The sequence below is a fragment of the Faecalibacterium sp. An121 genome (assembly GCF_002160915.1).
GTDB lineage: Bacteria > Bacillota > Clostridia > Oscillospirales > Ruminococcaceae > Faecalibacterium > Faecalibacterium avium.
Window position 1 is genome coordinate 57,672 of sequence record NZ_NFLM01000001.1, and the last position, 56,642, is coordinate 114,313.

Below are 56,642 nucleotides of genomic sequence, written 5' to 3' on the forward strand. Positions count from 1 at the left end.
GGCGGAAGGGTGAAGGACACAGAGCAAAAGGGCACAGGCCACAAGGCAGATGAGGACAACGGTGAGGATACGGCTGCGCCGTTTTGTGGGATCCATGGGAAAACCTCCTTCCAGATGCAGGCAGCGTGCCATTACCTGTATTATAGGGGAACGGGCCGGAAAAGTAAAGAGCGGGCACGCGCAAAAAGCCCCGCCTTTCCGATGCGGGAAAGACGGGGCGTGATGAAAAGGCAAACAGGCTCAGCGGTTCACTTTCTTGTCCGCGGCCAGGTAGGGATCCATGCTGCTGCGGCCCGCCGACTTGCGGTTGTCCAGGCTGGCGGCGATGAAGGCCTTGAACAGGGGATGGGCCCGGTTGGGACGGCTCTTGAACTCGGGATGGAACTGTGCGCCCAGGTGGAAGGGACGGCCGGGCAGCTCCACCGTCTCCACCAGACGGCCGTCGGGGCTGGTGCCCGAGATGACCAGGCCGGCGGCCTCCATCTCGGCGCGGAAGTCGTTGTTGAACTCGTAGCGGTGGCGGTGACGCTCCCAGATCAGGTCCTGGCCGTAGCACTGGGCCATCTTGGTGCCGGGGGCCACCTTGCAGGGATACTTGCCCAGGCGCATGGTGCCGCCCTTGGGGATGTTGCCCTGCTGGTCGGCCATCAGAGCGATGACGTTGTGGGCGCCGTCGGGGGTGAACTCGCTGGAGTTGGCGTCGGCATAGCCCAGCACGCCCCGTGCGAACTCGATGACCATGATCTGCATCCCCAGGCAGATGCCAAAATAGGGGATCTCGTGCTCCCGGGCCCAGCGGGCGGCGGCCACCATCCCTTCGATGCCGCGGTCGCCAAAGCCGCCGGGCACGATGATGCCGTCCACATCGCAGAAGGCGGCGGCGCAGTCGGCGTCCGAGCGCAGCTCCTCGCTGTCCACCCACTTGATCTCCACCTGGCTGTCGTTCTCAAAGCCGGCGTGGTACAGGCTCTCCATCACCGACAGGTAGGCGTCGTGCAGCTTGACATACTTGCCCACCAGAGCGATGGTGCAGGTGCGGGACCGGGAGGCGATGCGGGCCACCACGTCCTTCCACTCGGCCAGGTCGGCGGCGGGGACGTCCAGATGGAGCTTGTCCACCACCACGTCATCCAGCCCGTTGGAGTGCAGCATCAGAGGGCACTGGTAGAGGCTGGGCATGGTCAGGTTCTCGATGACGCACTCGGGCTTGACGTTGCAGAAGGTGCTGATCTTGCGTCGGATGTCGCTGCCCACGCTGCCGTCTGCCCGCAGGATGATGATGTCGGGGCTGATGCCCATCCCCTGGAGCTCCTTGACCGAGTGCTGGGCGGGCTTGGACTTGTACTCGTTGGAACCCGAGATATAGGGCACCAGCACCACATGGATGTAGCAGCAGTTGTCGTGGCCCTGCTCGATGCCCACCTGGCGGATGGCCTCCAGGAAGGGCTGGCTCTCGATGTCGCCGGTGGTGCCGCCGATCTCGGTGATGACCACGTCGGCCTCGGTGGAGGAGGCCAGATTGTAGATGTAGCTCTTGATCTCGTTGGTGATGTGGGGGATGATCTGGACGGTCTGGCCCAGGTATGCGCCCTGGCGCTCCTTGTTCAGCACGTTCCAGTAGACCTTGCCGGTGGTCAGGTTGGAATATTTGTTCAGGTTCTCATCGATGAAGCGCTCATAGTGCCCCAGGTCCAGGTCGGTCTCGGTGCCGTCGTCGGTGACGAAGACCTCGCCGTGCTGCAAAGGGCTCATGGTGCCGGGGTCCACGTTGACATAGGGGTCCAGCTTCTGGCTGGCCACCTTCAGCCCGCGGCACTTGAGCAGCCGGCCCAGCGAGGCCGCCGTGATCCCCTTGCCCAGGCCGGAGACTACGCCGCCAGTCACAAAGATGTATTTCGTCGCCATATTCGGTTCCTCCATCTGCCCCGGTCCGGGGCGCCTTTGAAAAGCCGCCCGGGGGTCCTGCCCGGCCAAAGCGGCCATACATACGAAAAGCGCCGGGTGACCCCCGCACGCTTTTCGCCAAGAATCATACAGCTTCTATTATACACCATCCAGGCCGTCGGAATCAAGTGCATCTATGATATCCTGGGCAACATCCCCCCGGCTGCGGCGGGTGTCCATGGCCTGCTTTTCGATCAGGCGGTGGGCTTCGGCCTCGGTCATCTGTTTGTACTGGATCAAAAGGCACTTGGCCCGGCTGATCAGGCGCAGCTGGGCCAGCTTTGCCTGGATGCGGTCGTTCTCCTGCCGCAGCCGCTGCAGCCGGTGGTTGCTGGCGGCTGCCATATGGACCGCCTGCAGAAACAGCGCCGCCGAAAAGGGCTTGCCCACCACCAGCACCCCTTCCTGGTTCATCCGGGGCATCAGCTGGTCGATGGCGGCGGCTTTGGCCAGCAGGATGACCCCGGCGTCGGTCTGGTCTGCCGCGGCGGCGCACAGCTCGTGCCCGAACTCGTCCGGCAGGGGGGCGTTTACGATCACCAGCTCAAAGCCGCCCTCCAGCATCCGGCGCCTGGCTTCGGTGCCGCTGGGGACGATGACGGGCCGGACATAGCCCAGTTCGGTCAGGCGGGCGGACAGGTACTCATTGGAGCTTGCCCCCGCGCTGACGATCATCGCTCGTGCCATGATACCCTCCTTTCTCCCGCGCCGGGGTCAGATGGCACAGAAATACCGGGCCCGTTCAAATTCGGCGGGGTCGGCGGCCTGGCGCAGCTCATCGCAGCGCCGCAGCTGCTCGGCAAAATAGCGCTGGGCCAGCCCCTCGGGCAGATACTTGGCCAGGAAGGGGCTCTGGCGCGCGGCGTCCACCGCTTCCTCCAGGGTGGCGGGCAGGACCTCCAGCCCCAGGCCGGCGGCCTCGGGGGGCTCCAGCTCGAACAGATTGCGGTTGACAGGGCCGCACAGCTGCATCCGGTTCTCGATGCCGTCCAGACCGGCGGCCAGGACCAGCCCGAAGGCCAGATAGGGGTTGCAGGCAGGGTCGGGGCTGCGCAGCTCCATCCGGCAGTTGTCCCCCTGCACCGCCGGGATGCGCACCAGCTGGCTGCGGTTCTGCCGGCTCCAGCTGACGTAGCGGGGGGCCTCGTCGCAGCCGAAGCGCAGGTAGCTGTTGGGCAGGGGATTGGTAAAGGCGGTCAGCTCCCGGCTGTGGGCCAGCACGCCGGCCATAAAGCTGCCGGGGATGCTGTCGGGGGCGATGTCCCCTTCAAAGAGGTTTTTGCCGTCCATATACAGGGAGATGTTGACGTGCAGGCCGCTGCCCGCCTGGCCGGCCAGGGGCTTGGGCATAAAGCTGGCGTACAGCCCGTTGCGCCCCGCGACGGCCCGTGTGATCTGCTTGAACGTCATGACGTTGTCGGCCGTTTTGAGGGGGCTGGCATAGTGGAAATCGATCTCGTTCTGGCCGCTGCCGCTCTCGTGATGGCTGTGCTGGGGGGCCAGGCCCATCTGCTCCATGGTCAGGCAGATGTCGCGGCGCAGGTTCTCGGCGGCGTCCAGAGGGTACACGTCAAAATAGCCGCCCTGGTCGATGGGAATGCGGGTGGGGCGGCCCCGGTCGTCGGTCTCGAAAAGATAGAACTCGCACTCGGCCCCCACGTTGCAGGTCAGGCCCAGGTGCTTGAAGCGGCGGACCATCCCCCGCAGAAAGCCGCGGCAGTTGCCCCCGAAGGGCCGCCCGTCCGGCTTCTGGATGTCGCAGAAGAACTGCATCACCCTCCCCTCGGCGGGGCGCCAGGGCAGGATGGCCAGGGTGCTCAGATCGGGGCGGAGCACCAGGTCGCTCTCCTCCACATGCATAAAACCGGGCACCGAACTGCCGTCGAAGCAGACCCCTTCCTCCAGGGCTTTGGGCAGGTCGCTGGCCAGCACGGCGATGTTTTTCTGGGTGCCGAAGATATCCGTAAAGGCAAAGCGGACGAATTTGACGTTGTTGTCCTCCACAAAATCGAGGACGTCCTGCTGTGTGGTGTAATGCATAGGCAGTCTCCCTAGGGCGTCTTGGTCGCGCCTTCAAAAAATGCCCGAAGGCCCGCCCCTCGCCCGCGAGGGGAAAGGGCGGGCCTCCAGGCCGGTGTAAGAAATAGGAAAAGGGAAATGGCACAGGAACCGGGCTGCGGTGCAGCCGGGAACAGGCAGCGGTTTACCCTTCGACGTAGTAGAGCATCTGGCTGTAGCTGGGCAGCGGCCAGTATTCTTCGCCGCAAATGGTCTCGGCGTTGTCGGCGGCGGCGCGCAGCACATCCATGGCGGGCAGGACGCTGTCGTGGAAGGCGTTGGCCTTCTTGGTCATGTCGGTCAGGGACTGGGCGGTGCGCTCGGCGGCGGCCAGATGGGCGACGGCGTCGCTCATGGCGTCGGCGTCTTTGGACAGCTGCTCCAGGGTGGAAGTCTCGCTGCGGGTGCTCAGGCTCTGGCTGACCGCACGCTTGGCGTTGATGGTGGCGGCCAGCTGGCCCATATAGGCGTTGATGGCGGGCAGCAGCTGCTTGCGGGCCATCTCCAGCATGGTCAGCGCCTCGATGTTGATGATCTTGGCGTAGTGCTCCATCTCCACCTCGTAGCGGCTGAACATCTCGGTGCGGGTCATCACCCCGAACTCCTCCATCAGCTGGATGTTCTTGGGGGCGATCAGCGCGGGCAGGGCCGCGGGGGTGTACTTCTTGTTGGGCAGGCCGCGGCGCTCAGCCTCGATCTCCCACTCGGCCGAATAGCCGTCCCCGTTGAAGATGACCCGGCGGTGATCCCGGATGGTCCGCTTGACCAGGGCGATGACGGCGCTGGTGAAGTCCTCGGCGCCCTCCAGCTCGTCGGCGTAGCCCTTCAGCTCCTTGGCCACGGCGGTGTTCAGGATGGTGTTGGCGTCGCTCAGGTTCTCATGGGAACCGGGCATACGGAACTCGAACTTGTTGCCGGTGAAGGCGAAGGGGGAGGTGCGGTTGCGGTCGGTGGTGTCCTTGCTGAACTTGGGCAGCACGTCCACGCCCAGGTCCATCTTCATCCGCATAGGGCCGGCGTAGGGGGAATCGGAGGCGATGGCGTCGATGACGGCCTCCAGCTCCTCGCCCACAAAGATGGAGATGATGGCGGGAGGCGCCTCATTGGCGCCCAGACGGTGGTCGTTGCCGGGGGTGGCCACCGAGGTCCGCAGCAGGTCGGCGTATTCATCCACCGCCTTGATCACCGCCGCCAGGAACACCAGGAACTGCAGGTTTTCCATGGGGGTGTCGCCGGGGTCCAGCAGGTTCTCTTTGCTGGTGCTCATGGACCAGTTGTTGTGCTTGCCGCTGCCGTTCACCCCTTCAAAGGGCTTTTCGTGCAGCAGGCAGACCAGGCCGTACTTGGGGGCCAGCTTCTGCATCATCTCCATGGTCAGCAGGTTGTGGTCGATGGCCACGTTGGAGGTGTCGAAGATGGGGGCCAGCTCATGCTGGCAGGGGGCCACCTCATTGTGCTTGGTCTTGGCGGGGACGCCCAGCTCCCACAGCACATCGTCCAGCTCCTTCATAAAGGCGGACACCCGGGGACGGATGGTGCCGAAGTAGTGCTCCTCCAGCTCCTGGCCCTTGGCTGCGGGGGCGCCAAACAGGGTGCGGCCGGTCAGGATCAGGTCCTGGCGCTTCTCATAGTCCTCTTTGGGGATGAGGAAATACTCCTGCTCGGGGCCCACGGTGGTGGAAACGTAGTCGGTGTCCTTGCCGAACAGCTTGAGGATGCGCCGTGCCTGGATGGACAGGGCCTTCATCGAGCGCAGCAGAGGGGTCTTTTTGTCCAGGGCCTCGCCGGTGTAGCTGACAAAGGCGGTGGGGATGCACAGCACGTCATCCTTGACGAAGGCGTAGCTGGTGGGGTCCCATGCGGTGTAGCCCCGGGCCTCACAGGTGGCGCGCAGGCCGCCGGAAGGGAAGGAGGAGGCGTCGGGCTCGCCCCGGACCAGCTCCTTGCCGCTGAATTCCATGATGGCGGTGCCGTCCCCCACCGGGCTGACAAAGCCGTCGTGCTTTTCGCTGGTGATGCCGGTCAGCGGCTGGAACCAGTGGGTGTAGTGGGTGGCGCCCAGCTCCATGGCCCAGCGCTTCATGACGCTGGCCACTACGTTGGCCACTTCGATGTCCAGAGGGGCGCCCTTGTGCAGGGTGTCCTTCAGGCTCTTATAGGTAGCACTGGGCAGACGCTCCTTCATCACATGCTCGTTGAAGACCTTGCTGCCGTAGATTTCCATAACGTTGGCTGCCATAAATCCTACTCCTTACTCAACATTGTCCATTCTTGTGCATCTCACCGCCCCCGGGCAGGGACGGGGCCGCAAACACAAAAGGCGCTGCGAGTCGGAGGTGACTCACAGCGCCGTTGCTGCTTATGTATGCATTATACCGGCTGGATGTCCAAAAAACAATAGACAAAACTGACGATTTTGGCTGTGGAAAGCTGCGGGATTTTCAGCCAAACGCTTTGAATCGCCGGTCCTTGGAACAAGAGTGTGACTTTTGCGGGCCTCAGCGCCTGCGGCGGCGGGGCCGGGCATAGGCGCTGTAAAAGCCGAAGGCGGTGCCGCACACCCCGCCTACGATGTGCATGAAGTTGGCCACGTTGTCCTGTACGAACAGGATGGCGTAGATCTGATCCCCCAGGTAGAGGGCGGCCACCAGCAGCATGGTGACGGGGATGCCTCCGGTGCCGCCTGACAGGGAGGCCAGCATGATGAGCATGAACACGATGCCCGACGCCCCCAGCAGCGCCACCCCGGGGAACAGGATGCACTGCAGCACCCCCGACACAAAAGCGGTGAGGACGATGGCCTGCAAAAGGGGAACGCTGCCGTACTTTTCCTCCATGGGCGGGCCTACCACCAAAAACAGCAGCATATTGCTCAAAAAGTGTTCCAGGTCGGCGTGGCCCAGCACATGGCCGAACAGCCGCAGATAGAACAAAGGATCTTTCAGGGAGGAACGGTAGACGCAGAACAGGTGGGTGGTGGTCCAGCCACCGGTGGCGCCGTCCAGGGCCAGGGCCCCCAGAGACAGCAGGAAAAAGGTGAGGACCACAGGGGAATTGTACTGGAAGCTGATGCGGAATTTGGCGTGTTTCGTAAGAGCCAGCTCCTTTCGGGGGCGGTGAGGTGCAGTCGTACATTTTATTTTAACACAAAGCGGCGGCACTTTCCAGTACAGAGGACATTCCTCACTGTATAAGACACGTAAAGAGGGCGAAAATTCGACATTTTGCCCTTGAACAGAAAAGACGGTTTGTGGTATAATGATCGTATATACGAAGAACAGGATCGCCCGCACTGCCGCCCGTCCCGCTGTCTGCCGCCGGCATGGGGTGCTGTTCTCCAGTGCGTATAGGATGTTTTCCTGCGGCCGGCGGGGTGAGGAGGGATGCAGTATGTTCCGGAAAGAGGATTATGTGGTGTATGGGGATCTGGGCGTGTGCCAGGTGCAGGACATCGTGGAGCGCAAATTTGACGGGCTGGACAAGGCCCATCTGTACTATGTGCTGGCCCCGGTGTACCAGGACGGGGTGCTGTATGTCCCGGCGGACAACCCCCGCATCTTCCTGCGGGCGGTGATCTCGGCGGAGGAAGCCAACCGCCTGATCGACCAGATCCCCACGATGGAGGGGAAGGCGTTCCACAGCCGCAGCTCCCAGGAGCTGAGCGCCCACTATGAGGAGGCCATGCGCACCCACAGCTGCGCCGATTTGATCCGGCTGACCATGTCCATCCACACCAAAAAGAGGGATCTGGCCAGCCAGAAAAAGAAATTCGGCCGGGTGGACGAGCATTTTATGAAGCGGGCCGAGGACAGCCTGAACGGGGAGTTTGCCATCGCGCTGGGCATCCCCCGGGAGGAAGTGCCGGGGTATATTTCCCGGCGGATCGCCGCCCTCGCCCTCGCCAAAAGCTGACCCAAAAAAAGCCCGCCTCAATGGCGGGTTTTTCTGAGCGTGTCGAAAAACGACACGCTTTAGGGGGAACCCATTTCTGCCTGCTGCGCAGGTCAGAAATTCTTTCCCCCTAATATCCCCCTGGGGACAAAATTTAGCGCTGAACCGCGCACTCAGCCTTACGGCCTCGCACACTCTCAGCGCTAAATTTCCCTGTATGTGTCCTGTCCATCCGCACATGTCGGCTGGACAGGACTTTTTTACAGTCTGGGGCGGCTTTCATGGCAGGCTGTCACAGCAGCTGGGGGCCGCCGTACCAGATCAGCGCGGCGCCGGCCAGGCTGACGGCTCCCGGTATGATGTAGGAGGAGACTTTGCTCAGGACCTGCTCCAGCTTGTGGATGGCGGCAGTGCCGTGCAGCCGGTTGTAGCCGAAATAGAGCAGCATCAGGGGCAGGCAATAGATAAAGGTGTAGAGAAGGATGAACAGCAGCACCAGCAAAAAGGGCAGGTGATACCCGGCCAGCAGGGCCAGGAAGCCGAAGTAGGGCAGGGCGCTGGTCAGTTCCAGCAGGCAGAACACCACGCCCATCACAAAGAGGGAGAAGGGGTTCAGCTGGGCGGGCTGTTTGGGGCTGTCCGCCTCTGCCTCGGGAGCGGCTCCGGCCAGGGAGAGCCGGCGGGTGCGGATGATGAGGCGCAGGCCGACGGTCAGGCACCCCAGCCCCAGCAGCAGGGCCGAGCCATACAGCTGGGTGGGCCAGTTGCCGGCGGCCCAATCCAGCAGGCGGGCCAGCTGGGCGGCGATGCCGTAGTAGACGGCCAGGCCCAGCAGGGTGTTGGTCAGGAATCCGCCCATGGTAAAGAACCAGGTATCGCTCTTTTTGCGGGCGGAAGCGAGCAGCAGCATATACTGGGCGATGGCGGTGGGGTTCAGGCTGTCAAAAAAGCTGGCGGTCAGGGTGGTGCCGATCAAAAGCCACATAGTTCTCCTCCTTGCAGGTGCTGTGGTCGGGGCCTTGGTGTACAACCGAAAAAGGGCAGAAAAAAACGCCTTGGACCATCCCTCCTTCAAAGGCCTACAGAGGGCGGCAAGGCGTTTACCCGGCGGTAAATCATTCAGAACGGGGTCAGTATAGCAAACCGTGCGGGAAAAGTCAAGGGGAGATCGCTCAGGTGCGGGTGCGCTCCCAATAGGCGCCCATGCTCTGGCCCGGCTGGCCGGTCACCTCGTCGGACAGGTAGCCGGACAGGCCGCAGGGAGCGGGGTCCCACTGCCGGGCGGCGGTCACGGTGGGGTATTCGATCTCGGCGTACCAGAAGGCGCCGGGCTGGCCGGCATCCACATGGTTCACCTCCAGGTGGCAGCCATCGGGCAAAAGATAGGTGCGGCGCAGCTTTTCGATCAGGGGCTTTGCGATGATCCGGGCGGCCAGCTGGTCAAACAGTTTCTTTTCGATGGGCTGTTCGATCTCCTCCCGGGCCAGGCCCCCCGCCGACTTGAAGCAGAGGATATAGCGGGTGGGGCCGCCGGTCTTGGCCTCCTCCCGGATCCGGACGGTGGGCTGTACGCTGATATAGCCCTGCCGCATCCGGAACTCCTCTACCAGGGGCAGGCCGTCGGGCCAGCCCTCCACCATCCATTTGCGTTCGATCTCCATAGCGCAGGTCCTCCTTTCAGGTTCAGTTTTTGTTTTCCACCGGCTTGATATACACGCTGGTGGAGGGGAAAGCGAAATCCAGCCCGTCGGCCCGCACCACATCCATCAGATCCAGGTTCAGGTCGTTGCGCATCCGGTAGAAGGTGCCGGCGTCGGGGGTGCGCACATAGGCCGAGACCAACAGGTCGATGCTGGAGGCCCCGAACCCGCTGACCTCCACGATCACCGAATCCTCGTAGGTGTAGGGGCTGGCCTTGAGCATGGCCCGCAGGTCCTCCATCAGCTTTTCCAGCTGGGCGCGGGTGGCGCTGTACTCCACCCCCAAAGTGAAGCGGTACAGCCGCTTGGTCCGCTCGGTGCCGTTGTTGACGGTGGAGCCGCAGACGTTGCTGTTGGTGAGGATATAGAGGGAGTTGTCCAGGGCTCGCACCCGGGTGGAGCGGAAACTGATGTCCTCCACCGTGCCCTCGATGTCCCCCACGACGATCCAGTCGCCGATCTGGAAGGGGCGCTCGATGAGGATCATCAGCCCGCCGAACAGGTTGCTGGCGGTGTCCTGGGCGGCCAGGGAGATGGTCAGGCCAAAGAGGCCGGCGCTGGTGATGATGCCCGACACCGGCAGGCCCAGCTCCTGGGCAGCCATCAGGATGCCCAAAAGGATGATCACTACTTTGTAGACTTTCACCAGGACGTTCTGCAGCGTCTTGCTGGTGCGGATCTCATCCCGGGAGGTGGTGAGCAGCAGGCTGGTCAGCTCGGAGGCACCGTACAGGCCCCAGCTCAGCAGCAGGATGCAGAAAAACCGGTAAAGCGTCAAAAACAGCGGGCGGGCGGGCACCGTGCCCCAGGGCAGGGAGACAAGGCCCAGATACAGCCCGGTGAGGAGGGCGGTATAGGCCGCAGGCCGGACGAAGCTGCCCAGCAGGATGCTCACGGCCCGGGAGGGCCAGTGGATGTGGAGCAGCCGGGGGAACAGCCACCGGGACAGCCAGCGGCTGACCAGCCATCCCGCCAGCGCCAGCAGGACGGCGCAGGCGCACCGGGCCGCAAAGGCGGGAAGGCCTTCCAGCAAAAGGGCGCCCCCCAGGGAAAAGCTCAGGTCTTGTATCTGAAAAAGCATGATGGTTCCTTTCTTTGAGGGTTGATTCGGGCGGATGGGACAAATTCAGCCCTTTTATTCTAGCATAGATCGGCCCCGCAGGCAAACCCTTGCCGGGGAAAAGTGTGACTTCCGTTTTCCCTCTTGCTTTTTCCCAGCTTTATGCTATACTATGGGCAGAAAGTTCGTTTCGGGGCGGGGTGAGATTCCCCACCGGCGGTAGAGCCCGCGACCACTTTGCTGCAAAGTGCTGACCCGGTGTGATTCCGGGGCCGACAGTATAGTCTGGATGGAAGAGACGATGAACAGTTGATTTTTGACTTGTCATTGCGCCCTGTTGTACCATTTTGGTAGGACAGGGCGTTTTCTGTTTATCTTCCGGAAAGGAGCTTTCCCCACTATTTTTGATCGGGGCGCTGCCCCGGGGAGGTAACGACAATGCAAGCAAACACACAGACCACACCCATCCGCACCGGCGACCGGGACCGCATCCGCAAGCTGACGGTGACAGCCATGCTGTCCGCCGTGGCTTTCGTGCTGATGTTTTTGGATTTCCCCATCCCCATGATCATGCCCTCTTTTGTGCAGATGGACTTTTCCGACCTGCCTGAGCTGCTGGGCGCCTTTGCCCTGGGCCCGGTGTACGGCGTGCTGATCAGCCTGCTGAAGAACCTGATCCACCTGCTGCTGGCTTCCTCCACCAATGGCGTGGGCGAGCTGTGCAACTTCCTGTTCGGCGCCGTGTTCGCCTTTGTGGCCGGCTTTGTGTACCAGCGCCGCAAGACCCGCGCCGGCGCCGTGCTGGGCGCCGTACTCGGCTCGCTGGCCATGGCGGTGATCAGCGTCCCCCTGAACTATTTCCTGACCTACCCTGCCTATGTGGTGCTGTACGGTATGCCGATGGAGACCATCCTGGGGATGTACCAGGCCATCCTGCCCTCGGCGGACAGCCTGATCAAGTGCCTGGTCATCTTCAATATGCCCTGGACCCTGGCCAAGGGCCTGCTGGATGCAGCGCTGTGCATGCTGATCTACAAGCCCCTGTCTCCCATCCTGCACGGCCGCCGCTGAGCCGGCCTGGCCGTTCCGTTTTGAACCAAAGCGCCCCGCCGGTCTTAGGGCCGGCGGGACTTTTTTGTTTTTTGAGAAATGATAAAACTTTCGTTACATTTTTGCGCTATACTGCGCTTGGATGGGCAGTGCGCCTGTCTGTGTGGGAAAGAGTTGCCATGCCAAGCATGGCGGAAAGGAGCGTGATCGGGATGGCGCAGACAACAAAGCGGGCCCTGGCGGCGTCGCTCAAAGAACTGCTGCTGCAAAAACCCTTCCATAAAATCACCATCAGTGACATCACCCAGCACTGCGGGGTCAACCGGATGACCTTTTACTATCATTTCCATGATATCTATGACCTGGCCAACTGGACCTTTGAAGAGGATGCGGCGCGCCTGCTGAGCGGCAGGATGTCCGCCCAGGACTGGCGGGACGGTTTTCTGGCCATTTTGCAGGAGCTGCGCAAAAACCGGCAGATGATCCTGAATGTCTGCCGGTCGGTGGACCGGCAGACGCTGGACCGGTATCTGTGCAAGGCCATGTGCCGGCTGCTGAACGGGGTGCTGGACGAGATGCCTGGCGGCAGGGATCTGAGCCAGGAGGACCGGGACTTCATCGTGAGCTTTTATGCCCATGCCATCACCGGCATCATCCTGGAGTGGGCCGACAGCGGCCTGAAGGAAGAGCCGGAGGCCCTGGCCCGCCGCACCGACAGGCTGTGCCTGTGCAGCATCGATCGGGTGATCGAAACATTTCTTCGGGAAGAAGGGTGAACCGGTTTGAATCAAGTAGGCCGCCGTGATGCAAAAAGCATCACGGCGGCCTTTTTGTTCATGGAAGTTCCCGACCCTCTGCGCCTATACTGTGTGCATCCCCGTTACGCATAAAAATGGAGTAGAAAACAGACAGAGGAGGCAGTAGGATGACTACCGCGATCAACACACTTTCCCACAAGATGCAGCGCGCCGCCGCCGGGACCCTCATCGACATGGCCCTGGGCTATGCCGCCAAAGACAGGCAGAAAGCCTACCTGCAGATGGTGGACTGGGCCCGCCAGTTCTGGGGGGACGGTCTGCCGGAAGAAAGTTACGACAAGGCCCGGGCCGCCCTCAGCGACCCGGACAACAAATGGGTGCGCTACATCGACCGAGTGCTGGACGAGACGGACCCCCATGTGGCCCGGGTGACCGCTCTCAACCTGGGGTTCGAAGCCTTTCTGCGGGGAACTAGGAGCATCCGCAAAAACCGGGAACTGTACCAGTGCAACATTCCCTGGCTGATCCTGTTCGACCCCACGTCGGCCTGCAATATGCACTGCGAGGGCTGCTGGGCCGGCACCTACGGCGGACGCAGCAACCTTTCGTTTGAGGATATGGACAAGATCCTCACCCAGGGCAAAGAGCTGGGCGTCTATCTGTATATGCTCACAGGGGGAGAGCCTCTGGTGCGCAAGGCGGACATCATACGGCTGGCGGAAAAGCACAGCGACGCCGAGTTTGCCATCTACACCAACTCCACCCTGATCGATGAGGCCTTCTGCAACCAGCTGACCAGGCTGGGCAACATCATCCCCATGCTCTCCATCGAGGGCACCCCCGAGACCAACGACGCCCGCCGGGGCGGCGGCCACTACGCCGCCGTCATGCGGGCCATGGATCTGCTCAAGCAGCACGGCATCCCCTTTGGCACCTCCATCTGCTACACCCGCGCCAATGTGGAGGCGGTGACCAGCGACAGTTTTCTGGAGATGATCGCCGAAAAGGGGGCCAGGTTCGGCTTTTATTTCCACTATATGCCGGTGGGCAGCGATGCTGCGCCCGGCCTGCTGCCCACGGTGGAGCAGCGGGAATACATGATCCGCCGCATCCGCTACCTGCGCTCGAAGGACAGCCCCATCGCGTTTTTCCCCATGGACTTCCAGAACGACGGCCAGTATGTGGGCGGATGCATCGCCGGCGGCAGGAACTACTTCCACATCAACTCGGCGGGGGACGCGGAGCCCTGCGTCTTTATCCATTATTCCAACGCCAACATCCACGACAGCTCCCTCCTGGAGATCCTGCGCAGCCCCCTGTTCATGGCCTACCGGGAGGGCCAGCCTTTCAACCAAAACCACCTGCGCCCCTGCCCCATGCTGGAGAATCCCCAGCTGCTGGAGGAGATGGTCCACAGGACCGGCGCCCATAACACCGACCTGGCCTCCCCGGAAAGCGTGGAGCATCTGTGCGCCAAATGCCGGCAGTATGCCGCCGACTGGCAGGAAGCGGCAGACCGGCTCTGGCCCACCCTGGAAAAACCCGCCAGGGGCTATCAGAATTACAAGCAGGCCGACGCCTGAACTCCCTTTCCAAAAACGGGACGCCGCCCCCGGTATCATGCCGGAGACGGCGTCCCGTCTGTTTTGGCTGTTCAGCGGCTCCAGCGGACGGCCCACTCCAGGGCGGCCGCCCCCACCTGCTCGGGGGTCATGTTGGCAGTCTGGAGAACGTCCACATTGTCCTTTTGGGCAAACCAGGCCCGCTTGAGGGGCAAAAGTTCCTGCAAATAGTGCTCGAAGAAACCCCGGTCCCGGGCGGCGTCCCCCTCTTTGCGGCGGCGCAGCACCGGGTCGGGCGCGTCCAAAAAGAGGATGCGCCGGGGCATACAGCGGCGCACCGCCGCCAGTTCCCGGGCCAGGGGGCCTTCCACATCCCAGTCCTGCCCGATGGTGCGGGGATAGTGCAGGGTGTAGAATTCGATCTCCTCCGCCCCGAAGTCCATCACGGTGCAGGGCCACGGCCGGGCCTGCTGCCAGCGGTCCACCTCATGCTGCAGCCAGAGGCGCTGGATCCGGATGTAGTCGTCGCAGCGGGTCTTGTCCAGACCCAGCCGCTGCACCTGGCCGATCACGGCGCGGTTGTCCTCCAGACAGACGTGCAGGTCGGGGGCGTGCCGGGCCAGATACCGGGCGGCGGTGGTCTTGCCCACCGCCATGCCCCCCTGCAGGGAAAGAACGATCATGACATCACCTTACGCGCGGTCAGCAAACCACTTGATCTCGTCCTTGCCGAAGAAGGCGGCCCCTGCAAAGCCTGCGGCCTCCAGGGAAGCCAGCTGCTTGCCCAGCTTTTTGCCCTGGGCCAGCACCGTGACGCTGTGTTCGGCCCGCAGGGCTTCGGCCTGGGCCAGCACGGCGGCAAAATCGTCCCCGGCCCTGTACAGCAGGGCCAGCTTCTGCCGGGCCCCGGGGATCCGGTAGCCCTGCTCCAGCAGGATGCCGCACACCCGCTCGAATCCGATGGAAAAGCCCACCGCCGGCACCTGCTGGCCCAGGAACTTGCCCACCATGTTGTCATAGCGGCCGCCGCCGGCCACCGCCCCTGCAAACTGGGGGCAGACCACCTCGAACACCATGCCGGTGTAGTAGCCCTGGCCGCGCACCAGGCTGGGGCAGTAGGCCACCTGGTACTTGCCCTGGGCCAGACGGCCCGCCGTCGCAAGGACGTACCGCAGGCCGTCGGCGATGGAGGGGTCGGCGCAGCGGGCGGCCACCGCCTCCAGGGAGACGTCTCCCTGGGCCAGGAAAGAGGCCAGGGCGTCCACGGCGGCGGCAGGCATCTGCTTTTCCAGCAGCTCGGCCCGGACCCCTTCGGGGCCTACCTTGTCCATCTTGTCAAAGGTGATGCACACCGAATCCAAAGTGTCGGGGGCAAAGCCCATGCTCTCCAGCATCCCCCGGAGGATGCGCCGGTCGTTGACGTTGACGGTGAAGTCCGCAAAGCCGATCCGGAGCAGGGCCCGGGCGGTGACGTCGATCAGCTCCACCTCGGCGTTGGGGCTCTCGTCCCCCAGGATGTCGATATCGCACTGGACGAACTCCCGCAGGCGGCCCTTCTGGGGGCGCTCGGCCCGGAAGACCCGGTCGGTCTGGATCACCTTGAAGGGGGCGGGCAGCACGCTGCGGTTGGCCGCGTAGTAGCGGGACAAGGGCAGCGTCAGGTCGTAGCGCAGGCCCATGTCGGCCAGCTGGTCGTATCGGCCTTCCTCCAGGGCGGCGGAGAGCTTTTCGCCCCGCTTGAGCACCTTGAAGATCAGGTTCAGATTTTCGCCGCCCTCGGATTTGTCCAGGTTCTCCATGTCTTCCAGCATGGGGGTGGAGATCCGCTCAAAGCCAGCTTCCCGGTAGACCTGGAGGATCTGGCCCTGGATGTGGTCCCGCAGGGCCTGCTCGGCGGGCAGAAGGTCCCGCATCCCTTTTAAAGGTTGAATTTTCATCTGTTGAATCCCTCTCTTTTCCACACGAAGGGCGGTAAAATGCAGCCCCGGTTCGGTCGTAGCTCTCATTATATAGAATAACAGGCCGGCTTGTCAACCAGAATACGTGTATCCGATATGCCCTGGAAAACAGGCGGGCGCCCCGTGCGGGGCCGCCGGCCCCACAAGAGAAGGGAGCGTGGCACAGATGCAGAAAAAGGCAGGATCTTCCGCCCGGCCGGGCGCCATCCTGGCGGCAGGGGCGGCTGTCCAGCTGCTGACAGGCCTGCCGGCGGCCTGGGGGATATTCCAGCAGCCGGTGATGGAGGAATACGCGCTGGGGGAGGCGGGGGCCACCGCCGCCTTCAGCATCCTGATCGCCGCCTACGGGGTGGGGTGCGTGGTGGGCGGCTTTTTGCAGGACCGGCACGGCCCCCGGTGCGGAGCCCTCTGGGGAACCGCCCTGCTGTGCGGGGGACTGGCAGGGGCGGCGCTTCTGCCTGCAAAGGCGGGCTGGGCCATGGGGCTGGCCTTCAGCATCCCGGCGGGGCTGGGGACCGCGTTCCTCTACCCGTCCATCCAGTCCTGCGTCCAGAAGTGGTATCAGGGGCGCAAGGGGTTTGCCACCGGGATCACCGGGGCGGCAGCGGGGCTGTCGGGGGCTTTCCTGACCCTGCTGGTGCGGCTGACTGTGCCCCGCTGGGGAATCCGCGGGGCCTTCTGGACCCTGGCGGGGGCGGCGCTGCCGGTATGTCTGGCCGGCGCCGCCCTCCTGACCGACCCGCCCGGCGCCGCGAAACAGGGGCAGAAGGCCCAGGGCCCCGACTACACGCCCGGCCAGATGCTGCGCACCCGGCAGTATTGGCTGTGTACGGCGGCCGTCTGTCTGTCCACGCCGGCTGTGCTGCTGTTCAGCCCCATCATCCTGCGGCTGGGTCAGGCCCGGGGTCTCAGCGAAGGGGAAGCGGTGTGGGCGGTGGTGCTGGGCAGCGTGGGCAGCACGGCGGGCCGTCTGCTGATGCCCCTGCTCAGCGACCGGATCGGGCGCCGCCCCACCGACCTGGTGCTGTTCGGGGCGTCGGCAGCCCTGTCGGCCGGCTTCGCCTTTGCCCGGGGATGGGCGGTGGCGGCGGTCTATGCGGGGCTGACCTTCTGCTATTCGGCTCTGGCGGCGGTGCTGCCCGCCTTTTCCACCGACCTGTTCGGGCTGCCCCACGCCGGGGTGAACTACGGCTTTCTGGCCCTGGGACAGAGCGTGGGAAGTCTGCTGTTCCCCCTGGGGGCCGGGGCTCTGGGGCTGGAGGCGGGCCGCCACTGGGCCGCCGCCGCAGCGGCCATGGGGGGATTTTTGTGCATCTGGCTGGTCAAGCCCACCGCCCCGGCGGCCCCCGGCCAACCGCGCGGCCCAAAAGCTACAAAACAAAATCAAAAGCGCGGCCTTGCTTGACAAACAGGTAACGATCCTGTACAATCAAGCTGGATGTGTCTGCGGAGAACAGACACCGTTCAAGGTAAAGAAGAAAGGAAAAAAGACATGAGAAAACGCATCGCTGCGCTTGCACTGGCGGCGGTCATGGCCTTTGGGCTGGCCGGCTGCGGTGGAAGCAGTTCCTCGACTGCCGGCTCGGCACAGTCCGGCGCGACAGGGGTGTCGGGTGAGTTCACCGGCACCGCCCAGGGCATGGGGGAGGTCACCGTTACCGTTACCCTGACCGACGGCGCCATCACCGGCTGCGTCATCGAGGGCCCCGACGAGACAGAGGGCATCGGCTCGGTGGTGCTGGAGAACGCCCCCGACGAGATCGTCTCGGCCAATAAGGGCTCCATCGACGTGGTGGCAGGCGCCACCATCACTTCCAACGCAGTCAACGAGGCTCTGGCCGCAGCTCTGGCTGCCGCCGGCCTGGACGCTGCCGACTTCACCGGCAGTGCCGCCGAAGGCCAGACCGCCGAGGACAAGGTCATTGACACCGACGTGGTGGTCGTGGGCGCCGGCGGCGCCGGCATGACCGCCGCCATCACCGCCGCCCAGGCCGGCCGGAACGTGGTCGTTCTGGAGAGCCAGGCCATGGTGGGCGGCAACTCGGTGCGGGCCACCGGCGGCCTGAATGCCACCAAGACCCCCGCCCAGGACAAGAACGAGTTCAATGAGGCGGCCGGCGTGGAGGCCACCCTGGCCGCTGCCGCTGCCGACTACGCCGACAATGAGACCATCACCGCCCTGGCCGAGACGGTGGCCCAGCAGTGGGCCGACTACCAGGCCAACCCTGTGGGCTACTTTGATTCGGTGGAGCTGATGGAGCTGGACACCATGATCGGCGGCCACGGCGTCAACGATCCCGCCCTGGTGGAGACGCTGTGCTCCAACTCGGCGGACGCCATCGCCTGGCTGGCAGAGCAGGGCATCGATATGCCCAGTGTCTCCAGCTTCGGCGGCGCATCGGTCAAGCGGATCCACCGCCCCCTGGACGACGAGGGCAAGGTGATCTCGGTGGGCAGCTACATGATCCCCCGCCTGGAGGACAAGTGCGAGGAGGAGGGCGTTGAGATCCTGCTCAACACCACCGCCACCAAGATCCTCACCGATGCCGAGGGCGCAGCCGTGGGCATCGAGGCCACCGACAACAAGACCGGCGGCACCGTCACCGTCAACGCCAAGGCGGTCATCCTGGCCACCGGCGGCTTTGGCGCCAACCTGGATATGGTCGTGGAGTACAAGCCCGACCTGGCCGGCTTCATGACCACCAACGCAGCCGGCGCCCAGGGCCAGGGCATCGACATGGCCGTGGCCATCGGCGCAGGCACGGTGGATATGGACCAGATCCAGATCCACCCCACTGTGGAAGCCAACACCGCCGCCCTGATCACCGAGGGCCTGCGCGGCGACGGCGCCATCCTGGTCAACGCCGAGGGCAACCGCTTCACCGATGAGGTGGGCACCCGCGACGTGGTCTCGGCCGCCGAGATCGCCCAGACCGGCAGCTACAGCTGGCTGATCATCGACCAGGCCATGGCAGACGCCTCCAGCGTCATCCAGGGCTACATCAACAACGGCTACACCGTCACCGGCGAGACCTATGAGGAGCTGGCCGGCGCCATGGGCGTCGATCCCGCCGCTTTCACCGCCACCATGGAGAAGTGGAACGCCGCCGTTGCAGCCGGCGTGGACGAGGAATTTGGCCGCACCAGCTTTGCCAACCCCCTCGACACCGCGCCCTACTACGCCATTAAGGTCACCGCCGGCATCCATCATACCATGGGCGGCCTGACCATCAATCCCCAGACCCAGGTGCTGGCAGGGGACGGCAGCGTCATCGCCGGCCTGTATGCGGCAGGCGAAGTGACCGGCGGCGTCCATGGCGCCAACCGCCTGGGCGGCAACGCCGTGGCTGACTTCACCGTCTTTGGCCGGATCGCAGGCCAGCAGGCTGCCGACTATGCTGCATGAAGCGACCCGCTGACAGGCCCCGCCGCCGCTGGCTGATCAACGCGGTGTTTGCCGCAGTGGTCCTGCTGGCAGCCGGTGGGTTGTGGCTGGCTCTGGGCCCTGACAAAACCGGGGCCAGCCGGGCTGTGGTGGATTTCGGCATGGGGATCACCGAACAGATCCCTCTGGACGCCGACCACGACTATTACTACGAGGTGGGCGGCTACGTCGTCCACCTGCAGGTCAGCCAGGGGGCGATCGCCTTCCTGGACAGCCAGTGTCCGGACCACGTCTGCGAGGACTTCGGCTGGCTGGACCAGCCCGGCCAGTGGGCCTGCTGTGTGCCCGCAGGGGTATACGTCACGGTGGAATAGGCCCGGCCGGCGCAAGCAGACAGACAGGGGCTGCCGCATGGAAATGCGGCGGCCCCTTTTGGCGCGCACAGCTGAACAGAATGCAGTCAAAGTGTGAAAATAGGGCGAAAAAATTGCGATGTAAAAGGATGTCTTTTTAAAAATTTTATGAAAGAAAAGTGGTTTTGCTTGTCTGGATTCGCCGGTGTGCTATAATAAGAAAGCGATCCTTCGGCGCAAAAGGGGCCTGTGCGCCCTGCCGGAGGGACAGACAGCAGATCAGGAGGAAAGATTTACATGACCTGGAAAAAGAACAAAGGCGCGCCTGCCGGCCAGCAGCCCCGGGCGGATGACGCGGCAGCCGCCGAGTCCGGCCTGAACAAGTATAAAAAGTATCTCAAGTGGATCATTCCGCTTGTTGTTGTAGTCCTGCTGGTGGTGGTGATTGCACTCCGCAACGCCAGCACCGCCAAGACCGCCGAGGTGGCCCCCGAGTATACCCAGGCCTCCGTGACGAGGCGCACCATCTCCCAGACCCTGAGCACCACCGGTACCCTGAATGCCGCCAACAGCTACAAGGTCAAGACGCTGGTGCAGGGCGAGATCCTTTCCTCGGATTTTGAAGAGGGCGACCAGGTGAGCAGCGGCCAGCAGCTGTACCAGATCGAGAACAGCGATGCTTCCACCAATGTGGAGCAGGCCCAGATCAACCTGGAGCAGGCCCAGCGCAACTACGATCAGATCGCGGATTACCGCTATGTGCGCTCGCCGGTGGCGGGCACCATCTACACCCTCAGCGTCAAGGTGGGGGATGAGGTCACCAGCGGCCAGGAAGTGGCCGTGGTGCAGGATGCCAGCCAGATGGTCCTGCAGCTGACCTTCCCCTCCGCCGACGCTGCCCATTTTGCGGTGGGCCAGAGCGCCCAGATCACCCTGGACGGCACCTTTGAGGTGCTGCAGGGCACCGTCACCGAGGTGTCGGGCAGCGACGTGCTCAGCACCGGCAATGTGCTGGTGCGCAACGTGACCATCTCCACCGCCAACAACGGCGCGCTGAACACCGCCCAGTCGGCTACCGCCACCATCAACGGCATCAGCTCCACCAACAGCGCCACCTTCAATTACCGTGAGCAGCGGACCCTGACCGCTTCCACGGCGGGCACGGTGGCCAAGATCTACATCAGCGAGGGCGGCCAGGTGCCCGAGAACGGCATCGTGCTGGAACTGTCGGGCGACGACCTGGAGGAGACCATCCAGAGCGCCTATGAGAGCCTGCGCAGCCGCGAGATCTCGATGCGCAACGCGGAGGACACCCTGGCCAACTACACCATCACCGCGCCCATCAACGGCACCGTGATCCAGAAGAACCGCCAGGCCGGCGAGTCGGTGGAGAGCGGCAGCGACCTGTGCATCATCTACGACATGAGCTACCTGGAAATGACCATCAACATCGACGAGCTGGACATCAACCAGATCAACGTGGGTCAGCCCGTCACCGTCACCGCCGACTCGGTCAACGGCACCTTTGACGGCGTGGTGACCCGTGTGTCGATGGTGGGCACCACCCAGGGCGGCACCACCACCTATCCCGTCACCGTCCAGGTGGATGAGTACGGCGACCTGCGCCCCGGCATGAACGTCAATGCCGATATCGTGGTGGAGCAGGCCTCCAGCGTCATCGCGGTGCCCAACGCCGCCGTGGAGCGGGGCGACATCGTGCTGGTGACCACCGAGTCCCCCAGCGCCGCCAACGCCCTGGCCGATACCCCGGCCCCCGAGGGCTACGTTTATGTGCAGGTGGAGACCGGCGTCAGCGACCAGAACTACACCGAGATCGTCAGCGGCCTGCAGGAAGGGGACATCATCGGCTATGTCTCCAGCAGCACCTTCAGCTATGACGATTACAGTACATCCACGGATGCGGCCACCGGCAGCATCCTGATCGCGGGCGTGGTCAACCCTGTCCCCGCCCTGGGAGGGCGTAAATGAGCGCATTGATCGAATTCAACGAGGTGTGCAAGTTCTACCAGATGGGCGATACCACCGTCAAGGCCCTGGACCACGTCACCATGCGGATCGAAAAAGGGGAGTTCGTGGCCATCGTGGGCCAGTCCGGTTCGGGCAAGTCCACCTGCATGAACATCATCGGCTGCCTGGACGTGCCCACAGCCGGCACCTATCAACTGAACGGCCGGGACGTGGGCAAGATGAAGCGCAGCGAACTGGCCGCCATCCGCAACGAGATGCTGGGATTCGTGTTCCAGCAGTACAATCTGCTGCCCAAGCTGAACCTTTTGGGCAACGTGGAAGTGCCCATGATCTACGCCCGGGTGCCCCGGGCCCAGCGCCATGCCCGCGCCAAAGCGGTGCTGGAGCAGGTGGGGCTGGGGGATAAGCTGAAAAGCAAGCCCAACCAGCTGTCGGGTGGCCAGCAGCAGCGGGTGTCCATTGCGCGGGCCCTGGTGCGCAATCCGCCCCTGATCCTGGCGGACGAGCCCACCGGCGCTCTGGATACCCATACCGGCCGGGAAGTGCTGGGGATGCTGCAGGAGCTGAACCGGCAGGGGCACACCGTCATCCTGATCACCCATGACAACTCCATCGCGGTGCAGGCCCCCCGGATCATCCGGCTGGAGGATGGCCGCATCGTCTACGACGGCGACGCCCATTCGCCCGACGCTTTTGTCGTCAGCCCCATCCTGGAGACGGTGCTGGAGAGCAGCCAGAAGAAAGCCCCGGCCCCCCAGGGTCAGGAAGGAGGCGAGAGCCCGTGCTCTTGATGGATACCTTTATTCTGGCGCTCAAGAACATCTGGAGCAACAAGATGCGCACCATCCTGACCATGCTGGGCATCATCATCGGCGTGACGGCCGTGATCGTCATTGTGGGTCTGGGCAACGGCATGACCCAGTCGGTGCGGGACAGCTTCTCGGCCATGGGCATCAACAGTATGTCGGTGTCCATCTGGGGCCGCGGCTCCTCCCGCAACGCCAGCGTGGACTATATGTACCAGGTGGTGCAGGACAATCCCCTCTATCTGCAGGATATCTCCCCGTACATCCAGGTCTCCGGCGGCCAGACCGTCAAGGAGGGCCGGGATACCTACCGCTACACCGGCGTCTACGGGGTCAATGAGGACTACACCTCCATGGCCAACTACACCATCGCGGACGGCCGCGGCCTGCAGTACATGGATATCAAGGAAAACCGCTATGTCTGCGTCATCGGCGACTATCTGTCCCGGGAGGCGTTCAACGGCAACGCCATCGGACAGGACATCAAGGTAGGCCCCTACCGCTTCCAGATCGTGGGGGTACTGGCCGCCAAGGGCAACGACCCCGAACTGCAGGAGGGCGGCGAGGATGACCGCATCTACGTGCCCTATACGGTGGCCATGAAGATCAACCAGCAGAGCACGGTGGACACCTACACCGTCATCATGGCGGACGAGAATTACGCCAACCAGGCCAAAGCAGCCGTGGAACAGGCCCTGTATGCAATTTATGAGGATGAAGACGCGTATTATGTATACAGCATGAGCGAGCTGCTTGCCCAGATGAACCAGACCATCAGCATGGTGGTCATGGTCCTGACCCTGATCGCGGGCATCTCCCTGCTGGTGGGCGGCATCGGCATCATGAACATCATGCTGGTGTCTGTCAGCGAGCGCACGCGGGAGATCGGCATCCGCAAGGCGATGGGCGCCCGGGAGCGCACCATCCTGTTCCAGTTCGTTGTGGAAGCGGGCACCACCTCGGCCCTGGGCGGCGTCATCGGCATCCTGCTGGGGTACGCCCTGTCGGCGGCAGCCACGGCGGCTGTGCCCCTGATCATGCCGGGGGAATCGGTGGCCATTACCCCGGGCAGCAGCGCAGTGCTGGTCTCCTTTGGCATCTCGGTGGGCATCGGTGTGATCTTCGGCTATCTGCCGGCCCGCCGTGCCGCCCGGCTCAACCCCATCGAGGCGCTGCGCTATGAATAAGCGCCCCGCCTTGAGTGAAACATGAGGAGAAGCGAAAATGAAGAAACGACTTTTGTCCCTTCTGCTGGCAGTCTGCATCCTGATCCCCATTCTGACGCTGCCGGCCGCGGCCGTCAACAGCAATGTGGCCATCCAGACCGCCCGCACCATGGGCGTGCTGGATGTGCAGACCGCCGAGGAGCTGGCCGCCCCCGTCACCCGGGGAGAGTTCGCCCGGATGCTGACCATGGTCTCGTCCTACCGTGAAACCGTGAATGAGCAGATCCTGGTGGGCAGCCTGTTCACCGACGTGAACAGCTCCACCGCATACGCTCCCTACATCCGCATCGCGGTGCAGCAGGGCTGGCTGACCGGCTACACCGACGGCACCTTCCGCCCCGAGGGCACCGTCAGCCTGGAGGCCGCCTGCGCGTCCGCTCTGCGGCTGCTGGGCTTCACCCCCACCGACCTGGCGGGCGCTTTCCCGGCAGCACAGCTGAGCAAGGCCACCGAGCTGGGCCTGCGCAGCGGCCTGACCCGCAGCCAGGGCGAGGCCATGACCCGCACCGACTGCGCCGTGCTGCTGTACAACACCCTGACCGCCACCAACAAGAGCGGCTCGACCTACGGCAACACCATCGGCCTGACCGTCTCGGACGGACAGGTGGACACCTCCACCATCCTGGCCAGCAGCCTGAAGGGACCTTTCGTGGCCCAGGCCGGCGAAGTGCTGCCCATCGTGCCCACCACCGTCTACCGCAACGATGAGGTGAGCAGCTCGGCCCAGCTGAACATCAACGACGTCTACTATTACAGCGAGAGCCTGAATTCCCTGTGGATCTACACCAACAAGGCTTCGGGCCGGATCACTTCCGTCTCCCCCAACGCCGCCGCCCCCACCTCGGTGACGGTGGCCGGCGTGACCTACCAGATCGGCAGCACCGATGTGGCCTACCGCATTTCCTCCCTGTCGGGCGGCGGCGTGGGCCAGGTGGTGACCCTGCTGCTGGGAATGGAAGATGTAGCCGTGGGGATCCTCACCGGCGAGGAGGTGGACCAAAGCTACTACGGCGTAGTGCAGTCCTCCAGCAAATCCCTCATCACCGATAACGGCGCCGACGTCATGCAGACCGTCCGTGTGCTGTGCACCGACGGCACCGTGCGCAGCGTCCGGGTGGACAAGAACCTCCGCTACCCCACCGGGTGGCTGGTGTCCATCACCGCCACCCCCGAAGGGGAGAGCGTGGCCTCCCTGAGCGAGCGGGGGGTCAGCGGGCTGTTCAGCGCCGCGGGCCGCAGCCTGGGCAATTACAGGCTGGCCAACGACGTGGAGATCCTGGACACCACCGCCGACGGCACCGGCAAGACCATCCGCCTGGACCGTCTGGACGGGGTGAACCTGTCCGAAAACGATATCCGCTACTATGCCCTCAACGACGCGGGGGAGATCTCCCGCCTGGTGCTGGACGATGTGACCGGCGATGTCTGGACCTATGGCTGCCTGACCGGCTGGAGCATCAACAACAACAATTCCGTCCTGGATGACCTGACCAACCTCCAGCCCAACGATGTGCTGATGCAGATCGTCACCGGCCTGGCCTCGGGCGTGGTGACCGGTTCGCTGCTGAACGATATCTGGAGCGAAGTGACCGGCAACACCGGCTACCTGACCAGCCTGGTGCTGAACCTGCTGGCCAACAACACCAGCGGCCTGCTGAGCACCGTGCTGGGCACCATTGCAGGGGGCGCCAACTACACCTATATGACCGGAACCTCTGCCACCACCTCCACCACCGATGTGCTGTACCCCGTTGTGGCGGGCGGCATCGGCGTGCGCTATGAGGTGAACGGCTCGGTGCGTGGGATGGTGCAGCTGCAGCCCATCCTGATCCAGGACCTGGGGGCTGCCTCGGTGACTGCCACCGGCGGCGCCCGCTATGAGACCGCCGACGATATGCAGGTCTATCTGTGGCACATGGGCGTCTACTATCCCACCACCCTGTCCACCATCAACTCCCAGGACTACTTCCTGGTGGGGTGGGTGGATTCCTGCACCGCAGGCCATCAGGTCCGCGTGCTGACCGCCCTGCGGAAGAACTGAGATGCGGGCGGGACTGGGCGGCTACACCAGGCCGGAGATCCTGCTGCGGCAGGCGCTCGGGCTTGTACTGCCCCGCCGGTGCCCTTTCTGCGGGCAGGTGTTGGGCTGGATGCCCCAATGCCCCGATTGTGCCGGTATGCTGAAAAACCGCGCACGGCATCCCCAGGGCCGGAACCTGCCTCTTTCGGGCATCCAGCCCGGGATCCTCGCCTGGGCTGCGTCCGCTTTCTGGTATGAGGGCACTGTGCGCAGCGCCATCCGCCAGGCAAAGTACGACCGCAAACCCTGGATCGCGGTGCAGCTGGGCTGTCTGCTGGCCCAGCAGATGTTTGGGGTCCGGGTGGATGTGCGGGGCGGGGTGGAGATCCCGCGGCCTGCGGCAGACCCGGTCACCGACTGTGACCTGATCGTGCCCATGGCCTCCTCGGGGCGGGGCAGGGCTTATAATGTCCCGGCCCTGATGGCCTACCCGCTGGGTCATGGCCTGGGGATCCCGGTGGACGAGGCTGCCCTGCTGCGCACCCGCCGCGGGACGGCGCAGGCCGGGCTTTCGGGCCAGGAACGGGTGATCAACGCCATGGGGTTGTTCCGGGCAGACGCCGACCGGGTAGCCGGACGACGGGTGCTTTTGCTGGACGATGTGATCACCACCGGCTCAACGGTGTCCGCCGCGGCCCAGGCCCTGCTGTATGCAGGGGCCGAGTGGGTGGGCGCTGTGAGCTTTGCCGTCCCCTGGGAAAATCAGACGCTGCCCGCGTATCCCGGTGTCCCCTTTGAGGGGAGAGGGGAGGGCCAGTGGGAGGACGCCGGTCCGGAAGAAGACGAAGAGATCCCATTCTGAAAACGGGAACCGATTTGCCGCAGCGCTCCTGCGGCAAATTTTCCTGTCCATAAAGGAGGAGCTGCATCATGAACCCGAGAAAACAGAGATTTTATATTGCGGCGGCCGCTGTGCTGGCCCTGGTGGCCCTGGCCTGGTCTTTGCTGGGCAGCCCGGTGGTGCTGTGGCACAACCACCAGCTGAAATCGGCCCTGACCGGCCTCACCGACACCACCATCACCCTGGAGCAGGCGGTGCCTTTCAGCTGGGACGAGGTGTATACGTTTGCGCCTTATACCCCGGTGGAGGAGATCCAGCAGGTGATCGGCGCCCAGAGCTACAACCTGCGGGAGGCACAGAGCGAGGGGATGCTGCAGCTGGTCTTTCTGGACGAGGGCGCAGTGACCGCCGCGATCTGCGGCTTTCCCGCCGAGCTGGGCTATGAGATCGTGTTCCCCGACGCGGCCGGCACAGACCCCGGTCCTATCACCCACGGCGAGGACATCTCTTTCACGGTGGAACGCACAGAAAGCGTGGTGCGGCTGACCGCCGCATAAAAGCGGGAAAAAACCCTTGACAAAACCAGCCCGGTCCGGTATAATAATGAAGCTGTGAGCCGCAAGGCGCACAGCAATATCCGGGTGTAGCGCAGTTTTGGTAGCGCGCTTGAATGGGGTTCAAGAGGCCGTGAGTTCGATTCTCGCCACTCGGACCAAAAGACCGTCAGCATGAGCTGGCGGTCTTTTTTGCGTGCAGAGGCTTTTCCTGTCTTGCCCCGCAGGACGTAGTGTGATATTCTTCTTATAGAATGGCCGGCGCAGGCCGGCTCAAATAAAAGGAGTGGGAAAAATGAAGGATCGTGTGGGCCCGATGGTCAGCGGCTGGCTGAAACGGGCGAGGCAGGAGGCGCTGCTGGTGGTGCTGGCAGCGGCAGCCGGCGGGATCGCCGGGGTGCTGACGGCGGTGTTTGGCCGGGGTGTGCTGGCGGTGACTGCGCTGCGGGAAGCGCAGCCCTGGCTGCTGGTGCTGCTGCCCGCAGGCGGTGCGGTGATCTGGCTGGTATACGCCCGCTGGGGCAAGGAGTGCAGCCGGGGCATGGCCCTGGTCTTTGATGCGGAAGAAGGCCGCCGGGAGGACGTGCCCCTGCTGCTGGTGCCTCTGGCGGTAGGGGCTACCTGGCTGGGCCACCTGCTGGGGGCCAGCGTGGGCCGTGAAGGGGTGGCCGTCCAGATCGCGTCGGCGGGGGCCAGCCTTCTGACGCCGGCCCTGCAAAGGCAGCAGGACCGGCGCCGCCTGCTGGTGGCGGGGGTGGCGGCCGGTTTTGCGGGGCTGTTCTGCACCCCGTTGGCGGCGGTATTTTTCGCACTGGAACTGTTCCGCGCGGGGGTGGCGGTATACGACGCTCTGCTGCCGGCTTTGGTGGCCGCATGGACCGCGTCGGCGGTCAGCGGGCTGCTGGGGATGGCCCCGTCGGCGGTGGATCTGGGGATTGCAGCCCCGGCCCTGACAGGACCGGTCCTGCTGCGGCTGGCGGTGCTGGGCGCCGCCTGCGGTTTGGCGGGCTGGCTGTTTGTGGCCCTGCTGCACGGCCTGAAAGACCGTCTGGGCCGCTGGCTGCCCAATCCATGCCTGCGCATCGTGCTGGTGGGAGCGCTGGTGGCGGTCATAGGCTTTGCCACAGGCAGCCGCTACAACGGCCTGAGCGAGGGCCTGTCGGCGGCGGCCATGGCAGGGGGCAGCCTGTATGCCTGGGACTGGCTGGCCAAGCTCTGCCTGACGGCGGTGTGCCTGGCGGCGGGGTTCCAGGGCGGCGAGGTAGCCCCACTGTTTACCATTGGCGCGGCGCTGGGCGCGGTCCTGGCTCTGCCTCTGGGCCTGCCGGTGCCCCTTGCTGCGGCCCTGGCTTATGCGGCCGTGTTTGCGGCGGGGACCAACACCCTGGCCGCCCCCATCCTGGTGGGGCTGGAGCTGTTCGGCGGGGAGTATTTCGGCTGCTTTGTGCTGGTGTGCGCGGCGTCCTATCTGTGCAACGGGGGCCACTCCATCTATCCTCAGGCCAAAAGTTAAAATTCAGCCTTGCCCCGCGGGGCGGGTTTATGGTACACTTTACCAAAATAAACATAGCAGGAGGATGAATGGTTTGAAGATCACAAAGCACATCGCAAGACGGCTGGCGGCTCTGGCCCTGGCCGGGGTCATGACTCTGGCGGCGGCGCCGCAGGCTTTGGCGGCGGACACCATCGGCGGGGCGGATACCGCACAGGTGCCCGTCAGCCGGGAACTGGAACAGGAAAACTGCATCCAGTGGTTGCTGGACCTGTTTGGCCTGGGAGGCAGCGACAAGATCACGGTGGATTATCTGAACGTCCGGGGCCAGGGGCTGCGCCGCAACGTGCGGATGGACCTGGTGGACTGCCTGGTGGGCATCACCTACACCGAGCTGGGTTCGATCGGCAGCTATGCTGAGATCTCGGACCGGGCCGCCGCCGAGGCATGGAAGGCCCAGGCCATTGCCATCCACTCCTATCTGGAGTACCAGAACCAGTATGGCTCCTCGGCCAACGCTCTGACCTACACGCCGGTGGACCAGATCCCTTCTGCCACCCGCCGCAAGATGGAAAACGCCATCCGGGATGTGGCCGATCTGGTGCTGGTCTATGACAACGGCAGCGGCTGGTCGGTGTGCGACGCGGTGTTCTCCTGCAGCGCCGGCTACAACACCCAGACCGGGGTGTACGGCACCTGCTCGGCTCTGGATGCCTGGGGCACCGATGTGCCCTACCTGCAAAGCGTCGAAAGCCCCTATGAGGAGCAGTACCACAACATCCTGCGCCGGGTGATCGGCAAAGATTACCGGATGCTGGAGTACAACGACAGCCGCCACCCGGACGAGCCCTACCGGAGCGCCGACACCAGCCACAAGAGCCTGGGCGGCTTTGTGCAGTACGATACCCTGGTGGTGAATGGCCGCAGCTACCGCTACCTGAACCAGTTTGTCAGCTCCCGGTACTGCTTCGACTTCACCGCCGACCAGGACGGCACCCCGGCCATGGCGTACTATGGCTATGGCCACGGTGTGGGGATGAGCCAGTGCGGCGCAGTGGGCTTTGCCCAGGAGCGGGGGTATAACTACCGTCAGATCCTGTCCACCTACTACACCGGCACCCGCCTGATGGACAGCAGCGACGGCAGCGTGAGCTCGGGTGGCTGGAATCTGTTCGACTGGCTGTTCGGCTGGCTGTTCTGAACAGACCCTCTATAGACTATAAAAAGGCCCGCCCCTGGAAGATGGGGGCGGGCTTTTAGCTTGGTCAATTGAGGGAGGCATTAAATACAGATAGAAATGAAGTACTGTAAAATGTATTTTAAATCGATGAATTTCTTGTTTGAGGTTAGAAGAAAATCTTTAAAGGCAAACAACGACACTTTTCGATGATTTTTGATAAGCTTTTTCCAGTTGGATGGCTTTATTTTATAGAGCTGCCAAAAGATACTGTTGTATGTTTTAAAAATAAAATAATTTGAACCAGCAATGATCTCTTTTGAAGCATTATGCGCTATAAAGTAGTCTTTTATTTGATAGGAAGTTTCAATCGTTTTTATTTTTCTTTCAAAGTCATTGCTTTTACTTGAAGAACCAATTCGATAATAATAGTGATACATTGGCAGATTGCAGAAGTAAATATCAGGTTCTGCGAAAAAAAGCTGCAATGAAATTACATAATCCTCGTAATTTCTTAATGAGGGAAAGCGGAACGTATCAAATAATTCTCTTTTAAATAGCTTACAGCACATAGAACCCAAATCGTCTTCTGTTTGATATAAAACATTCAGAATACATTTTTTCCCACTTATTATACCACTTTTTGAATCAGAAAATTGGTTCTTGGAAGTGCCATCTGCAAAATCAATCGAATACGCACATCCGGTGATATCTCTCTTATATGTATTACAAAGGCTCATAAGCTTTTCACACATACGAGGATCTATCCAATCATCGCTGTCAACAAACATAATATATTCGCCTTTGCTGCGGTCAATACCGTAATTTCGTGCAATGCCCTGACCCTCGTTTCTTTTGTGGTATGCAATGACTCTTCTGTCTTTTTCTTGGTAAAAGTCGCAGATTTTTGAACTTGAATCGGTGCTCCCATCATCTATAAGGATAATTTCTAAGTTTTTGTATGTCTGAGATAATACGGAGTCAATGCATCTATTCAGATAATTTTCCACATTGTAGACAGGGATAATGATAGAAATCATCGCATTGGTTTCCATGGATTGCCTCCTCTATGCCTAGGGTGTATCTGAGAAGTCAAACATGCTGAGATATTCGCCAAAAAGTGCCAGCTGCAAGGCGCATGAGCGCTGCACTCCTCCATGGAATGCAAGCGAATGCAACGCAGCAGATGGGGCTTTTTGGTAGAATAGAACAGCGTGGGGGAGTTTTCAGATACACCCTAGTGAACTTAAAGTATATGGCAGAAGTTGGTATAAGAATTATATCAAAAAACCTATTTATTGGCAAGTTTTTTTATAATCCGAAAGAACTGGCTGTTCTGAACAGACCCTCTATAAACTATAAAAAGGCCCGCCCCTGGAAGATGGGGGCGGGCTTTGGTCGTATCCGGAGGTCAGACCAGGTAGGGCTGGTAAAGATGCAGGTCCTCCCGCTTGACGATGCCCTCGAGATAGAGGCCGTCGGGGCGGTATTCCTCGGTCAGGACGCTGCCCCGCTGGCGCATGGGGCCTGCCAGGGACAGGGCATCGTAGGGCAGCAGCACCTGGATGGTGCGCACCCGGTCGGCCAGAAGCTGGTCCAGCCGCTGCAAAAGGCGGTCCAGGCCCAGGCCGGTCTTGGCGCTGGTCAGCAGGATGTCGGGGTCGAAGGGGGCGGCCCCGGGTTTGTCGCACTTGTTGTAGAGAGTGATGCGGGGGATATCGGCGCAGTCCAGGCTGTCCAGCACCTGGGCGGTGACGGCCAGCTGCTCCTCCCGCAGCGGATCGGAGGCGTCCGCCACCTGAAGGATGACATCCGACCAGGCGGCTTCCTCCAGGGTGCTCTTGAAGGCTTCCACCAGATTATGGGGCAGCCGGGACACAAAGCCGACCGTGTCCACCAGCAGCACCGCCATGCCGCTGGGCAGCACCAGCTTGCGGCTGGTGGGGTCCAGGGTGGCGAACAGCATATCCGCTTCGGCCACGCTGGGGCCGCACAAAGCGTTCATCAGGCTGGATTTGCCCACGTTGGTGTAACCCACCAGGCTGACCACCGGCATACCGGTCTTGGCCCGGGCCCGGCGGCTCTCCCCGCGGCGCTTTTCCATTTCGGCCAGACGGGCGGCCAGGGTATCGATGCGGGCGTGGATGTGGCGGCGGTCCAGCTCCAGCTTGGTTTCGCCGGCGCCTCGTCGTGCGCCTGCTCCGCCGCCCCCGCCGCCGCCCTGGCGGCTGAGGCTTTCGCCCATCCCCTGGAGCCGGGGCAGACGGTACTTCAAAAGGGCCAGCTCGGTCTGCAATTTGCCTTCCCCGGTCACGGCGCGGCTGCGGAAGATCTCCAGGATCAGCATGGTGCGGTCGATCACTTCCACCCCCACCGCCGTCGAGATGTTGCGGATCTGGCTGCCGGTCAGCTCACCGTCAAAGACGGCGCACTGGGCCCCCAGCTGCTGGGCGGCGAGGCGCGCTTCCTCCAGCTTGCCGCTGCCCAGAACGGTGCCCGTCTCAGGAGTGGAGCGCTTTTGCACCACCTCGCCCACCGCTTCCATGTGGTTGGCCTCGCACAGGGCGGCCAGTTCTTTCAGACTGCGCTCGCAGTCAAAGGCCCCCTGGTCCAGCGCCAGCAGCAGGGTGGGGGTAGGGGGCGTTTCCACCAAAATATCGTATAATTCGCTCAAAGTGTGTCCTTTCTCGTCTGCCAGGCGTCCCGCGTCAAAAGATAGGTATGGCAGGGCACCGGCGTGCCGTCGAATTTGTGGTAGGTGTCGTCGTGGTGCCAGACAAAGCCCGCCTTCTGCATCACCCGGCCGCTGGCGGGGTTTTCCACCGCGTGGCAGCAGGCCAGCCACCGGCTGTCCGTCCGGGTGAACCAGTAGTCCACCGCAGCCCGCAATGCCTCGGTGGTATAGCCTTTGCCCCACCAGGCGCGGCCGATGCAGTAGCCCGGTTCCCACACCCCCTGGGAGGTATCGAAGCCCAGACTGCGCCAGGTTTCGGCGGCCCCGGGCTCGCCCATCCGGTCGTCGCAAAAGCTCATCGTGCCGAACACCTCGCCGGTGGCCTTGTCCACCAGGCACCAGTGGTAGTAGTCGGAGTTTTGGTACAGCTCGTCCCAGGCCGTCAGCAGGGCGAAGGTCTCGGTTTCGTCTTTGTGGGGCTCCCACCGCGTATAACGGGTGACGGCCGGGTCGCTGGCCCAGTTGCGGTACATGGCCGGGGCGTCCGCCGGGGCAATGCGGCGGAGAAGCAGCCGGGGCGTTTCGATCTCTTGTGTGCCGGCATGGCGCATGGTGCATTCCTCCCTTGGTTCATGTGGAGACAAATATAGCATATATGCGCCCTTTATGCAAGAGGCGCTTGACAATTTGGCCCGGACCGTTACACTGGTAGCATAAACCACCGAAAGAGAGACGGAACTATGAAAAATGCGCGTGAGATCCTGAAAGACCGCGTCCTGTTGTTTGACGGGGGGATGGGCACCTATTACAAGGCCCGGCCGGGGCTGGAGTGCGAACAGGCCAACCTGGAGGACCCGGCGGGCATCCTGGCGGTGCACCGGGAATACCTGGCGGCAGGGGCTCAGGCCCTCAAGACCAATACCTTCGGCCTGCCCCGGATGGCGGCAGCCCATGTTCCCGGCTGGCAGCAGCTGGCCCGGGCCGGCTGGGAGCTGGGAGCCCAGGCTCTGGCAGAGGCAGGGGGAGAGGGCGCCCTGTTCGCGGACATGGGGCCCGCCCCCGACACCGAAGCCGACCCCGCTGCCCAGAGCTACAAGGCGGTAGCGGAAGTGTTTTTGGAGCTGGGTGCGGAAAATTTCCTGTTTGAGACCCTCAGCAGCGACGCCGGCCTGGCCGAAGCTGCGGCCTATATCAAGAGCCGGCGGCCGGACGCCTTTGTGCTGGTATCCTTTGCGGCGCTGCCCGACGGCTACACCCGGGAGGGCCTGTCCTGCCGGGAGATGGCGGCCCGGATGGCGGCCTGCGGCCAGGTGGACGCCGTGGGCCTGAACTGCCTGCTGCCCCCCGGCGCCATGGCCCCGGTGCTGCAAGGGGTGGCGGGCTGCGGGCTGCCGGTATCCGCCATGCCCAACGGAGGCTACCCCCTGGTGACCCGCAGCCGTGTGGTCTACCGGGGCAGGCCCGACTACTTTGCCCGGGAGATGTGCCGCATCCGGGCCGGGGGCGCGGTCATCCTGGGAGGGTGCTGCGGCACGGCTCCCGCCCACATCGCGGCGCTGCGGCAGGCCCTGGAGGAAACGCCCATGCCCATTTGCGGGACCGAAGCTCCGGCCCCGCAGCCCGAGGCCCAGATCCTGCCGGCGGTCTCCGACCCCTTCCTGCGCAAGCTGGCCCGGGGGGAGCGGGTGATCGCAGTGGAGCTGGACAGCCCCCGGGACGCCGACCTGACCGGCTATATGGCCAGCGCCCGGCGGCTGCAGCAGGCCGGGGTGGACGCATTGACCATTGCCGACTGCCCCATTGCCCGGGCCCGTGTGGACGCCAGCCTGACCGCCTGCAAGCTGCGGCGGGAGCTGGGGTTGGTGGCCATGCCCCACATGACCTGCCGGGACCGCAACCTGAACGCCATCAAAGCCCTCCTGCTGGGCCTGTACGCCGAGGGGGTGCGGGAGGTGCTGGCCATCACCGGGGACCCCATCCCCACCGCCGAGCGGGACGAGGTAAAAAGCGTCTACCAGTTCAACTCCCGCAAGCTGGCGCGGTACATCCACGCGCTGGCGGGGCCGGGGGAGGCCCTGCCGGGGATGACGGTGTTCGGGGCGCTGAACCTCAACGCCCGCAACTTCGACGTAGAACTGCGCCGCGCCCAAGAAAAACAGGACAGCGGGATGGCGGGCTTTTTGACCCAGCCGGTGCTGTCGGCCCGGGCGGTGGATAACCTGCGCGCCGCCCGCGCCGCCCTGCCGGGGGCCAAACTGCTGGCCGGCATCATGCCGGTGGTCAGCCACCGCAACGCCCTGTACATGGAAAATGAGATCAACGGCATCCACGTGGAGGACAGCATCATCCGCCGGTACGAAGGGGCCGACCGGGCCCGGGGCGAGGAGCTGGGCCTGGAGATCTCGCTGGAGATGGCGCGGGCCGCCGGGCCCTGGGCCGACGGCTTTTACCTGATGACTCCCTTGGGCCGGGTGGGGCTGATGGAAAAGCTGGTGCAGGCCATCCGCCGGGAGGGACTGTGAACCGGCCTTGACAAGCGGGCCGCCGCACACTATAATGGAGCCAGAGGGCCGCTCGCAAAGCTGGGGCGGCCTTTGGCTGGACTTTCTGGTTTGCTGCAACAAACTAGAAACCTAGAAGATTGTGTGCCCGACTCACGGACAGGGCGTGGAAAGGAGAATAGAATGGAGGGAAGAAGCAACTGAATAGAAACGAGGTAACGATTTATGCTGAGCAAAGTCATGTGGGGGATACTGATCCCCTTTTTGGGCACTTCTTTGGGGGCGGGATGCGTCTTTTTGATGCGGCGGCAGCTGCATGAGCTGGTGCGGCGGGGGCTGACCGGGTTTGCCGCCGGCGTGATGGTGGCGGCGTCGGTGTGGAGCCTGCTGATCCCCGCGCTGGAGGAAGCCGGAGCCGCCGGCATGGGGGTATGGTCCTTCGTGCCTGCCGCCGGTGGATTCTGGGCGGGCGTGCTGTTTTTGCTGGCGCTGGATCATCTGATCCCCCACCTGCACCAGAATGCCCGCCGGCCCGAGGGGCCGCCCGCCCGGCTGCCCCGCATCACCATGATGATGCTGGCGGTGACGCTCCACAACATCCCCGAGGGGATGGCGGTAGGGGTGGTGTACGCGGGATATCTCACCGGTGCGGCGGATATCTCGGCGGCGGGGGCCCTGGCTTTGTCGCTGGGCATTGCCATCCAGAACTTCCCCGAGGGTGCCATCGTATCCATGCCCCTGCGGGCTGAGGGCGCGTCCCGGCGGCGTGCCTTTGCGGATGGGGTGCTGTCCGGCATCGTGGAGCCGTTGGCCGCGGTGTTCACTATCCTGGCCGCCGAACTGGTCCTGCCCGCCCTGCCCTGGCTGCTGGCCTTTGCAGCGGGAGCCATGCTGTATGTGGTGGTGGAGGAACTGGTGCCCGAGATGGCCAGCGGACAGCATTCGGACATTGGCCCGATGGCTTTTGCGGCGGGCTTCACCCTTATGATGGCCCTGGACGTGGCTCTGGGATGAGACAACAAGGAGGACGGAACGATGTACAAGACGACCGCGAAGATCGACGGGATGGCCTGCGGGATGTGCGAGGCCCATGTGAACGAGACGGTGCGCAAAGCTTTTGCGGTGGAGAAGGTCACCTCCTCCCACCGGCAGGGCACCTGCACCATCCTGTCCCGGCAGCCCATTGAGGAGCAGGCCCTGGCCGCCGCCCTGGAGCCCACCGGCTACCGTGTGGTATCGGCCCAGTGCCAGCCCTATGAGAAGAAGGGCCTGTTCGGCTTTGGACGCTGATACGCTGCAAAAAAGACCGCCGATCAGGCGGTCTTTTTTGCAGCGTATGTGTCCCGTCCATCCGCACATGTCGGCTGGACAGGACTTTTTTGCTCATTCAAATACGGCGTCGGTCAGGTGGAGATAGCGGAAGCCGTTTTCTTCGTACAGCTCCACCGTGCCCACCACCCGCACCTGGCTGCCCTCGGCGGGGTAGTCCTGGGGATAGGCGGCGGACGGGTCCGCCAGCTCAAACTCCAGCCCCTGGGCGCAGCAGGCCAGGGCGTCCTCGATGACGCAGTAGAAGAAGTTCTGGCTCAGGTCCTCTTCTCCGTCCATGGTGTAGCCGTGCTCCACCGAGAACTCTCCCTCCATCCGCACCGTCTTGCCCAGATAGGGGATGGGGTCGTACATCAGATTGCTCACCTCGGCAAATACCATGGTGCTGCTGAGGGTGGTCAGATCCACGTCCACAGGGGCCGGCTGGCTGACGGCCTGGGGCTGGCTGGCCGGAGCAGAGGAGACAGGGGGCGGGGCCGGCTGGCTGGCCGGGGACTCCGGCGTGCCGGCCTGCCTGCCGCATCCGGTCAGGACAGCGGCGGCCAGCAGCAGGGCTGCACAGCGGGCAAAGGGGTGCATAAGGACCTCCTTTCAGGCGGCGCGGCCGGTGACGGCCCCCGCCAGCGCGAACAGCGCGAACACGCCCAGGTCCACCGCCACGATGGTGGAGCCCACCGGGGTGCCCGCCAGGATCGAGATGAGGATGCCGGCGGCGGCGCAGACCACCGATACCACGGCGGCACACACCGTCACCGCGCGGAAGCTCTTGAACAGCCGCATGGCCGACAGGGCGGGGAAGATGATGAGGGCCGAGATGAGCAGCGAGCCCACCAGGTTCATGGCCAGCACGATGATCACCGCGATGACCACCGCGATCAGCAGGCTGTAACGGCCCGCAGGCAGGCCGGTGGCCGCCGCAAAGACTTCGTCGAAGGTGACCGCGAAGATACGGTCATAGAACACCACGAACAGGGCGATGACCACCACCGACAGCACCACACACAGCCACACCTCGGCCCGGGTGAGGGTGAGGATGGAGGTGGAGCCGAACAGGGTGCTGCACACATCCCCCGACAGGTTGGTGCTGGTGGAAAAGAGGTTCATCAGCAGATAGCCCACCGCCAGGGTGCCCACCGACAGCACCGCGATGGCCGCATCCCCCTGGAGTTTGGCGCCCCGGCCCCCCCGCAGCAGCAGGATGGCCGCCGCGATCGTCACCGGCAGCACCAGCAGCATCTCGTCGGTCAGGTTGAACACCGCCGCCACCGCCAGGGCGCCGAAGGCCACATGGCTCAGCCCGTCCCCGATGAAGGAGAACCGCTTGAGCACCAGCGTCACCCCGAACAGGGAGGCGCACAGGGCGATCAGCACCCCCACCACCAGGGCATAGCGCACAAAGGGGAAGGTGAAATAGTATTGCAGCGTCTCAAATGCTGTCACTGGGGGTCACCGCCTTTCGGAAAGTCCTGGGAGCAGGGGGCGAACATCCGGCCCGCCCCGCTGGCCGCGTAGGCGGCCGCCGTGCCAAAGAACAGCCGCTGGCCCTCCCCGATGTGAAGGATATGGCTGGCATATCCCACCGCCGCAGAGATGTCGTGGGAGATCATGATGACGGTGATGCCGTCCTGCCGGTTCAGCCCGGCGATCAGCTCGTACAGCTCGGCGGTCACCTTGGGGTCCAGGCCGGCCACCGGCTCGTCCAGCAAAAGCAGCTTGCGGGTGGCGCACAGGGCCCGGGCCAGCAGGACGCGCTGCTGCTGGCCGCCCGACAGCTCCCGGTAGCACCGCCGCGCAATGGGGGTGATGCCCAGCCGCTCCATGTTGCGGGCGGCCAGGGCCTTTTCCTCCTTGCCGTAGAAGGGGCGCAGGCCGCACCGGTTCAGGCAGCCCGACAGCACCACCTCCTGCACGCTGGCCGGGAAGTCCCGCTGGATGGGAGTCTGCTGGGGCAGGTAGCCGATCTCGTTTTTGTGCAGGCCGTCCCCAAAGACGATCTGTCCCGACAGAGGGGACCGAAGGCCCAGCAGGGTCTTCATCAGGGTGCTCTTGCCCGAGCCGTTTTCCCCCACGATGCACAGGTAGTCCCCCTGCTCCACCGTAAAGGACAGGTCCTCCACCACCCGGGTGTTCTCATAGCCCAGGTCCAGATGCTTACAAGTGATCAGTGCCATAGCGTATCTCCTTTATGCGGCGCAGCCCAGTGCCTGCCGCAGAACGTCCAGATTCTGCTCCATCAAAGACAGATAGCTGACCCCCGCTTCCACATCGCCGGCGTTCACCGCCTGCATCGAGTCGATGGTCAGGATGGCCGCGCTGCGGTCTGCGGTGTTCTGTACGATGGTCTGGGCCACCCGCTGGTCCGAGTTCTCAATGGTCAGCACGGCGGGCAGACCCAGCTGGTCCACCTTGCCGGCCAGAAAAGCGATGGTCTCAAAGCTGGCCTCGGTCTCAGCCGAGCAGCCGGGGAAGGCGGCGTAATAGTCCAGGCCGTAATCCTCCACCAGATACCGGAAGGGGAACCGGTCCCCGAACAGCAAGGTATCCACCGTCCCGGCGTCCACCGCCGCCTGGTAATCGGCGTCCAGGGCTTCCAGCTGCCGGCAGTAGGCAGCCGCATGGTCGGCATAGGCCTGGGCATGGTCGGGGTCCAGCTGGCCCAGAGCATCGGCAATGGCGCCGACCAGCAGCTGGGCGTTGCGGAGGGAAAGCCAGATGTGCTCGTCGTATTCGGCCTCCTCGTCATGGCTGTGGCCCTCGTGGTCCTCGGCCTGCATCCCTTCGGCCAGCTCCTCCAGCCGGGCCTGGCTGCCCAGCTGCTCCAGCATGGACACCGTCTGCATGGCGGGGTTGACCGCCTCGGCCAAAGCGTCCTCCACCCAGCTGTCCGAGGTGCCTCCGATATACAGGAACAGATCGCAGGAGGACACCCGCAGCATATCCTGGGCGGTGGGCTGGTAGCTGTGCATATCCACGCCGGTGTCCTGCAGCCAGGTCAGTTCCACACCGGGAACCTCCCCGATCACCTGCCTGGCCCAGTCATACAGGGGGAAGATGGTGGCCACCACCTGTATGGTGTCCTCCTGGGGGGCGGCATCCGGACGGCTGCCCGAAGGGCTCTGGCCGCAGCCCGCCAGCAGCCCGAGGGCCAAAACAGCAGCCGACAGGGCAGAAATAAGACGTTTGGGTTTGAACATAAAAGCGTTCCTCCGATAAAAGCAAGCCCGCGTTGGGGCGAATTTGCAACTTGACTGCAAATTATTATACACAGGGCCGGGGCGGTTGTCAATCGGGTTTTGGTGATTTTCCTACAAAACAGCCCGGTATTTTCTGTGCAGGATGGCAACAGCCTTGCCCGCTCGACAAAGAATGGGGAATGATGTATACTATTGTAAAAGACAGGTACAGGGAGCGTGCAGCATGATGTCCCAGCAGGAAAACGCCCAGAAGGCGCAGTTTATCAAAATGACCCAGACCCCCATCCCCAGGCTGGTGATGGGGCTGGCGGTCCCCACCATCCTCAGTATGCTGATCACCAGCATCTACAATCTGGCGGACACCTTTTTTGTAGGACAGCTGTCCACCAGCGCTTCGGGAGCGGTGGGGGTGGTGTCCAGCCTGATGGCGGTGATCCAGGCCATCGGGTTCATGCTGGGGCATGGGGCGGGCAGCGTCATCAGCCGGAGCCTGGGCAGCGGGGATACCCACAAGGCGTCCCGGTTCGCCTCCACCAGTTTTTTCACCGCCATAGGGGCGGGAGCGGTGCTGGGTGTGTGCGGCATTGCGGGGCTGACAGGACTGGTGCGGCTGCTGGGCAGCACCGAGACCATCCTGCCCCACGCCCGGGCCTATGCCTTTTACATTTTGCTGGCGGCTCCTTTTATGATGTCCAGCCTGGTGATGAACAACATCCTGCGCTATGAGGGCAAGGCCAGCTTTGCCATGGTGGGCCTGGTGACAGGCGGCCTGCTGAATATCCTGCTGGACCCTCTGTTCATCTTTGGGCTGGGGCTGGGCACCGGGGGCGCGGGGCTGGCCACCGGCCTGAGCCAGATGGTCAGTTTCGGCATCCTGCTGTCCATGTATCTGCGGGGCAAGACGGTCAGCAAGCTGGCCCTGAAAAATTATACCCGCGCCCCGGCGGACCTGGTCCTGATCCTGACCACCGGCCTGCCCAGCTTTGGACGGCAGGGCCTGGCCAGCTTTGCCAGCATGATGCTCAATGTGGCGGCCCGCCCCTATGGAGACGCGGCGGTGGCCGCCATGAGCATCGTCAGCCGGATCTTCCAGTTTTTGCAGTCGGTGGCCCTGGGGGTGGGGCAGGGATTCCAGCCGGTGGCGTCCTATAATTATGGCGCCCAGAAGTTCCACCGGGTGCGGGCGGCCTGCATCTTTACCATGGAAGCGGGGATGGTGCTGCTGACCGTCCTGGCAGGACTGAGCCTTGCCGGAGGGGATACTCTGGTGCGCCTGTTCCGGGATGACGACGCGGTCACCGCCATCGCGCTGCCCGCCTTCCAGTGGCAGTGCGCCGCCACCCTGCTGCAGCCGGTGCTGGTGTGCAGCAATATGCTGTTCCAGAGCGTGGGTAAGTCGGTGCGGGCCACCTTCCTGTCCTGCTGCCGGCAGGGGATCTTCTTTATCCCGCTGATCCTGGTGCTGCCCCGGGTGTGGGGGCTGGCGGGGGTGCAGTACAGCCAGCCCATTGCCGATCTGCTCAGTTTCTTCGTGGCGGTGCCCTTTATGGCGCAGTTTTTGGCCGAACTGGACCGGATGGAAGCCCGGGTGCAGGCCGGCCAGGCCCCGGAATGACCCAAAACGCGCCGGCCTGTGTCTCTAAAAATTTTGAGGTAAGAGCCTGGGTTTTGTGCAAGTTGATGAAAGAACGCCCACATACTTGTGAAAAATTACGACGGGTGGTATAATTCCACCAAGAACTCGAATGCCCGGGCCCGGCAGGGCGGGGCCAACCTGATAATCTGCGTGGAGGGATAGACCATGAAAACCATCGAACAGACCTCGATCAAGGCCGGCAGCTACTACACCATCGCCGCCGCATCCGGCTGTGTCATCGAGTATGTGGGACAGGCGGCTGACGGCGCCCAGCTGCGTCTGGGCAAGTACCAGCACAAGCCTGAGCAGGAGTGGTCCTTCGTGCGGGTAGGGGACAACGCCTACCGCATCCACTGCCGTGCCAACAACAAGGTGGTGGACCTGGTGGCCGCCGGCACCGGCCGGGGCACCTGGCTGCACCTGTGGGACGATGTGATGGGCAGCTCGCAGGTGTGGGTGCTCACCCGCAACAACGACGGCACCGTGCAGATCAGCAGCCCCTGGGCCAGCGGCAAGTGCGTGGATACCGTGGGGATGGGCAGCCCTGAGGGGGCCATCCTGCAGATCTGGGACAAGACCCCCGGCGACGACCAGCATTGGCTGATCGCTCCGGTCCGGGAGCGCAAGGGCACGGCCAAGGCAGAGGAGGCCGAAAAGACCCAGACCGCCGCCGTGGAGGCCGCCCCCGCAGAGCAGGCACAAACTGCCGGGGCACAAACTGCCGAGGCACAGCCTGCTGAGGCGCAGCCGGCTGAAGCGGAGCCTGCTCCCGCACAGGCTGTGGAGGAGAAGGCCGCCGAACCGGCTGCCGCGGAAAAGCCCAAGCGCCGTGCCTGCCGCACCAAGAAAGCGGCGGAGGCTCCGGCTGCCGAGGCCGAAAAGGCCGGGACTGCCGCTGAAAAAGCTCCGGCTCCCAAGAAGGCTGCTTCCCGCAAGAAGGCTGCCGGGACGGAAGCTGCGCCCAAAAAGCGCGCCGCCCGCACCAAAAAGACGGCCGACAAATAAGTAAGACGTGCAGAATGATGCCCCCGCTGTCCGAAACAGGATGGCGGGGGCTTTCTGCTGCGGCCGGCAGAACAACAAAAAAGACGAATGCCATCAAGCACTCGTCTTTGGTCGGAGCAGCGGGATTTGAACCCACGGCCTCCTAGTCCCGAACCAGGCGCGCTACCAGCTGCGCTATGCCCCGAAAATACCGCAGCCTTTTGTGCTGCGGTTAGGTTTGGTTGGGGATGAGAGAATCGAACTCCCACAAGTAGAGTCAGAGTCTACCGCACTACCACTATGCAAATCCCCATCATTCAGTTTGGGCCAGGTGCCGCGCCCTGCCGGGCCGCCGCCGCTGACAAGGGATATTATACCTGAACAGGCCGCCTTTGTCAACACCTTTTTTTACTTTTTTGCGGCGGCGCATTTTCTTATGAAATAAGGCCAAAAACCTTGACAGCGAGCCCCTTTCGGGCTAATCTTATACATAAGATATGGGCCTGTGCCCAAGACAAGGAAAAGAGGGTTTAGAATGAAGAAACGTGTTGGCATCCTGACCGCCGGCGGCGACTGCCCCGGCCTGAACGCGACCATCCGCGGCGTGGCGAAAGCGCTGTACGTCCGCATGGGGGAGAACGTGGAGATCATCGGCATCCTGAACGGCTACCATGGGCTGATCAACGGGGACTACAAAAAGATGCAGCCCGACGATTTCCGCGGCCTGCTCACTTTGGGCGGCACCATCCTGGGCACCAAGCGCACCCCCTTCAAGATGATGCAGGTCATCGAGGAGGACAAAATCGACAAAGTGGCCGCCATGAAAAAGACCTATAAGGATCTGAAACTGGACTGCCTGCTGTGCCTGGGCGGTAACGGCACCCACAAGACCGCAAATCTGCTGTCGCAGGAGGGCCTGAACATCATCGGCCTGCCCAAGACCATTGACAACGACATCTATGGCACCGATGTGACCTTCGGTTTCCACACTGCGGTGGAGATCGACACCGAGGTGATCGACCGCATCCACACCACCGCCGGCAGCCACAGCCGCGTGATGTGCATTGAGATCATGGGCAACAAGGCGGGCTGGCTGACCCTGTATGCCGGCATTGCCGGCGGTGCGGACATCATCCTGATCCCCGAACTGCCCTACGATATCGACCGTGTCTGCGCCGCGGTGGAGCGCCGGGCCAAGAACGGTTCCAACTTCTCCATCATTGCGGTGGCTGAGGGCGCCATGAACGCCGAGGAAGCCCGGATGAAGCGCAAGGAATGGGCCGCCAAGCGGGCCGAGGCAGGCTTTGGCGCTACCGCCACCAACCGCATCGCCGCTGCCATCCAGAAAAAGACCGGCCTTGAGACCCGTGTGTGCATCCCGGGACATATGCAGCGCGGCGGCACCCCCTGCGCCTATGACCGTGTGCTGTCCACCCAGTTCGGCAGCCATGCAGCCAAGCTGGTGGAGGCCGAGCGCTATGGCGTCACGGTGGCCATGGTGAACAACCGCGTGGTGGAGAACCGCCTGGAGGATATTGCCGGCAAGAGCCGCAATATCCCCGAGAGCTGCGATCTGCTCACCGTCGCCCGCCGCATGGGCATCAGCCTGGGCTGACATGCTTTGCCGCGTCCTGTGGCTGCGTAGCCGAGCCGCGTCCTGCGGACGAAGCAGGCGAGGCGGAGCAGGGGCCGCGGTCTGAATTTTCAAGCGCATTGCATGCGCGCCGGAAATTCAGGGTACCGCAACCCGGACGAAGCAGGCAAAGCATGTCAGGCGCAGCGCTCCGATTTTTACAAGCATCATCCTGGATGCGCAGGAAAAATCGGCCAAGCGCAAGAGAGCAGACTTCTTTGCCGCGTCCTGCCCTTCGCAAGCCGGACGCAGCAAAAGCAGGGGACCGCAACCCGGACGAAACATCCCAAACCCAACAGCACATCAGCCTCCGCCGCCCTGTCAAAAGGACGGCGGGGGTTTTTTTGTATGGCCGGCTTCTTGACTGCGCACCAATGCATAAAACTGGCAAAAACCGGACTTGTTTTGTATAAAACGCCAAAAATGTCCTGCGGCGGGCTTTGCCCCCTTTACAACCGGGAGCGGGTGGGGTATAATCCAATACGTTATCACTGCATCGCTTTACCACGGTAGAATGATAGCGCGGAGGGGCCGCGCCCGGCGTGCAGCGCATAGGGAGGAGATCACGATGAGAAAGTTGAAAAAGGCAGTTTCCCTGATGATGACGGCGGCCATGTGCCTGTCCTTTGCAGCCTGCGGCGGCTCCGCCAGCTCTGCTTCGTCCGCTTCGTCTGCGGCGGCTTCGTCCGGCGCGGCAAGCCAGGAGGCAGCTTCGGCCGCTTCGAGCGAAGCGGAGAGCGATCTGGCCTATGTGCAGGACAAGGGCACCCTGGTGGTGGGCATGACCGACTTCGCCCCCATGGATTACCGGGACGAGAACGGCGAGTGGATCGGCTTTGACGCCGACATGGCCAAGGCGTTTGCCGAGTACCTGGGCGTGGACGTGGAATTTCTGGAGATCAACTGGGACAACAAGCTGATGGAGCTGGACACCAAGGGCGTGGACGCCATCTGGAACGGCATGACCATCACCGACGAGGTGACCAACGGCGCGTCGGTGTCCCAGCCTTACTGCAACAACGGCCAGGTGGTGGTGGTGCCTGCTGAGAAGGCCGCCGACTACCAGACCACCGACAGTCTGTCCGACCTCGCCTTTGCGGTGGAGAACGGCTCGGCGGGCGCCGAGCAGCTGGACGCCCTGGGCATCCCCTATGTGGCCAAGACCACCCAGGCCGACGCCCTGATGGAGGTGGCCTCGGGTGCTTCGGACGCCTGCGTCATCGATCTGCTGATGGCGGGCGCCATGATCGGCGAGGGCACCAGCTACCCCGACCTGACCTACACCGTCCAGCTGAACAGCGAGGAGTACGGCGTGGGCTTCCGCAAGGGCTCGGATCTGGTGGACGCCTTCAACACCTTCTGGCAGGAGGCCTATGCGGACGGTACCGTCACCGAAGTGGCCACCACCTACGGCGTGCAGGAATCCCTGATCGCCTACTGAATCGAAGCATGACGATGGCAGCGGCCTGGCCCCCCGGGGGCGGGCCTGCTGCTGTGTAAAAGGAGAGGAAGTTTATGCTGCTGACCGTTACCCTGAGCTTGCTGGAGGGCCTGGGCATCACCATGGAACTGTTCGCCCTGACCCTGCTGCTGGCGCTGCCTTTGGGCCTTGTGATCGCCCTGGGGGCCATGAGCCGGCTGCGGCCTCTGCGGTGGCTGGTCAGCACGGTGGTGTGGGTGGTGCGCGGCACCCCCCTGATGATCCAGATCCTGATCATCTTTTACGGCCCGGGCCTGCTGTTCGACCTGCCCCTGCTGCCCCGGTTCGGGGCGGCGCTGCTGAGCTTTGTCATCAACTACGCCTGCTATTTTTCCGAGATCTACCGGGGCGGCATCCAGTCCATCCCCCGGGGCCAGTATGAGGCGGGCGAGGTGCTGGGCATGACCCGCAGCCAGATCTTCTTCAAGGTGACGCTGCTGCAGGTGGTCAAGCGGATCGTGCCGCCCATGGGCAACGAGTTCATCACCCTGGTCAAGGACACCGCCCTGGTGCGGGTCATCTCGGTGTACGAGATCATCTGGATGGGGGAATCCTACATTAAAAAAGGGATGATCTGGCCTCTGTTCTATACCGCCGTGTTCTATCTGGCGGTCAACGGCATTTTGACGCTGCTGTTCCGCTGGGCTGAGAAGAAGCTGGATTATTTCCGCTGAGGAGGGGGACGCCATGGCCATTCTGGAAGTCAAGAACATCGAAAAGCACTTTGGCGCCACCCGGGTGCTGGAGGACATCAGCTTTGAGCTGGAACAGGGCCAGGCCCTGGCCATCATCGGCTCGTCGGGGTCGGGCAAGACCACCCTGCTGCGCTGCCTGAATTTTTTGGAGGCCCCCGACCGGGGGCAGATCGTGGTGAACGGGGAGACCCTGTTCGACGCGGCCGATCCCGCCACCCAGCGGGAAGGGGAGGTGCGGCGCAAGCGGCTGCACTTCGGGCTGGTGTTCCAGTCCTTCAACCTGTTCCCCCAGTACACGGCCCTGCAGAACGTCATGCTGGCCAAGCAGCTGCTGGCCAAAGAGCAGCCCGGCTACAAAGAGAACAAGGCGCAGGTGAACGCCGCCATCGAGCAGGAAGCCCGCGAGCTGCTGAGCCGGATGGGCCTGGCCGACCGCGCCAACCACTACCCCCACCAGCTGTCGGGCGGCCAGCAGCAGCGCGTGGCCATTGCCCGGGCGCTGGCCCTCCACCCCGATATCCTCTGCTTTGACGAGCCCACCAGCGCCCTGGACCCCGAACTGACCGGGGAGGTGCTGAAGGTGATCCGCAGCCTGGCCGAGCAAAAGACCACCATGATCATCGTCACCCACGAGATGGCCTTTGCCCGCGATGTGGCAGACCGGATCATCTTTATGGACGGCGGCGTGATCGTGGAGCAGGGAGACGCCCGCCAGGTGATCGAACGCCCCCGCCAGGAGCGCACCAAGCAGTTCCTGGCCCGCTATTCGGAAAACTGAATCCCGGCCCCCGCTGCCCGTATCCGGACGGCGGGGGCTTTTGCTGTCTGCTGCGCCCCAAAGAGGGCCCGCCGGCCTTGCCCCGGCGGGGCGGAAGGTGTATACTGAAACTATCTCGACCTGACTTCATAAGGAGGTATATCCATGCAGGCAACCATTCGCAACGACTTTCTTACCTTGACCGTGGATACCCATGGGGCGGAGGCGGTCAGCGTCCAAAACGCCCAGGGCCAGGAGATGCTTTGGCAGGGGGATAAATCGGTGTGGGGCCGCCATGCCCCCATCCTGTTCCCCTGGACCGGCAAGCTGGCCGGGGGCATCCTGACCCACGCAGGCAAGAGCTATAAGGGCGGCCAGCACGGCTTTGCCCGGGATCTGGAGCACACGCTGCTGTCCGACGGACCCGACGCCATCCGTCTGGAGCTGCGCTCGGACGAGCAGACCAAAACCAATCGCTTCCCCTATGACTTTGTGCTGGAGAGCACCTTCCGGCTGGACGGCAAGACGGTCTGCCACACCCTGACCGTCACCTGCCCCGAGACGGCGGCCGAACCCTTGCCCTTTGGTATCGGGTATCATCCGGCTTTTGCGGTGCCTTTTGACAGCCAGCACACCACCACCGACTACGAGTTCCGGTTCGACCGGCCCGAGAGCCCGGTGATCCTGGATGCCCGGCCCAACGGGCTTTTGTCGGGGCGGTGCTACTACCAGTGGAAGAACGCACAGTCCATCCAGCTCACCGACGAGCTGTTTGCCAACGACAGTTTCTGCATGGCGGGGCTGCGCAGCGAAACGCTGGGCATCTATGAGAAGGACACCGGCCGCAGTGTCACCTGCCGGATCGCCGGCTTCCCCTATACCCTGATCTGGAGCGCCAAGACCGACAAGGTGCGCTTTGTGTGCATCGAGCCCTGGCACAGCCTGCCCGCCGCCGAGGCGGACGGCCCCTCCTGGTCCAAGCGGGCGGCGGCCGCCATCCTGGAGCCGGGCCAGCAGTGGCAGACCACCCTGTTCACCACCTTCGACCGGTGAGGGCACTGGGCTGCTGGGCACTGGCCCATCGCGGGGCTCTGGCGGCTCTGGCCGGCGCCCTGGGGGCTGTGGGCCTGTTCTTGGTATTCCGCTCGGACCGCGCCGCCATGGACTGGTGGGTGGCGCGGGTATCCATGCCGGTCAAGCGGTTTTTGGGCGCCGTGTGCGATCCGCTGCCCTTCAGCGTCTGCGAGGCGGGGGCCACGATGCTGATCCTGGCGGCCTTCCTGCTGCTGGCCCGGGCCCTGTGGCAGACGGCCCACGGCAGCCCCGGGGCCTTAGGGACCTGGACGCTGCACCTGGCAGTGGTGGTGCTGTGGGGCTATGCGGCGGTGTGCGGGCTGTGGGGCACCCAATATTATGCGGCTTCCTTTGCCCAGCAGGCGGGGATGGCCGCCAGCCCGGTCACGGCCGCCCAGCTGGAGGCGGTCACCCGGTACTTTGGACAGCAGGTGGCGGCCTGCGCCGGCACGGTCCCCCGGGATGGGGAGGGCCGGTTTGCGGTGGCCCGCAGCGCCATCCTGGAGGACACGGAGGGCCTCTACGACGGCTTGACCGGGGACTGGCCCTTTCTGAAGGGGCCGGCCCGGAGGCCCAAGCCCGCCTTCTATTCCCGGCTGATGAGCGCCTGGGGCTTCACCGGGTATCTGTGCCCCCTTACAGGGGAGAGCACCCTCAACGTGGACTGCCCGGCGGTGTTCCTGCCGGTGACGGTGGCCCATGAATTTGCCCATCAGCGCGGGGTAGCCGCCGAGCAGGAGGCAAACTTTGTGGGGATCCTGGCATCCATCACCAGCGGCAAGCCCGCCTATATTTATTCGGGGTGGCTGTATGGCTACCTGCATCTGTCCAACGCCCTTTACCGCGCCGACCCCCAGGCCGCAGCGGCCCTGTCGGCCCGGCTGCCTGCGGGGGCTGCGGCCGACTTTGCAGACAACAACGCCTACTGGGCCGGCTGGGAGGGCCCGGTGCGCACCGTCGGGGAGTCGGTGTACGACAGCTTCCTGCGCAGCTATGGCCAGGATCTGGGGATGCAGAGCTACGGCGCCTGTGTGGACCTGCTGGTGGAACACTTCCTGCCCCTGTGCGGCCCGACCGAATAAAACGACCCCCGCTGTTCCTTTCGGAAACAGCGGGGGTTGTTTTTATCTTACAAAGAGAGCAGGGGCCTTAGTACGCTACGCCCCAATAGACCATCGCCTTGGCGGGTTTGCCGCAGCAGGGGCATACGTCGCTCAGATGCTCCTGGACAAAGGGCATACAGCGGCTGGACAGTCCGGCTTCCTCTTTCATCTTCAGCTCGCAGGCCAGGTCGCCGCACCACATGGTCTTGATGTAGCCGGTGTTTGCGGCGGCCAGCTCCTTCACCTGGTCCATGGTGGTGGCGGCCCAGGTGCGCTTTTCGCGGTTTTCCAGGGCGCGCTGGTACAGATCGTGGGTCAGCTGCTCCAGCAGGGCGGGGATGGCGGTCTCCAGCTCATCCAGGCTGACAAAGATCTTTTCCCGGGTATCCCGGCGCACCAGGACGCACTGGTTCTTCTCCAGGTCCTTGGGGCCCAGCTCCAGACGCAGGGGCACGCCCTTCATCTCCCACTGGCTGAACTTCCAGCCGGGGGCGTTGTCGCTGTCGTCCAGCTTCACCCGGGCGTAGCGGGCGATGCCGGCGGCCACTTCGGCAGCCTTTTCGGCCACGCCGGGCTTGTGGGGAGCGATGGGCACCACGACCACCTGCCAGGGTGCAATGGCGGGGGGCAGGATCAAGCCGTCGTCATCCCCGTGGGTCATGATGATGGCGCCCACCAGACGGGTGGAAACGCCCCAGCTGGTCTGGTAGGGATGGTGCAGCTGGTTGTCCCGGCCGGTGAAGGTAACGTCGTAGGCCCGGCTGAACTTGTCGCCAAAGTAGTGGCTGGTGCCGCTCTGCAGGGCCTTGCCGTCCTTCATCATGGCCTCGATGGTGTAGGTGGCCTCCGCCCCGGCAAACTTCTCCTTGTCCGTCTTGCGGCCCTTCACCACGGGGATGGCCAGGTCGTCCTCGCAGAAGCTGGCGTAGCAGTTCAGCTGGGCCATGGTCTCTGCTTCGGCCTCGGCGGCGGTCTCATGGATGGTGTGGCCTTCCTGCCACCAGAATTCCCGGCTGCGCAGGAAGGGGCGGGTGGTCTTTTCCCACCGGATGACGCTGCACCACTGGTTGTACTTCATGGGCAGCTCCCGGTAGCTGTGCAGCACGCGGGACCAGTGGTCGCAGAACATGGTCTCACTGGTGGGGCGCACGGCCATCCGCTCTTCCAGCTCCTCGCTGCCGCCCATGGTCACCCAGGCCGCCTCGGGGGCAAAGCCCTCCACCAGCTCCCCTTCCTTTTTCAGCAGGCTCTCGGGGATCAGCACCGGCATGGCCACGTTCTCGTGGCCGCTGGCCTTGAAGCGGGCGTCCAGATTCTTCTGGATGTTTTCCCAGATGGCCTGGCCGTAGGGCCGCAGGATGATGAAGCCCTTCATGCTGGAATATTCCACCAGCTCCGCCTTCAGGCAGATGTCGGTGTACCACTGCGCAAAGTTCTCTTCCTGACTGGTGATGGCCTGAACCAGTTTTTTCGTCTCTTTTGCCATTGTTATCCTCCTCATGGCCGTGCGCCAAACGCTCTGCGTTCCGCACGAGCCGTCAGTAAAGGCCCCGCCGGGGCGGCTGGGGCCGTCAGAGCATCAGTTGTCCAGATGGCTGTCCACAAAGCGCACCACGTCGCCCACGGTGTGCAGGGACTCGATGGCGTCATCGGGCACCTCGATGCCGAATTCGTCCTCCAGGGTCATCACCATGTCCACGATGTCCAGGCTGTCTGCGTCAAAATCGTTCAGCAGGTCGCTGTCCATGGTGATGGTCTGGGGCTCGACGCCCAGCTGCTCGGCCAGAAAGCCGCGGATCTTCTCAAATGTACTGTCCATACTCTTGGTTACTCTCCTTTGGTTTTTGAAATCGGGCGGCCCGGGACCGTCCTTTTACGAAATGCCTTATTAAGATATATCGTAAGCCATGGCCGTTGTCAAGCCCTGATTTGCGAAAAGCGGTTGCCAGAACGGCCTTTGCCCATTATAATAAGAGGCAGGACACCGAAAGGGGATGAGGCCATGAGACTGAGTTTCACCAAAATGCAGGGCTGCGCCAACGATTATATCTACCTGGACTGCCGCACCGGGGGCCCCCCGGCGGACATTGCGTCGCTGGCCCGGCAGCTGTCGGCCCGGCATGTTTCGGTAGGTGCGGACGGCGTGATCTGCATCTGCGCCCCACAGACCCCCGGCGCTGCGGCCACCATGCGCATTTACAATGCCGACGGCAGCGAGGGGATGATGTGCGGCAACGGCATCCGCTGCGTGGCCCAGTGGCTGCGCACCCACGATCCCGACCTGGCCGGGGCGGATACCCTGCTCATTGACACCCGCAGCGGGCCCAAGACCCTGCGCTGGCAGGGACAGGGGAACGATGCCCGGGAGGGGCTGTGGCAGGTGGAGATGGGCCGGTACAGCCTGCTGGCCGACAGCCTGCCCGCTGTGAACATGGGGCCCGGCCCGCTGGTGGACTGTACGCTTCATGCCGCGGGGCGCGACTGGCGCGTCACCTGTGTCAGCGTGGGCAACCCCCACTGTGTGGTGGTGGTGCCCGACGTGGACAGCCTGGACCTTGCGGCCATCGGCCCCGCCTTTGAGAAGCATCCCAATTTCCCCCGGCAGGTCAACACCGAGTTTATCCAGCCCCTTGGACCGGACCGGCTCAAGATGCGGGTATGGGAACGGGGCAGCGGAGAGACCTGGGCCTGCGGCACCGGCGCCTGCGCCAGTGTGGCGGCCGCCACCCAGCTGGGCTTGTGCGATCCCGGGCAGGATATCCGGGTGCAGCTGCGGGGCGGCGTGCTGACCATCCGGGTGCTGCCCGGCCAGGACCTGCGGATGACGGGCCCCGCCTTCACCGTGTGTGAGGGAGAGGCTTTGCTATGAACGCGTCCGATCCATCGTTGAACCACCAAATGGCAGAAAGGACCCTTTGACTATGAAGATGAACCATCATTACAGCGAACTGAAGGAAAGCTATCTCTTTGTGGAGATCAACCGCCGGGTGACCGAGTACCAGAAGGCCCATCCCGGCTGCGACATCATCCGCATGGGCATCGGGGACGTCACCCGTCCCCTGGCCAAAAGCGTAGTGGAGGCCATGACCGCCGCCGTCCAGGAGATGGGCACCACCGAAGGCTTCCACGGCTACGGCCCCGAGCAGGGCTACGATTTCCTGCGCCAGGCCATCCAGAGCTATTATGCGGGCCGGGGCGTCCAGCTGGAGGCCAGCGAGATCTTTGTCAGCGACGGCGCCAAGAGTGACCTGGCCAACATCCTGGGCCTGTTCGATGCGGACAACACCGTCCTGGTGCCCGACCCCGTCTACCCCACCTATGTGGATGACAACATCACCGACGGCCGCAAGGTGATCTATGCCCCCACCAGCCGGGAGAATGACTTCCTGGCCATGCCCGATCCCGCGGTGCACGCCGATATCATCTACATTTGCAGCCCCAACAATCCCACCGGCGCCGCCTACGATCGCGCCCAGCTCAAGCAGTGGGTGGACTATGCCCTGGCCAACGACGCCGTCATCCTCTACGACGCAGCCTATGAGTGCTTTGTCTCGGAGGAGGGCCTGGCCCGCAGCATCTTTGAAGTGGAGGGGGCGCGCCGGTGCGCCATCGAGATCTGCTCCTTCTCCAAGATCGCGGGCTTCACCGGCACCCGCTGCGGCTACACCGTGGTGCCCCACCAGCTGCAGCGGGAAGGGCTGGAGCTGAACAAGCTCTGGCTCCGCCGCCAGACCACCAAGTTCAACGGGGTGCCCTACATCGTGCAGCGGGGCGCAGCCGCTATCTTTACCCCCGAGGGAATGGCCGAGATCCAGGCAAACCTCGACTATTACCGCCGGAACGCCAAAGTGCTGGCCCAGGCGCTGGACCAGGCCGGCATCTGGTACTGCGGCGGCCACAACAGCCCCTATATCTGGATGCGCTGCCCCGGCGGGATGGACAGCTGGACCTTCTTTGGCTGGCTGCTGGAGAAGGCCAATGTGGTGGGCACCCCCGGCGTGGGCTTTGGCCCCTGCGGGGAAGGCTATTTCCGCCTGACCGCCTTTGGCGACGCCGAAAAGACCAAAGAAGCCGCCCGCCGCATCCAGGAGGCCGTGCGCTCTCTGGAGGGCTAAGGCGCAAGAGTTGCAGCGCTCATGCGCCTTGCATCTGGCGTTTTTTGGCGAATATCGCAGCATGTTTGACTTCTCAGATACACCCTGACGGACGGGGATTCGTCCTTGCAAAACAGGGCGAAATATGCTATACTGCACACAGGCTTCCGCCTGACCGGACGTACAAAACAGTCCGCCGCTCCCGCAGAGAAAGGAGCGTGCGGCTGTGGTTTTGGACGCCCCCACAACAGGCGGGCAGGCCCTTTTGGAGAATGACTCTATGATATTTGATACACTGAACAACCTCCCCAACTATCTGGGGCTGGCCCCCGGTCTGGATGCCGTCATCGAGTATATCATGGCCCGTGACATCGGCACCCTGCCCGATGGCCGCACCCCTGTGCCCGGCTCGGACGCCTGGGCAGAAGTGACCGCCCTGACTCCCCAGCCGGGGGAAAAGCTGAGCTTTTCCTGCCGGGAGGGGCATCTGGCCCTGGTCACCGATCTGACGGGCAGCGAGATGTTCGAAGTCTCCCTGGGGGACTTCGCCCTCCAAAAGCCCGCCGCAGGGGCGGCGCCCGCCCAGGGCAGCGCTCCCACCAGTGCCGCAGGGATGCTCAGCGAGGGACGGTTTGCCCTGTTTCTGGCAGGGGAGCCCTATAAGACCGGCATCAAGGCCCAGGGCTGCGGCAAAGTGCGGCAGGCGGTGTTCCTGATCCCGGTGGAGCAGCCCGCCCGGGACTGACCCCGTCCTGTACACAACGCTCATGAGGAGGGGATTTGCATGAGGATCGAGACGCTTGAGACACCCCGGCTGCTGCTGCGCGGCTTCCAGCCTGAGGATGCGGATTTTGCCATTGGTATGTGGAATGACGCCGAGATCGGGCGCTGGCTGTCGGACCCGCGGCTGGAGGATATCCCGGACCAGGCGGCCTACCGCAAGGACATCGAAAACCTGGGGGAGGCCATGGACTGCTGCCACATGGTGGCGGTGGACAAAGCCGATGGGCAGCGGATCGGCACCTGCAGCTTTGTGCCGGAGAACAACGGCCGCAGCTACGATATCGCCTATGCGGTCCATCCCAGCCAGCAGTGCAGGGGATACGGCACCGAGATGGTGCAGGCCCTGATCGACTATGCCCGGGCCCGGGGGGTGGGTGCGGTGACCATCCGCATCGCCCAGGAAAACGCCGCGTCCAACGCCCTGGCCCGCAAGGTGGGCGCACAGGTCATCGCCTCGGGCTCTTACACCAAGGGCGGCACCAATGAGGTCATCCCGGACTTCCTCTATGAGCTCAAGCTGTGAGCTCCGGCCCATCTGTTTCCGATCGCCTTTTGGCTCCCGCGCCTGTTTTGGCAGGCTGCGGGGGCCTTTTATTTTGGGCGGCACAACAGAGAACCCCCTGCGCCCGTTAAGGCACAGGGGGTTCTTTCGATCAGCGTGTCACTGCTGGGGTGCATCGGCGTCGGCGCCGGCAGGGTCGGTCAGCAGTTCTTTGATGGCGGGCACTACGGCCCCCAGATTCTGCAGCTCGGAGGGGATGATGATCTTGGTGGCTTTGCCATTGGCTACCTTGGCCAGGGCTTCCAGGCTGCGCAGGGCGATCACCTTGTCGGCCGGGGCGGCCTCGTTCAGCAGGCGGATGGCGTCGGCGTTGGCCTTCTGCACCGCCAGGATGGCCTGTGCTTCGCCCTCGGCCTCCAGGATGCGCTGCTGCTTGATGGCGTCGGCCCGCAGGATGGCGGCTTCCTTCTCGCCCTCGGCGATGGTGATGGCGGCCTGCTTTTCACCCTCAGCCTTGAAGATGACGGCCCGTTTTTCACGCTCGGCCTTCATCTGCTTTTCCATGGCGTCCCGGATGTCGGCGGGCGGAGTGATGTTCTTGACTTCCACCCGGTTGACCTTGATGCCCCACTTGTCGGTGGCTTCGTCCAGGATGGCGGTGATCTTGGAGTTGATGGTGTCGCGGCTGGAGAGGGTGTGGTCCAGCTCCATCTCACCGATGATGTTGCGCAGGGTGGTGGCGGACAGGCTCTCCAGAGCCGCGATGGGCTGGTTGACGCCGTATGTGTACAGCTTGGCGTCCATCACCTGGAAGAACACCACGGTATCGATCTGGATGGTGACGTTGTCCCGCGTGATGACAGGCTGGGGCGGGAAGTCGCCCACCTGCTCTTTCAGGCTGACCTTCTTGGCTACACGCTCAATGAAGGGGATCTTGACATGGAGGCCGGCCTCCCATGTGTCGGAATAGACGCCCAGCCGCTCGATGACGTACACGGTGGACTGGGGGACGATGACAATGTTGGTCACCACGATGAGGATGACCACAAGGACCAGCGCCAGGATCAGAAAAAACAGAATTGCGCTTTGCATAGCTCATACGCTCCTTTCTTGGCAGTCAGTTGGGCTGGAGAGGCGTTTCGATGGGGGCGGGCTCGACGATCAGGGTGGTGCTGTGGATGGCGGTCACCCGGCACTTGTCGCCGGGCACAAAAGAGGCGCCGGGCACGGCCTGGGCGTTCCAGTCCACGCCGTCCAGACGGACGCGGCCGGGGGTGCCGTCCGAGACCGGGGTCAGGATGGTGGCGGTACGGCCGATGTTCAGATCCCCGTTGGTGGGGGTGGGAGGCCGGCGGAGCCGGGCTGCCAGCGGCCGCAGGGCCAGCAGGCAGAGGATGCTCACCGCCACAAAGATCGCCGACTGGACCTGCATACTGTCGGTAAAAAGACAGCTGATGAGGGCAGCGGCCCCGCCTACCGCGAACCATACCGACACCAGGTTGAAGGTGGTGGCCTCGATGAACACGAGGACGATGGTGGCGATCAGCCACCCAATGGCTTGCAGCATAGGTACTCCTTCCTTATGACGGGCGCGGCAGAAAGGACCGCGCCTTACCTCTACTATATTCATTTCCGGGGGCCAGGTCAAGCTTTTTTGGCTGGAAGGGACACACTGCCCCGGAAGTTTGGCGGAAACCACAAAAAAGCCCGGCACATTTTGGCGTGCCGGGCAAAAATTGCGTGCAATTTTTTGAAAGATGCTGAAAACGGGCGGAAAATCTCTGTCAAAATACAGCGCTTTTCCGGGCCGGAAGGTCAGCGGTAATCGTAGTAGCTGTGGTTGGGATTGTGGCCCACTTCCTCCACCGTGATGGTGAAGCCCATGGGGTTGACCTCGGTGTATTTGCCGCTGGCCAGTTTCTCCACGATCAGGTGGTCGGTGCGGTTGGCGATGATCTCGGCGGTCTCCATGGCGCCCACCCGCTGGTAGTGCAGGATGCCGCCCTCTGCCCGCAGCACCCGCAGCTCTCCCTCCCGGAAAGCCTCGCAGCTCTGGCGCAGCTGGGCCAGCTGGGCGATCACCGGGCGCAGCCGGTCCTCATGGCTGTCCCACAGGTAGTATCCCCGGTTGAAGGGGTCCCGGTAGCCCTGCATCCCGATCTCGTCCCCATAGTACACGCAGGGGACCCCCGGCAGGGTGAAGATGATGGCATAGGCCATTTTGAGCAGGATCAGGCCCTCCTCATAGGCCTCGCCGGTGACGCTGCGTCCGCTCTGCCACTCCCGGCCGCGGTCGCCTGCGGGCTCGTCGGCAATGACGGTCAGGGCCCGCTCGGTGTCGTGGGTGGAGAGGAAATTCAGGGCGGTGTGCAGCGCCGG

53 protein-coding genes, 3 tRNA genes and 1 riboswitch (2 of these 57 cut by a window edge) are annotated in these 56,642 nt (G+C 63.4%); of the genes, 31 read left to right on the plus strand and 25 right to left on the minus strand.

All coding sequences use genetic code 11. The features are described from left to right. The 6 genes from B5E66_RS00220 to B5E66_RS00245 all read right to left on the minus strand — a co-directional run. Positions 1-96: the 5' portion of a hypothetical protein gene (locus B5E66_RS00220; protein WP_087227979.1), read on the minus strand. It extends 117 nt beyond the left edge of the window; 96 of the gene's 213 nt are visible here — the first part of the coding sequence; its start codon is at positions 94-96; its stop codon lies beyond the left edge, outside the window. 144 nt (positions 97-240) lie between these two features. After that, complete coding sequence (locus B5E66_RS00225; protein WP_087227980.1) at positions 241-1,905, minus strand: CTP synthase; 1,665 nt, start codon at positions 1,903-1,905, stop codon at positions 241-243. A gap of 138 nt (positions 1,906-2,043) precedes the next feature. Then, positions 2,044-2,631, minus strand: a complete 588-nt coding sequence (locus B5E66_RS00230; protein ID WP_087227981.1) for an ANTAR domain-containing response regulator — start codon at positions 2,629-2,631, stop codon at positions 2,044-2,046. A gap of 27 nt (positions 2,632-2,658) precedes the next feature. Then, a complete protein-coding gene (locus tag B5E66_RS00235; RefSeq protein WP_087227982.1) occupies positions 2,659-3,984 on the minus strand; it encodes a glutamine synthetase family protein in 1,326 nt (441 codons plus the stop codon). Positions 3,985-4,147: 163 nt separating this feature from the next. Continuing rightward, entirely contained in the window at positions 4,148-6,241 is a 2,094-nt protein-coding gene (locus B5E66_RS00240; protein WP_087227983.1) for a glutamine synthetase III family protein, read from the minus strand. 259 nt (positions 6,242-6,500) lie between these two features. After that, the gene (locus B5E66_RS00245; RefSeq protein WP_242955879.1) at positions 6,501-7,049 is read right to left on the minus strand and encodes a rhomboid family intramembrane serine protease; all 549 of its coding nucleotides are present in this window, start codon (positions 7,047-7,049) and stop codon (positions 6,501-6,503) included. 343 nt (positions 7,050-7,392) lie between these two features. Here B5E66_RS00245 and B5E66_RS00250 point away from each other — a divergent pair, with 343 nt between their 5' ends. Next, entirely contained in the window at positions 7,393-7,914 is a 522-nt protein-coding gene (locus B5E66_RS00250) for a CarD family transcriptional regulator (RefSeq protein ID WP_158098289.1), read from the plus strand. Positions 7,915-8,185: 271 nt separating this feature from the next. On the opposite strand, the gene B5E66_RS00255 is transcribed toward B5E66_RS00250, so the two are convergent. From B5E66_RS00255 to B5E66_RS00265, 3 genes are all read right to left on the minus strand, one after another. Then, positions 8,186-8,878, minus strand: a complete 693-nt coding sequence (locus B5E66_RS00255; RefSeq protein ID WP_087227985.1) for a GAP family protein — start codon at positions 8,876-8,878, stop codon at positions 8,186-8,188. Positions 8,879-9,065: 187 nt separating this feature from the next. Continuing rightward, the gene (locus tag B5E66_RS00260) at positions 9,066-9,554 is read right to left on the minus strand and encodes a CYTH domain-containing protein (protein WP_087227986.1); all 489 of its coding nucleotides are present in this window, start codon (positions 9,552-9,554) and stop codon (positions 9,066-9,068) included. Between the two features lie 22 nt (positions 9,555-9,576). Continuing rightward, the gene (locus B5E66_RS00265; RefSeq protein ID WP_087227987.1) at positions 9,577-10,674 is read right to left on the minus strand and encodes a mechanosensitive ion channel family protein; all 1,098 of its coding nucleotides are present in this window, start codon (positions 10,672-10,674) and stop codon (positions 9,577-9,579) included. 161 nt (positions 10,675-10,835) lie between these two features. Continuing rightward, positions 10,836-10,958, plus strand: a riboswitch (FMN riboswitch). Positions 10,959-11,091: 133 nt separating this feature from the next. On the opposite strand from B5E66_RS00265, the gene B5E66_RS00270 reads away from it, so the two are divergent. The 3 genes from B5E66_RS00270 (at position 11,092) to B5E66_RS00280 (ending at position 14,044) form a co-directional block, all read left to right on the plus strand. Next, positions 11,092-11,724, plus strand: a complete 633-nt coding sequence (locus tag B5E66_RS00270; protein WP_087227988.1) for an ECF transporter S component — start codon at positions 11,092-11,094, stop codon at positions 11,722-11,724. 191 nt (positions 11,725-11,915) lie between these two features. Next, positions 11,916-12,479, plus strand: a complete 564-nt coding sequence (locus B5E66_RS00275) for a TetR/AcrR family transcriptional regulator (RefSeq protein ID WP_158098290.1) — start codon at positions 11,916-11,918, stop codon at positions 12,477-12,479. A gap of 149 nt (positions 12,480-12,628) precedes the next feature. After that, positions 12,629-14,044, plus strand: a complete 1,416-nt coding sequence (locus B5E66_RS00280; protein ID WP_087227990.1) for a radical SAM protein — start codon at positions 12,629-12,631, stop codon at positions 14,042-14,044. A gap of 71 nt (positions 14,045-14,115) precedes the next feature. On the opposite strand, the gene B5E66_RS00285 is transcribed toward B5E66_RS00280, so the two are convergent. Both B5E66_RS00285 and hisS read right to left on the minus strand, forming a co-directional pair. Then, entirely contained in the window at positions 14,116-14,706 is a 591-nt protein-coding gene (locus B5E66_RS00285; protein WP_242958047.1) for an AAA family ATPase, read from the minus strand. Between the two features lie 9 nt (positions 14,707-14,715). Then, positions 14,716-15,960: a histidine--tRNA ligase gene (gene hisS, locus B5E66_RS00290; protein ID WP_087227991.1), complete on the minus strand. Its 1,245-nt coding sequence runs from the start codon at positions 15,958-15,960 to the stop codon at positions 14,716-14,718. 187 nt (positions 15,961-16,147) lie between these two features. Between hisS and B5E66_RS00295 the strand changes: the two genes are divergently transcribed. The 12 genes from B5E66_RS00295 to B5E66_RS00350 all read left to right on the plus strand — a co-directional run bounded on the left by B5E66_RS00295 (position 16,148) and on the right by B5E66_RS00350 (position 29,848). Next, a complete protein-coding gene (locus B5E66_RS00295) occupies positions 16,148-17,386 on the plus strand; it encodes an MFS transporter (protein ID WP_087227992.1) in 1,239 nt (412 codons plus the stop codon). A gap of 87 nt (positions 17,387-17,473) precedes the next feature. Next, positions 17,474-19,387, plus strand: coding sequence for a flavocytochrome c (locus tag B5E66_RS00300; protein ID WP_087227993.1), 1,914 nt, complete (start codon positions 17,474-17,476; stop codon positions 19,385-19,387). Further along, on the plus strand, positions 19,384-19,740 hold the full coding sequence (locus B5E66_RS00305) for a NusG domain II-containing protein (RefSeq protein ID WP_087227994.1): 357 nt from the start codon (positions 19,384-19,386) through the stop codon (positions 19,738-19,740). Before B5E66_RS00300 ends, B5E66_RS00305 begins: the two co-directional genes overlap by 4 nt. A gap of 276 nt (positions 19,741-20,016) precedes the next feature. Further along, positions 20,017-21,708 carry an HlyD family efflux transporter periplasmic adaptor subunit gene (locus B5E66_RS00310; RefSeq protein ID WP_087227995.1) on the plus strand — a complete coding sequence of 564 codons (1,692 nt, stop codon included), beginning with the start codon at positions 20,017-20,019 and terminating at the stop codon, positions 21,706-21,708. Beyond that, positions 21,705-22,499: an ABC transporter ATP-binding protein gene (locus B5E66_RS00315; RefSeq protein WP_087227996.1), complete on the plus strand. Its 795-nt coding sequence runs from the start codon at positions 21,705-21,707 to the stop codon at positions 22,497-22,499. The genes B5E66_RS00310 and B5E66_RS00315 overlap by 4 nt, the downstream gene beginning before the upstream one ends. Beyond that, on the plus strand, positions 22,499-23,701 hold the full coding sequence (locus B5E66_RS00320) for an ABC transporter permease (protein ID WP_087227997.1): 1,203 nt from the start codon (positions 22,499-22,501) through the stop codon (positions 23,699-23,701). The genes B5E66_RS00315 and B5E66_RS00320 overlap by 1 nt, the downstream gene beginning before the upstream one ends. Positions 23,702-23,738: 37 nt before the next feature. After that, positions 23,739-25,781, plus strand: a complete 2,043-nt coding sequence (locus tag B5E66_RS00325; RefSeq protein WP_087227998.1) for an S-layer homology domain-containing protein — start codon at positions 23,739-23,741, stop codon at positions 25,779-25,781. 1 nt (position 25,782) lies between these two features. Continuing rightward, positions 25,783-26,622 carry a ComF family protein gene (locus B5E66_RS00330; RefSeq protein ID WP_087227999.1) on the plus strand — a complete coding sequence of 280 codons (840 nt, stop codon included), beginning with the start codon at positions 25,783-25,785 and terminating at the stop codon, positions 26,620-26,622. Between the two features lie 68 nt (positions 26,623-26,690). Further along, positions 26,691-27,158 carry a hypothetical protein gene (locus tag B5E66_RS00335; protein WP_087228000.1) on the plus strand — a complete coding sequence of 156 codons (468 nt, stop codon included), beginning with the start codon at positions 26,691-26,693 and terminating at the stop codon, positions 27,156-27,158. Positions 27,159-27,238: 80 nt separating this feature from the next. Next, a tRNA-Pro gene (locus B5E66_RS00340) sits at positions 27,239-27,316 on the plus strand. Between the two features lie 134 nt (positions 27,317-27,450). After that, on the plus strand, positions 27,451-28,668 hold the full coding sequence (locus B5E66_RS00345) for a chloride channel protein (protein WP_087228001.1): 1,218 nt from the start codon (positions 27,451-27,453) through the stop codon (positions 28,666-28,668). Between the two features lie 73 nt (positions 28,669-28,741). Then, the gene (locus B5E66_RS00350; RefSeq protein WP_242958048.1) at positions 28,742-29,848 is read left to right on the plus strand and encodes a sporulation protein SpoIID; all 1,107 of its coding nucleotides are present in this window, start codon (positions 28,742-28,744) and stop codon (positions 29,846-29,848) included. Between the two features lie 80 nt (positions 29,849-29,928). On the opposite strand, the gene B5E66_RS00355 is transcribed toward B5E66_RS00350, so the two are convergent. From B5E66_RS00355 to B5E66_RS00365, 3 genes are all read right to left on the minus strand, one after another. Beyond that, positions 29,929-30,879, minus strand: a complete 951-nt coding sequence (locus B5E66_RS00355) for a glycosyltransferase family 2 protein (protein WP_087228002.1) — start codon at positions 30,877-30,879, stop codon at positions 29,929-29,931. Between the two features lie 356 nt (positions 30,880-31,235). Then, a complete protein-coding gene (gene hflX / locus B5E66_RS00360; protein WP_087228003.1) occupies positions 31,236-32,498 on the minus strand; it encodes a GTPase HflX in 1,263 nt (420 codons plus the stop codon). Beyond that, complete coding sequence (locus tag B5E66_RS00365; RefSeq protein WP_087228004.1) at positions 32,495-33,109, minus strand: GNAT family N-acetyltransferase; 615 nt, start codon at positions 33,107-33,109, stop codon at positions 32,495-32,497. Before B5E66_RS00365 ends, hflX begins: the two co-directional genes overlap by 4 nt. A 129-nt stretch (positions 33,110-33,238) precedes the next feature. Here B5E66_RS00365 and B5E66_RS00370 point away from each other — a divergent pair, with 129 nt between their 5' ends. From B5E66_RS00370 to B5E66_RS00380, 3 genes are all read left to right on the plus strand, one after another. Continuing rightward, positions 33,239-35,020 (plus strand): bifunctional homocysteine S-methyltransferase/methylenetetrahydrofolate reductase, encoded by a 1,782-nt coding sequence (locus B5E66_RS00370; protein ID WP_087228005.1) that lies wholly within the window; start codon positions 33,239-33,241, stop codon positions 35,018-35,020. Positions 35,021-35,224: 204 nt separating this feature from the next. Beyond that, a complete protein-coding gene (locus B5E66_RS00375; protein ID WP_087228006.1) occupies positions 35,225-36,013 on the plus strand; it encodes a ZIP family metal transporter in 789 nt (262 codons plus the stop codon). Positions 36,014-36,034: 21 nt separating this feature from the next. After that, entirely contained in the window at positions 36,035-36,289 is a 255-nt protein-coding gene (locus B5E66_RS00380) for a heavy-metal-associated domain-containing protein (RefSeq protein WP_087228007.1), read from the plus strand. A gap of 93 nt (positions 36,290-36,382) precedes the next feature. On the opposite strand, the gene B5E66_RS00385 is transcribed toward B5E66_RS00380, so the two are convergent. Genes B5E66_RS00385 through B5E66_RS00400 form a run of 4 tightly spaced genes read right to left on the minus strand, consistent with a single transcriptional unit; the run spans position 36,383 to position 39,522 of the window. Then, positions 36,383-36,907: a hypothetical protein gene (locus B5E66_RS00385; protein ID WP_087228008.1), complete on the minus strand. Its 525-nt coding sequence runs from the start codon at positions 36,905-36,907 to the stop codon at positions 36,383-36,385. 12 nt (positions 36,908-36,919) lie between these two features. Then, on the minus strand, positions 36,920-37,768 hold the full coding sequence (locus B5E66_RS00390; RefSeq protein WP_087228009.1) for a metal ABC transporter permease: 849 nt from the start codon (positions 37,766-37,768) through the stop codon (positions 36,920-36,922). Next, positions 37,765-38,499 carry a metal ABC transporter ATP-binding protein gene (locus tag B5E66_RS00395; protein WP_087228010.1) on the minus strand — a complete coding sequence of 245 codons (735 nt, stop codon included), beginning with the start codon at positions 38,497-38,499 and terminating at the stop codon, positions 37,765-37,767. Before B5E66_RS00395 ends, B5E66_RS00390 begins: the two co-directional genes overlap by 4 nt. Positions 38,500-38,511: 12 nt before the next feature. Further along, positions 38,512-39,522: a metal ABC transporter substrate-binding protein gene (locus tag B5E66_RS00400; protein ID WP_087228011.1), complete on the minus strand. Its 1,011-nt coding sequence runs from the start codon at positions 39,520-39,522 to the stop codon at positions 38,512-38,514. Positions 39,523-39,748: 226 nt separating this feature from the next. On the opposite strand from B5E66_RS00400, the gene B5E66_RS00405 reads away from it, so the two are divergent. Then, complete coding sequence (locus B5E66_RS00405; RefSeq protein ID WP_087228170.1) at positions 39,749-41,137, plus strand: MATE family efflux transporter; 1,389 nt, start codon at positions 39,749-39,751, stop codon at positions 41,135-41,137. A gap of 186 nt (positions 41,138-41,323) precedes the next feature. Beyond that, entirely contained in the window at positions 41,324-42,163 is an 840-nt protein-coding gene (locus B5E66_RS00410; protein WP_087228012.1) for an RICIN domain-containing protein, read from the plus strand. Positions 42,164-42,271: 108 nt separating this feature from the next. On the opposite strand, the gene B5E66_RS00415 is transcribed toward B5E66_RS00410, so the two are convergent. Together B5E66_RS00415 and B5E66_RS00420 are read right to left on the minus strand one after the other, a co-directional pair. After that, positions 42,272-42,347 (minus strand) — tRNA-Pro (locus tag B5E66_RS00415). Positions 42,348-42,381: 34 nt separating this feature from the next. Next, positions 42,382-42,455: transfer RNA gene (locus B5E66_RS00420), tRNA-Gln, on the minus strand. A 222-nt stretch (positions 42,456-42,677) separates the two neighbouring features. On the opposite strand from B5E66_RS00420, the gene B5E66_RS00425 reads away from it, so the two are divergent. From B5E66_RS00425 to B5E66_RS00450, 6 genes are all read left to right on the plus strand, one after another. Further along, on the plus strand, positions 42,678-43,757 hold the full coding sequence (locus B5E66_RS00425) for a 6-phosphofructokinase (protein WP_087228013.1): 1,080 nt from the start codon (positions 42,678-42,680) through the stop codon (positions 43,755-43,757). A gap of 586 nt (positions 43,758-44,343) precedes the next feature. Further along, a complete protein-coding gene (locus B5E66_RS00430; protein WP_087228014.1) occupies positions 44,344-45,216 on the plus strand; it encodes a transporter substrate-binding domain-containing protein in 873 nt (290 codons plus the stop codon). A 74-nt stretch (positions 45,217-45,290) separates the two neighbouring features. Then, positions 45,291-45,929, plus strand: coding sequence for an amino acid ABC transporter permease (locus tag B5E66_RS00435; protein WP_087228015.1), 639 nt, complete (start codon positions 45,291-45,293; stop codon positions 45,927-45,929). Positions 45,930-45,942: 13 nt separating this feature from the next. Next, positions 45,943-46,728 (plus strand): amino acid ABC transporter ATP-binding protein, encoded by a 786-nt coding sequence (locus tag B5E66_RS00440; RefSeq protein ID WP_087228016.1) that lies wholly within the window; start codon positions 45,943-45,945, stop codon positions 46,726-46,728. A gap of 144 nt (positions 46,729-46,872) precedes the next feature. Then, a complete protein-coding gene (locus tag B5E66_RS00445) occupies positions 46,873-47,760 on the plus strand; it encodes an aldose 1-epimerase family protein (RefSeq protein WP_087228017.1) in 888 nt (295 codons plus the stop codon). Then, positions 47,724-48,863, plus strand: a complete 1,140-nt coding sequence (locus B5E66_RS00450) for a DUF3810 domain-containing protein (protein ID WP_158098291.1) — start codon at positions 47,724-47,726, stop codon at positions 48,861-48,863. The genes B5E66_RS00445 and B5E66_RS00450 overlap by 37 nt, the downstream gene beginning before the upstream one ends. 67 nt (positions 48,864-48,930) lie before the next feature. Here B5E66_RS00450 and proS read toward each other — a convergent pair whose 3' ends face one another. Next, positions 48,931-50,370, minus strand: coding sequence for a proline--tRNA ligase (gene proS / locus B5E66_RS00455; RefSeq protein WP_087228019.1), 1,440 nt, complete (start codon positions 50,368-50,370; stop codon positions 48,931-48,933). Between the two features lie 93 nt (positions 50,371-50,463). Further along, positions 50,464-50,703 (minus strand): acyl carrier protein, encoded by a 240-nt coding sequence (acpP, locus tag B5E66_RS00460; protein ID WP_087228020.1) that lies wholly within the window; start codon positions 50,701-50,703, stop codon positions 50,464-50,466. A gap of 183 nt (positions 50,704-50,886) precedes the next feature. Between acpP and dapF the strand changes: the two genes are divergently transcribed. The 4 genes from dapF (at position 50,887) to B5E66_RS00480 (ending at position 54,284) form a co-directional block, all read left to right on the plus strand. Continuing rightward, on the plus strand, positions 50,887-51,753 hold the full coding sequence (dapF, locus tag B5E66_RS00465) for a diaminopimelate epimerase (protein ID WP_087228021.1): 867 nt from the start codon (positions 50,887-50,889) through the stop codon (positions 51,751-51,753). Between the two features lie 52 nt (positions 51,754-51,805). Further along, positions 51,806-52,999 (plus strand): LL-diaminopimelate aminotransferase, encoded by a 1,194-nt coding sequence (locus B5E66_RS00470; protein WP_087228022.1) that lies wholly within the window; start codon positions 51,806-51,808, stop codon positions 52,997-52,999. 259 nt (positions 53,000-53,258) lie between these two features. After that, on the plus strand, positions 53,259-53,723 hold the full coding sequence (locus B5E66_RS00475) for a YhcH/YjgK/YiaL family protein (RefSeq protein ID WP_087228023.1): 465 nt from the start codon (positions 53,259-53,261) through the stop codon (positions 53,721-53,723). 39 nt (positions 53,724-53,762) lie between these two features. Further along, positions 53,763-54,284, plus strand: coding sequence for a GNAT family N-acetyltransferase (locus B5E66_RS00480; RefSeq protein WP_087228024.1), 522 nt, complete (start codon positions 53,763-53,765; stop codon positions 54,282-54,284). 138 nt (positions 54,285-54,422) lie between these two features. On the opposite strand, the gene B5E66_RS00485 is transcribed toward B5E66_RS00480, so the two are convergent. The 3 genes from B5E66_RS00485 to B5E66_RS00495 form a co-directional block, all read right to left on the minus strand. Next, positions 54,423-55,355: an SPFH domain-containing protein gene (locus B5E66_RS00485; protein WP_087228025.1), complete on the minus strand. Its 933-nt coding sequence runs from the start codon at positions 55,353-55,355 to the stop codon at positions 54,423-54,425. Between the two features lie 25 nt (positions 55,356-55,380). Beyond that, positions 55,381-55,830 carry an NfeD family protein gene (locus B5E66_RS00490; RefSeq protein ID WP_087228026.1) on the minus strand — a complete coding sequence of 150 codons (450 nt, stop codon included), beginning with the start codon at positions 55,828-55,830 and terminating at the stop codon, positions 55,381-55,383. 248 nt (positions 55,831-56,078) lie between these two features. Next, a protein-coding gene (locus tag B5E66_RS00495) for a glycoside hydrolase family 13 protein (RefSeq protein ID WP_087228027.1) crosses the window boundary here: on the minus strand, positions 56,079-56,642 show its 3' end. 1,293 nt of this gene lie beyond the right edge of the window; only the last 564 of its 1,857 coding nucleotides appear in the window; its start codon lies off the right edge, out of view; the stop codon is at positions 56,079-56,081.

Bases quoted from the DNA above. Each gene is read 5' to 3' on its own strand.
- B5E66_RS00285 (WP_242958047.1), bottom strand. From the start codon at position 14,706: ATGATCGTTCTTTCCCTGCAGGGGGGCATGGCGGTGGGCAAGACCACC.
- B5E66_RS00275 (WP_158098290.1), top strand. From the start codon at position 11,916: ATGGCGCAGACAACAAAGCGGGCCCTGGCGGCGTCGCTCAAAGAACTG.
- B5E66_RS00345 (WP_087228001.1), top strand. From the start codon at position 27,451: ATGAAGGATCGTGTGGGCCCGATGGTCAGCGGCTGGCTGAAACGGGCG.
- B5E66_RS00325 (WP_087227998.1), top strand. From the start codon at position 23,739: ATGAAGAAACGACTTTTGTCCCTTCTGCTGGCAGTCTGCATCCTGATC.
- B5E66_RS00355 (WP_087228002.1), bottom strand. From the start codon at position 30,879: ATGGAAACCAATGCGATGATTTCTATCATTATCCCTGTCTACAATGTG.
- B5E66_RS00490 (WP_087228026.1), bottom strand. From the start codon at position 55,830: ATGCTGCAAGCCATTGGGTGGCTGATCGCCACCATCGTCCTCGTGTTC.
- B5E66_RS00300 (WP_087227993.1), top strand. From the start codon at position 17,474: ATGAGAAAACGCATCGCTGCGCTTGCACTGGCGGCGGTCATGGCCTTT.
- B5E66_RS00235 (WP_087227982.1), bottom strand. From the start codon at position 3,984: ATGCATTACACCACACAGCAGGACGTCCTCGATTTTGTGGAGGACAAC.
- B5E66_RS00260 (WP_087227986.1), bottom strand. From the start codon at position 9,554: ATGGAGATCGAACGCAAATGGATGGTGGAGGGCTGGCCCGACGGCCTG.
- B5E66_RS00440 (WP_087228016.1), top strand. From the start codon at position 45,943: ATGGCCATTCTGGAAGTCAAGAACATCGAAAAGCACTTTGGCGCCACC.
- B5E66_RS00435 (WP_087228015.1), top strand. From the start codon at position 45,291: ATGCTGCTGACCGTTACCCTGAGCTTGCTGGAGGGCCTGGGCATCACC.
- B5E66_RS00395 (WP_087228010.1), bottom strand. From the start codon at position 38,499: ATGGCACTGATCACTTGTAAGCATCTGGACCTGGGCTATGAGAACACC.
- B5E66_RS00480 (WP_087228024.1), top strand. From the start codon at position 53,763: ATGAGGATCGAGACGCTTGAGACACCCCGGCTGCTGCTGCGCGGCTTC.
- B5E66_RS00380 (WP_087228007.1), top strand. From the start codon at position 36,035: ATGTACAAGACGACCGCGAAGATCGACGGGATGGCCTGCGGGATGTGC.
- B5E66_RS00265 (WP_087227987.1), bottom strand. From the start codon at position 10,674: ATGCTTTTTCAGATACAAGACCTGAGCTTTTCCCTGGGGGGCGCCCTT.
- B5E66_RS00310 (WP_087227995.1), top strand. From the start codon at position 20,017: ATGACCTGGAAAAAGAACAAAGGCGCGCCTGCCGGCCAGCAGCCCCGG.
- hisS (WP_087227991.1), bottom strand. From the start codon at position 15,960: ATGAAAATTCAACCTTTAAAAGGGATGCGGGACCTTCTGCCCGCCGAG.
- B5E66_RS00405 (WP_087228170.1), top strand. From the start codon at position 39,749: ATGTCCCAGCAGGAAAACGCCCAGAAGGCGCAGTTTATCAAAATGACC.
- B5E66_RS00425 (WP_087228013.1), top strand. From the start codon at position 42,678: ATGAAGAAACGTGTTGGCATCCTGACCGCCGGCGGCGACTGCCCCGGC.
- B5E66_RS00475 (WP_087228023.1), top strand. From the start codon at position 53,259: ATGATATTTGATACACTGAACAACCTCCCCAACTATCTGGGGCTGGCC.
- dapF (WP_087228021.1), top strand. From the start codon at position 50,887: ATGAGACTGAGTTTCACCAAAATGCAGGGCTGCGCCAACGATTATATC.
- B5E66_RS00365 (WP_087228004.1), bottom strand. From the start codon at position 33,109: ATGCGCCATGCCGGCACACAAGAGATCGAAACGCCCCGGCTGCTTCTC.
- B5E66_RS00400 (WP_087228011.1), bottom strand. From the start codon at position 39,522: ATGTTCAAACCCAAACGTCTTATTTCTGCCCTGTCGGCTGCTGTTTTG.
- acpP (WP_087228020.1), bottom strand. From the start codon at position 50,703: ATGGACAGTACATTTGAGAAGATCCGCGGCTTTCTGGCCGAGCAGCTG.
- B5E66_RS00485 (WP_087228025.1), bottom strand. From the start codon at position 55,355: ATGCAAAGCGCAATTCTGTTTTTTCTGATCCTGGCGCTGGTCCTTGTG.
- B5E66_RS00375 (WP_087228006.1), top strand. From the start codon at position 35,225: ATGCTGAGCAAAGTCATGTGGGGGATACTGATCCCCTTTTTGGGCACT.
- B5E66_RS00230 (WP_087227981.1), bottom strand. From the start codon at position 2,631: ATGGCACGAGCGATGATCGTCAGCGCGGGGGCAAGCTCCAATGAGTAC.
- B5E66_RS00270 (WP_087227988.1), top strand. From the start codon at position 11,092: ATGCAAGCAAACACACAGACCACACCCATCCGCACCGGCGACCGGGAC.
- B5E66_RS00315 (WP_087227996.1), top strand. From the start codon at position 21,705: ATGAGCGCATTGATCGAATTCAACGAGGTGTGCAAGTTCTACCAGATG.
- B5E66_RS00370 (WP_087228005.1), top strand. From the start codon at position 33,239: ATGAAAAATGCGCGTGAGATCCTGAAAGACCGCGTCCTGTTGTTTGAC.
- B5E66_RS00430 (WP_087228014.1), top strand. From the start codon at position 44,344: ATGAGAAAGTTGAAAAAGGCAGTTTCCCTGATGATGACGGCGGCCATG.
- B5E66_RS00295 (WP_087227992.1), top strand. From the start codon at position 16,148: ATGCAGAAAAAGGCAGGATCTTCCGCCCGGCCGGGCGCCATCCTGGCG.
- B5E66_RS00255 (WP_087227985.1), bottom strand. From the start codon at position 8,878: ATGTGGCTTTTGATCGGCACCACCCTGACCGCCAGCTTTTTTGACAGC.
- B5E66_RS00330 (WP_087227999.1), top strand. From the start codon at position 25,783: ATGCGGGCGGGACTGGGCGGCTACACCAGGCCGGAGATCCTGCTGCGG.
- B5E66_RS00470 (WP_087228022.1), top strand. From the start codon at position 51,806: ATGAAGATGAACCATCATTACAGCGAACTGAAGGAAAGCTATCTCTTT.
- B5E66_RS00445 (WP_087228017.1), top strand. From the start codon at position 46,873: ATGCAGGCAACCATTCGCAACGACTTTCTTACCTTGACCGTGGATACC.
- B5E66_RS00240 (WP_087227983.1), bottom strand. From the start codon at position 6,241: ATGGCAGCCAACGTTATGGAAATCTACGGCAGCAAGGTCTTCAACGAG.
- B5E66_RS00305 (WP_087227994.1), top strand. From the start codon at position 19,384: ATGAAGCGACCCGCTGACAGGCCCCGCCGCCGCTGGCTGATCAACGCG.
- B5E66_RS00225 (WP_087227980.1), bottom strand. From the start codon at position 1,905: ATGGCGACGAAATACATCTTTGTGACTGGCGGCGTAGTCTCCGGCCTG.
- B5E66_RS00335 (WP_087228000.1), top strand. From the start codon at position 26,691: ATGAACCCGAGAAAACAGAGATTTTATATTGCGGCGGCCGCTGTGCTG.
- proS (WP_087228019.1), bottom strand. From the start codon at position 50,370: ATGGCAAAAGAGACGAAAAAACTGGTTCAGGCCATCACCAGTCAGGAA.
- B5E66_RS00250 (WP_158098289.1), top strand. From the start codon at position 7,393: ATGTTCCGGAAAGAGGATTATGTGGTGTATGGGGATCTGGGCGTGTGC.
- B5E66_RS00385 (WP_087228008.1), bottom strand. From the start codon at position 36,907: ATGCACCCCTTTGCCCGCTGTGCAGCCCTGCTGCTGGCCGCCGCTGTC.
- B5E66_RS00410 (WP_087228012.1), top strand. From the start codon at position 41,324: ATGAAAACCATCGAACAGACCTCGATCAAGGCCGGCAGCTACTACACC.
- B5E66_RS00280 (WP_087227990.1), top strand. From the start codon at position 12,629: ATGACTACCGCGATCAACACACTTTCCCACAAGATGCAGCGCGCCGCC.
- B5E66_RS00320 (WP_087227997.1), top strand. From the start codon at position 22,499: ATGGATACCTTTATTCTGGCGCTCAAGAACATCTGGAGCAACAAGATG.